A 56,929-nucleotide genomic window follows, 5' to 3' on the forward strand; every position below is an offset into this window, starting at 1 on the left:
CCGACAACCGCATGGTCGAACTCCGCAACTACCTCACCCGCCGAAACACCCACGGCGACACCGAATGGATCCCACCCAAACACCTCGACCACCGACGCCCCCGCATCAACTGCATGCACCACCCCGAGAAACCGCTCAAACCCCAAAAAGACGAGCCGGTTTGACGACCGGGAAGCTAGCCGGATAGTTCCCGGCGCACCACCTTACCCGCCGGATTGCGCGGGATGCTGGAGACGATGTTGATGTCTCGCGGCTGCTCGAAGCGAGAAACCTTGCCTCTCAGGTACTCCCGCAGCGAAGGCGCGTCGGCGTCACTGTCCGGACGGAGCACGATGAAGGCCGCGAGCCGGCGGCCGAACTGCTCGTCGGGAACCCCGACGACGGCGTTCTCGGCAACGTCCGGGTGGCCGGCCAGGGCGTTCTCCAGCGCCCGCGGATAGACGTTCTCGCCGCCGGAGACGATCATGTCGTCTTCGCGGCCAACGATGTACAACCGGCCCGCTTCGTCGAGGTAGCCCATGTCCCCGGTGCTGGTCATGCCGTCGATCACGGTCTTGCCGCCACCGCCGGTGTAACCCTCGGAAGACAACCCGCCGCCGACGAAGACGCGGCCGGTGACCCGGGGGCCGACGGGCTTGCCGCTGCGGTTGTAGATGCGCACCGGACACCCGGCGACGGGCCTGCCCACGGTTTCGGGGAACCGCCGGAGTTCATCCGGTGTCGCCAGCGATCCGATACCCACCTCGGTGGAGCCGTACAGGTTGTACAGGACGTCCCCGTAGGCATCCATGAACCGCCGGGCCAGGGCGGGGTCCAGTCGGTCGCCGCTGGAGATCACGACTTTCAGCGAGGACAACGGGTTTCGCGCTCGCACCCGCTGCGGCAGGTCCAGCATGCGGGCCAGCATGATCGGCACCGCGCTCATCGCCTCGGCGCGGTGCAGTGAGGCCTGTGCCAGCACGGCCTCGGCGTCGAAGCGGCGACGGGTCAGCACCGTACCGCCGAGTGCGATCGACAGCATCAGGATGCCGAACCCCAAACCATGAAACATCGGCGCCGCCAACGCGATCCGCGAGCCGACGCGCAGGCCGGTGCGGGCCAGCAGCGTCATGCTGACCCCGATGCCCGAACTGATCCGCGGTGTCCGCGGCACCCCTTTGGGGATGCCCGTGGTTCCTGACGTCAACAGCACCATCCGCCCGGACGGGGCCACCCGTGGACGTGACCGATTCTGCTGCGGGGCAACGGTTTGCGGATCGATGAGCTGCATCGGTTCGTCCGTCTGATGAATCTGGCCGGCGAATTCGTCGTCGCAGAACATCGTCCGGATCTGGTGTGCCCCCAGCGCTCCGGTCAACGCGTCCGTGCGGAACTCGGTGTTGACCAGAACTACGTCGGCACCCACCAGGGCCGTGGCGAACACCGCGGCCACGAAGTTGCGGCCGTTGCGGCACATGACACCAACCGGCTGCCCAGGCCGGACACCGGCGTCCAGCAGCTCGCCGGCGAGCGCCTCGGTCAGCGCCTGCAGTTCGCGGTAGCGCAGCGCGCCGTCGTCATCGACGATCGCGGTCCGGTCCGGCCACCGCGCCACCGAAACCGCAAGCACGGTATACAGATTCGTGCCTCCCCGGCAGATTTCGCGGGCCAGGCGCACCGCCGCCGCCGGGCTGGGCGGCCCGAGCAGACCCGAGGACAGCACCGCGCTGGCCGTCGTACCCACAACGCTTTCGGTCACGATGGCCCGCCGCCGGACTCGGCGAACAACCGGCTGTGCCAAATTCGGGCGGCGCGCTCGGCCGGTCCGGCGAGCAGCACCGAAGCCAGCTCCGCGGGCCCCAACCAGGGCGGTTCGTTGGTCCGAGGCCGGTCGATGATCGCCTTGGCGATCGAATCGGCGGCTTCGTCCGGCGTCAGACCGGGAAGCCTGCCCAACAACGGAGTGGGCTCGATCATCCGGGTTCGCACCAGCGCGAAGTACACCGTCGAGACGTCGATGCCGTCGCCGTGCAACTCCGGCGCCACGCTGCGCAGCCACCGATCGAAGGCACCCTTGGAGGCTTGGTAAGCACCCCACTGCGGGCCGGGCGCCACGCGTACGCCCACGCTCGAGACGTTCACCAGATGGCCCCGGCCGGTTTCGCGCATCGCCGGAAGCAACCCGAGCAGCAGCCAGACCGGGCCCAAGTAATTGATATCGATGGTGCGCTGAAAATCGTGCGGGCGGTCGTACTGGTCGTGCAACGACCGGCGCAGCGACTTCCCGGCGTTGCTCACGACGATGTCCACGGCCCCGTGATTCTCGGTGATCTGTTTGGTCAGCACACTGACGGCGGCCTCGTCGCTCAGGTCGGTGGGGTAGACAACCGCCGCTCCCCCGCCGGTGTTGATCGCGGCAGCGACGTCGTCGAGGCGCTCGGCCGAGCGTGCCACCAGCAACACGTTCGCTCCCGCGGCGGCCAGCTTGCGGGCGGTCGCCTCACCGATCCCGTACGACGCTCCGGTCACCAGAACCGTCCTGCCGGAGACGGCGTCCCGCAGCTTGTCGGGGTCGGATTCCCGCGCCGGGTTCGCAAATCTGCTGGCAGCGGCATCAATCGCCTGCAAGACCAGATTCATCGACGCGTCCTCGGTTGGGTGTCGGGACTACCTGACCCCTATCTTGTACCCACATGACCCATGGTCACAACGGTGGGCGAGGGCGCGTCTTAGGACTGCGAAAATTATGGACGGCTACCGCGGTGGCCGTACCTGCGGCGGAATCTTTCGACCCGGCCGGCGCTGTCGAGGGTTCGCTGGGTACCGGTCCAGAAGGGGTGTGAGTCCGCCGACACCTCCACGATCACCAACGGATAGGTACGCACGCCCGCTGGGGTGTCCCACTCGATGGTGCGGTTGCTGGTCAGCGTCGATCGGGTCAGGAAGGTCGCGCCGGTGTTGGCGTCCTGGAACACCACCGGGTGATAGTCGGGGTGGATGCCGGCCTTCATCCCTGCTGCCCGTCGGCGCGGTGGGCGGTGAACTCGCCGCCGGCGTCCGGCGTCTCGTGGCAGGGGTCCTGGTGCCAGTCGCCGAACGGATCGTGGTACTCGCCCCAGCGGTGCGGATCGGCCATCTCTGCGTCAGTGAGCAGGGCGTCGTGCAACGCCGTCCGCACGTCGATGGGGTCGGCACCGCAGACCAGTACGGTCATCGCGGTGTGGCGGTCGCCATGGCGGTATTCCCATATCAGTTCGGCGAACAGTCGCCGCTCGGGATCGGCCGATGCGACCTCCGCGGCGGTCATGGCCGCCAACCACTTCCCCGCCGAGGCGACCCGCAGGCCACCGCCGGCCGACTCGAGCCACATCACCTGGTCGAGCCGGTTGGCGAGCCAGAGCCGTCCCCGGGTGCGGATCACCCCGTCCAGCAGGACGTCGACCGCGGCATGCAAACGCTCCGGATGAAACGGTCGGCGCGCGTTGAACTCGACGATCTGCACGTTTCGATCGCGGGCGAGCGGGGGCAGTCCGGCCAGCAGCGGGGCGTGCGGGTGATCGCTGCGGCCGCGCCGGGAGTACTCGTCCAGATTGGCCAGCGCCAGCTCCACGCGGTCCACGCCGACGGTGATTCGCGCCCGGGGAGCCAGTCGGCGTAGCACCGCCAGCGTTACCGGCTCCGGATGCGTGAGTACCAGCACGTCGGCGAACTCGGCCTGGCTGACGGCCGCTTGGGCTACCGTGCGGCCGTCCGGCAGGACGCCGTCCCCAAGGGCATCGGTCAGCCATTTGACCGAATCGACGCACGTCACCACTCCGGCAATGGCCACGTCCAGGGCCGCCGGACCGTCCAGGAAGCCGGGGCCGATCCGGACGTGGACATGGTTGATGGCCCAGCAGACCGGTTCCGGTTCCAGCCACGCCGCCAAGTGCACGACGATGCGCTGCACGTTGGAGCGCCGATGCAATTTGCGCAGCAGCACCAGCAAGTCGTTGCGGACGGTGCAGGACAGGCAGCCGCGGGCCAGTTCCAGAACGTCCTCGGTGCTGTTGAGCTCGCCGTCCTCCAGGCTGATCACGGCGCGGCGTACCACGTGTCCGTCGAAGCGGTGCTCGACGATCACCGTCCCCGGCTGACCCAACAGGAGTCCGGTTACGTCATCGGTTGGGCCCTGGCCGGCGACAAGCAGGACGGGAGTCCGCATCTTCACCCCTTATTGAAAATGATTGTCATTAAGCTCCGATCAGGCTACAGTCCGGGGCACGGCTTGTCGAAAGCGAACCAACCAGCCAGGGAGTCACACCATGTCCGCAAGGTGCCAAGTCACCGGCCGCACAGTGGGTTTCGGCAACGCGGTGTCACATTCGCACCGCCGCACCCGACGGCGGTGGTCGCCGAATCTGCAGCACAAGACCTACTACCTGCCATCCGAAGACCGCCGCATCCGGTTGCGGGTCAGCGCGAAGGGCATCAAGGTCATCGATCGCGACGGGATCGAAGCCGTGGTCACACGGCTGCGCAGGTCGGGTGAGAAAATCTGATGGCGCGCAACGAGATTCGACTGACCGTCAAGCTGCGTTCCACCGCCGGCACCGGCTATACGTACGTCACCCGCAAGAACCGCCGCAATGATCCCGACCGGCTCATCCTCACCAAGTACGATCCGGTGGTGCGCCGCCACGTCGAATTCCGCGAGGAGCGCTGAGCCCTTTCGTTACCGCGGTCGGTTGTGCAGCCGGCGCGGATCGACACCGACCCGGGCCCAGGCGTCGGCCGCCCAGCTGGCGTAAATCATCCGCACCGGCAGCCGGTTGATCAGCGGGTTGAGCGCCCGCATGAAGGCAGCGAATCGCTGAAAACGCCTCTCCTTCTTGTCATTCCACTCCAGATCGCACACCTCGCGCATCTGCGGCGGGCATGTTCCGACGATGACCAGGCGGGCGTAGGCGTTCACCGGCGCGGTCAGCAGCCGCCAGAGCGGCTTGGGAACTTTGCGGGGACCGGGAATGCCCTTGCGGATGTAGCCGGTGCCGTAGCGGACGGTCTTGTGCGGGATGAACCGGTCGAGCATCCCGTCCCAGTAAGCAACGAACTCGTCGTAGGTCTGCGGTTGACCGCGGTCACTCACGCCGTAAAGGCTGTACCAAACCTTGCTCTCGACGAAGATCTGTTCCTTCTCGGCATGCGAAAGTCGCCGGATGAACATGTCGGCGTTGTAGATGACCTGATCGACGAACGTGGCGTGCGCCCAATAGAACAGCTCCGGGTTCAGGGCGTGGTACCTTGAGCCGTCGCTGATGGTGCCCTTGATCGGTTTGTGGAAGTCGCGCACGGTGCGGCCCCATTTGTGCGGGTCCTCGGAGTACACCGTCTTCATGAGCGGCGGCGCGGTCCGTTTGGCCCGGCCCAGGGTGTCGCTGAAGATCACCGAATGATCGAGCACACCTTGGGCGAGTTGCTCGATGCAATTCTCCGTCCCGGCAACGCGCTGGAACCCGAAGATTTGGGTGCGGACGTCGCCATAGAACTTCCAGATCAGTGAATCGGGCCCGAGCACAGGTGACTGATCGGGGACCTCGTCCACCACCACGGGGGCGGCTTCCCGCACCCCGGTGTCGAAATCCAGTTCAGCCGTCATGGCAAATCCCCTCACCAGCACTCCCCCGCGCCCGTTTGTGAGTCAGAGAAACAAAATCGTATCTTTGTTTCAGAGCTTAGCATGATCAGTGTGCGCCCCGAGTGCGCCGTGTGGGGGTCGTGGGTCCGTGAAAATTCGTGAGAGCAACCTCGTTGCCGATCTCGACAACACCATCCTGGACACCGCGCGGGCCGTCTTCGAGACGTACGGCGTGCGGCGCGCGAACATCGGCGACGTCGCCGCCCGCGCCGGTGTCAGCCGCAGCACGATCTACCGGCGCTTCCCCACCAAGGACGAACTCTTCGAAGCCGTTGTGCGCCGCGAAGCCGAACTGTTCTTCACCACGCTGGACCAGGCCACTACCGGCCGGAACCCCGCGGAAGCGGTCGTCGAGGCGTTCGCACTTGGCGTGCGACTGATCGAGGATTCGCCGCTGTACTCCCGCATCGCCGACAGCGAACCGGAGCTGTTCGGCATGTTCTCCCGCTCGCACGTCTTCCCGATCGGCCAGTTCGCCGACGGCATCGCGCACACCCTGCGCCGCTGTGGCGCCGACATAGACGACGCCGACCTGGCCAACATCGCCGACATCCTGCTGCGGGTCGCCGTCGGCATCATCTTCTTCCCAACCGACCGCCTCGATACGTCGGACCAGCAGGCCGTGCGGGACTACGCCGCGCGCTACCTGATCCCGATCATCAGCCGCCCCGGTGACATCCGGTAAGCGCCGCGGCGTGAATGGGTATGCCCACACCGACGCCGGTGTGGATCGAAGGTGCTTATGAACGACAAACCGTCCGCCGCCGAACGGCTCTCACCCCACGTGTTGCGCGAATACGCGGTGCTTGCCGACGGGGAGCGAGGAATCGTAGTGGGGCCACGCGGAGACTATTCGTGGCTGTGTCTGCCCCGGTGGGATAGTCCCGCCGTGTTCAGCTCACTGCTGGGCGGTCCGGGCGGTTACACCGTCTGTCCCGCTGAGCCACGATTTGTTTGGGGTGGCCACTACGAGGAGCGATCACTGATCTGGCGGTCGCGCTGGGTAACAACTGACGGAATCGTTGAGTGCCGGGAAGCGCTGGCGTTCCCGGGAGATCAGCACACGGCGGTGTTGTTGCGTCGCATTATCGCGGTCGATCGACCGGCACGCGTGTTTGTCGCACTTGACTTGCGTGCCAACTTCGGCGCCGAGCGCATCCGCGACCTTCGTCTCGACAGCGGGGTCTTCACGGGCCGCTCGGGACCGCACCGGTTCCGCTGGACCGGCGCCCCCAGCGCACGGGTGTGTTCAGACGGTTCGCTGGCGGCAACGATCGACGTCTCCCCAGGAAAGGACCACGATCTGGTCCTGGAAGTTTCCGATCAGGAGCTGACGTGGAAGCCGGCCCGTCCGCAGGACGCCTGGCGACAGACCGAAAACGCTTGGCGCGAAGCGGTTCCGACCGTCACGGGGACGCTGGCTGACGTCGATGCGCAGCTCGCCTACGCGGTGCTCCGCGGACTGACGAGCAGCAGCGGCGGAATGGTCGCGGCGGCCACCATGTCGCTACCCGAGCGAGCCCAACAGGGCCGCAACTACGACTACCGCTATTGCTGGATACGCGACCAGTGCTACGCAGGGCAGGCGGTGGCCGTGGCCGGCGCCTCCCCGCTGCTCGACAATGCGGTTCGCTTCGTCAGCGAGCGTGTCCTGACCGACGGCCCGGATCTCAAGCCGGCCTACTCGGTTGTCGGCGGCACGGTACCGCACGAACAGACGCTCGACCTACCGGGATATCCCGGCGCTACGGTCAAGAGCGGGAACTGGGTAACCGAGCAGTTCCAGCTCGATGCGTGTGGTGAAGCGCTGCTGCTGTTGGCGTCGGCGGCGTGTCTCGATCGCGTCGATACCGGTCACTGGCAAGCAGTTCAGACCCTGGCGAGCACAATCAAGGGGCGATGGTCGGAGCCCGACGCTGGAATCTGGGAACTGGACAACCAACGTTGGGCGCATTCGCGATTGACATGCGCCGCCGGATTGCGTCGCATCAGCGAGGTGGCACCGCGCCGAGAAGGTGACGAATGGCGCCAATTGGCGGATGCGTTGGTCGCCGATACCGCCTCGGACTGCCTGCATATCGACCGCAGATGGCAACGAGCACCAAAGGATTCGCGGGTAGACGCATCGTTGCTCATCCCGTCGATCAGGGGTGCAGTGCCCGCCGATGATCCGCGGACGGTCGCCACACTGGAAGCGGTGCGCGCCGATTTGGGCCGGCATGGCTTTGTCTATCGCTTCCAGCCCGACGAACGCCCGTTAGGCGAGGCAGAAGGGGCGTTTCTGCTGTGCGGTTTTCTGATGGCCCTGGCGGACTACCAGCAGGGCAACCTGATCCAGGCGGTGCGGTGGTTCGATCGAAACCGCACCGCCTGTGGGTCACCAGGTTTGTTCGCCGAAGAATTCGACGTCGTCCAGCGCCAGTTGCGCGGTAACCTGCCGCAGGCGTTCGTCCACGCGCTGCTGTTCGAGTCGGCACATCGCCTCGCCCGTGCCGACTCGACGACGGTGGGAGCGGGCACCGGAACGCCGTCAAAATAGCGCGTTTGTCGCAGCTTTCGCCGGGTACCTCACCCGGGTGGTCGGTTTCGTCGGACGACTATGGCTCAAGACCCGGCTTGGCGTTCTGTCGTCCAGATTTCTCACCCTGGACGGTTGGGTAGCCTTCAATCTGCCGCGCACCGTGACCGCGGTCGGGCAAGGACTCCTGGCCGGACTGGCGGGGGTTCACGTCTATCTGCTCAGCACCGAACCCGGATTGCCATGGTATTTCGTCGGCTACGCCGTTGCACTGGTCGCCGGCTGCCTGATCGCGGCGGTTGCCATGGTTGCGAACATGAATCCCTCGGTACCGCAGCGTGGTTGGTATGTAGGCAGCTTGATTTGCTGCGCTTTTCTCGGACTCTATGTGCTGAGCCGGCTGATCAGCCTGTCTGGCCTCGAGGCACTCACCGGACGCTGGGACGTCGCGCCTGTGACGCTGGCGATGGCCTTGGCCGTGGCCTTCCTAGCCGTGCACACCACCGTTCTGTCGGGGATCAACGCGGCGTACCCCCACCGGCAGAACTGGCAAGACTGAACGGAACAGCATGACAAGCTTGGACTACCCGGCATGGCTGCGAATCGAGCACTGGGTCAACGTGCTGTTCGTGACGTTGATCATTCGCAGCGGCATTGAAATCCTTGCCACCCACCCCAAACTGTATTGGCATGACGACAGCAAACCCGGCAGCGAGTGGGCGAGATTCACCCGCAAGGTGATGCCGCGGGACCGGTTGTACGACACCCTCGATGAGGAAGAGGACTATCACCCGGTCATCGCGCTTCCTGGTCGCGCACAGTTGGGCATGGGCCGCCATTGGCATTTCTTCTCGGTGATCGGCTGGATTCTGCTGGGGCTGTCCTACTACGTCCTGTTGTTCGTAACCGGCCAATGGCACCGCTACTGGCCCGCCTCGTGGTCGATCCTCCCCGAAGCATGGGACGACATCGTGACTTACCTGAGTTTCAACCTACCGCCGCTGCTGCCGGGAGAACCATTCGACGCGATCCAGAAGCTGACCTATGCGGCGGTGATCTTTTTGCTCGCCCCGTTCCAGATACTCACCGGCGCAGCGCAATCGCCGGCGATCGCGGCTCGGTTCCCTTGGTATATCCAACTTTGGGGCGGCCGCCAGTGGGCGCGCAGCCTGCATTTTCTTGGCCTGGTGGCCTTCCTCGTGTTCATTGCGATTCACCTGTCGATGGTTTTTTTCTGGGGATGGGGCCCCCTCACCGCCGCAATGATTTTCGGTTCGGTGCGCAACACCACGTTGGCCACCCTGCTGTCGCTGGCGATCATCGCGTTGATCATCGCCATTCACGCGGCGGCGACAATCTGGAGCCTTCGTAGGCCTCGGTCGGTACAGCGCGTACTCGGCTCGGTGGTCAACGCGGCCCGGCGCATTCTTCTTCGGCCGCTGGACTCTCGACAGAGCTATCCGCCATCGAAGATTTCCCCATCCCACCGCGTCAATGGAAAACCGCCTGCCAGCATCGAATACAAGGTGATGGCCGTGCACAATTTCATCGATTGGCGGTTGCGCGTTGGCGGTCTGGTGGAGAATCCGGTGACCTTGGATCTGGCCGCGCTGCGTGCGCTGAACGGACGGCAGACCCAGCGGGTGTTGCATCACTGTGTGCAAGGTTGGACGAGCATCGGCGAATGGAGCGGTGTTCCACTGGCACGGCTGGCGGAGCTGGTGCGACCACTCCCCCAAGCTCGATACGTCTGCTTTCTGACGATGCAGGACAACGATCGAGACGAGCCCGCCTCCCACGGCGGCGGACAGTTCTACGAAGTGATGGATCTCGAATTGGTCTACAAACCGCAGACTTTGCTGGCCTACGAAATGAACGGCCGGGCATTACCGATCCAGCACGGCGCACCGTTGCGATTGAGGGTCGAGACGCAAGTCGGTTTCAAGATGGCCAAATGGATCGATCAGATCGAATTCATCAACGATTACGCCGGCATCGGAAAGGGTGCCGGGGGCTGGCGCGAGGACAACGTCTTTTACGACAAGAATGTGGAGATCTGACATGGCCGACGACGCCCCGGTCTCACCCGAACTGATCGACCTGACTGACGCTTGCCGACAACGGGTTTCCGACCAGATCAACGCCAAAGGTGGCTACTGCGAAAGCTGCGCCGGTACCGAGTTCACTATCGGTCGTGCCCTTCCGCTGGGATTTCTTTTCCTCAACGAGGACCATGACGCCTACCTGGTGGCCCTGAGCTGCCGAACCCCAGGCTGTCCGAAGCCACGCACCGCGATCGCACTCCACCACGACGAGATCTTCACCCTCGCCGGACAAGGCGCCGCAGACTCGTAACCCAGCCCCGGTGGCCGGCGATTCGCGGTGCTGGCGAATCGAATTCGGGTTGCGTCAGTCCGAATCGTGCGATCAGTGCGGACAGCCCGCGAAGCTCAGCGCACAGCGATTCGAATCGACGCTGATCGTCCTCTGCGAGTAAGTTGAGCGAACTGTAGTGCACCAGCCGCGGAAGGCGCCCAGCCAGAGCGGTACCCCACCGGATGCTGAAGTCGTAGATCTCGCCGGCGCCCACCGATTCTCGTTGGCCCAGCCGCTCGAGCACGTTGATCTGTTCGCGGAGGAACTCGACGTCGCCGTCGATGTTCACCGGCATTCGACCCTCCTGCGCTCAAAGCCGCGGTTTGGCAACACTGACCACATAGGGTGTGCCCCGCAACGTGAGGTACACGCGATGCGGACCGACGGCCAGCCCCGACAACGGCGCGGACCGTGACGAACCGGGAAGACCAGCGCGATAATCCACGACACGGATTATCGGGATTTTCTTGCCCGGGTAACCGGTGAAGCTTGCCGTCTCAAGCACCACCAGTTGGCGATTGGTCGCGGCGTAGATACGGGTGTCGTCGGTACCGATCTCCCGCAGCGCCGCCGGCAACTCCGCGGTGCCCAACACTTCCAAACCCTTTCCCCCGCGGCGGGAATCGACGGCATACAACGTGTTGTCATCGCGGCCGGCGACATAGCTGCGCGCCACCTGTGTTCCGTCCCCCGCCGATACCGTGACATCCATGCCGATCACGCCGCGTAGTTCGGGCGGTGACGAGGAACCCTTGTAGTGACGAATTCCTGATGGACTATAGGCCTGGTATTCGATCGACCGGCCACGGTTGGTCCCGTCGATCGAGTGTGCCGGGGCACCGGCGATTGTGGCCGCAGGCAGTTTCCGGTACCCGTACTCCTCAACCGGCGTTACCGTCGTCCCGTCCGCGGAAAGCGCCAGCAGGATCCGCATGCCCGCGTCCTCGGCGAGGTAGGCGGGCGCGGGACCGGCATCGACGGAGCCGACCGGACGCAGGCTGGTCAGGTCCACTACCGCAACCACACCGGACTTTGGCTGCGGGACGTAAAGCTGGTTGTCATCTTTTCGACTGATTTGAATGTTGCGGCCGGCGGCCATCGGCGGCGAGAGCCGCATGCGGACATTGCCCGAGTTGGCGGGGTCGGCCAGTACGGCAACCCGCTGATCATCGGTCAGCGCAACCAGCGCGTGCTCACGGTATGACCAGACCGGGGCGTGCAGCGCCGACTCGACCCTCGTCACCATGACCTCTGGTTCGGTTTCCAGTGACTGCCCCGCCGAGGCACAAGCCCCGACAAGCAGGGTGCCCGCGGCGATCGCGCCCAGCCGACGCACCCTCCGGCGCGGTGTCTGCTGGCGGGCCGCCGCGGTTGCGGTCACGGCCCCAGTGCAACCATTCTCTGGCGAGCCGCGGTGAACGCACGGGCGCCATGAAGTAGCGCGGCGCGGTCGTCGTCGTCCATTTGTCCGACAACCGATTTCAGCGCATCTCTGCGGAGAGTGAGCAATTCCGCGAGGATGGCGCGGCCGCTTGCGGTCAGTTCGAGCAACGTGGCGCGGCGGTTCGCCGGCGCCACCCGACGGGTGATCCAGCCTGCCTCGGCGAGCCGGTCGCTGAGCCTGCTCGCGGTCGACGGCAGCAGATTCAGGTCCTCACCCAGCTCAGTAACCAGACTCGGGCCCAGTCGCTCGAGCGACTGAAGCGCATGCAACGCACTAAGACTGATCTTCTTCTCCATTTGCTCCAACACCCCGACGTTGATTTCAAGGAATCCTCGGGTCGCCGATTCCAGCTCCGTGGCGAGGTCATCGAGACCATCCGTTGCGGCGTCGGGGCGGCTCCTGTTCCGCGTTGAGGCCATGCCGCTCCCTTCTGACAGCACAATACATCCTGTGCTCAAAACTTGCGACAAGAAAATCCCGTCAAATGCAAATTGTGCGTTATGCACGAAGTCGGCGTATGGTCGTTCGAGAGAGGCGAATTCGGCCGGAAGGGGGCGTATGACTTCGTCACGCACTGTCGTTATCACCGGAGCAAGTGCCGGGATCGGCCGGGCCACCGCTCGGCTGTTCGGGGCTCGAGGCGATAAAGTCGGCCTGCTCGCTCGTGGGTCTGCCGGCCTGGATGGTGCCGCCAAGGATGTCCAGAATGCCGGCGGGCAGGCACTGGCCATTCCGACCGACGTCGCTGACTACGACGCGGTCGAGGCTGCCGCCGGCGAGATCGAGCGCGCATTCGGTCCCATCGAGGTCTGGGTCAATGTCGCGTTCGCCTCGGTATTCGCCCCGTTCCACGAGATCACCGCTGCGGAGTACCGCCGCGTCACCGAGGTCAGTTACCTCGGATTCGTCCACGGAACCATGGTCGCCATGGCGCGCATGCGGGAGCGTGACGTCGGCACGATCGTCCAGGTTGGCTCGGCCCTCGGGGCTCGGGCGATCCCGCTGCAATCCGCCTACTGCGGGGCCAAACACGCGATAAACGGGTTCACCGAGTCGGTACGCACCGAATTGTTGCACGAGCACAGCAACATTCGGATCACTGTGGTGCAGATGCCTGCCGTCAACACCCCGCAGTTCTCGTGGGTGCTGTCCCGGTTACCGCGCCACCCGCAACCGGTCCCGCCGATCTATCAACCCGAGATCGCGGCGCGCGCGGTGGTCTTCGCCGCAGATCATCCCCGGCGTAAACATTATTGGGTCGGAGCGAGCACCGTCGCCACCATCCTCGGACAGCGGGTGGCACCGGCGTTACTGGACCGGTATCTGGCGAAAACCGGCTACTCCTCCCAACAGACCGGGCAGTCTGTCAGCCCCGAGCGCCCCCACAACCTGTGGGAACCTCGCGACGGCGATGCCGGCCAGGACCATGGCGCCCATGGCGCGTTCGACGATCGAGCGCACCACCGTGCCCCGCAGGTTTGGATTGCCCAGCACGCGCGCACGCTGACCGGCGTAGGCGCGGCGACCGCTGCCGCGACCGCGGCCCTGGCCGTCCGACACCGCCGATGAGCATGTCGGACTCGCCGTCCAGATTCATCGAGATATTTCGGATGATCTGGGGCGCAATGCTGTTGACCGCCCCGAGAGTTGTGTTGAGGTCGATTCACCGGGTCGAGGTCGACCAAAAGGCGGTGGTAATAGCCAGGATCCTGGGTGCGCGACACCTGGCGCAGGCAAGCCTTTCGGGAATCCGCCCCAGCCCTGAAATCATCGCCGCCGGAATATGGGTCGACAGCGTCCATGCGCTAACTGCACTGGGTCTGGCTGCCCTGGACCGGCGCCGGGCCCGAGGCGCACTCACCGATGCGTTCGTCGCCGCGCTGTGGGCGTTGTCGGGTGCGCACGACCTGGCTTCCGGCGGGACGCCACCACCGCACCGGCAGCGACTTCGCGATCGCTTAGCCCAATTGATCCTCCCGCGGTTGCCCGGTGGCCGACCACTACTGGATCGCGCCCAGCGTGCCAACGGGCAATCGCGGGACATAGCCAGAGTTGTTGCCTAGCAACAACAAACAAAGACTACGAGGAGAGTGATCATGTCTGACACCGTTGGTGATGTGCTGTTGTCCCGGCTCCGGGACTGGGACGTCAAACAGGTCTTCGGTTTTCCCGGAGACGGGATCAACGGTCTACTCGCCGCCTGGCAGCGAGCCGGTGACAAGCCTCAGTTCGTGCAGGCCCGGCACGAGGAAATGGCCGCCTTCGAAGCCGTCGGTTTCGCGAAGTTCTCGGGCGGCTTCGGGGTCTGCGTGGCTACCAGCGGTCCCGGCGCGGTCCATCTGCTGAACGGGCTGTACGACGCCAAGCTCGACCACGTGCCCGTGGTGGCCATTGTCGGGCAGACCGAGCGGTCCGCGATGGGTGGCTCCTACCAGCAAGAGATCGATCTGATCAGCCTGTTCAAAGACGTCTGTAGTGAATACGTCCAGATGTGCACCGTGCCAAAGCAATTGCCGAATTTGATCGATCGGGCTATCCGGATTGCCCTGAGCGAGGGTTGTCCGACCTGCATCATCGTCCCCTCCGACGTATTCGAGTTGAAATATGAACCACCCGAGCACGCTTTCAAGCAGGTCCCGTCCAGCCTCGGCCTCAGCCCTGCGCATGTGGTAGCCGACGACACCGCCGTCCGCGCGGCCGCCGACCTGCTCAACGCCGGCGAGAAGGTCGCGCTACTGGTCGGCCAAGGGGCCCGGGGTTGCGTCGACGAATTGACGCAGGTCGCCGACCTGTTGGGCGCCGGCGCCGCCAAGGCTTTACTGGGCAAGGACGTACTTCCCGACGACCTGCCGTGGGTGACGGGTTCGATCGGGTTGCTGGGTACCACCGCCAGCTGGCACCTCATGATGGAGTGCGACACGCTGCTGACCGTTGGGTCCAACTTCCCCTACACCCAGTTCTTGCCGAAACTCGACCAGGCTCGCGCGGTACAGATCGACCGTTCGGGTAAGTGGATCGGCATGCGCTACCCCTACGAGATCAATCTGGTCGGTGACGCGAAAAGAACTCTGCAGGCCCTGATTCCGCTGCTGGAACGGAAACCGGACCGCAGTTGGCGCGAGAAAATCGAGAAACACGTGGCCAAGTGGTGGAACACCGCTCAACGGCGAGCGATGACCGACGCCGACCCGATCAATCCCATGCGAATCTTCTACGAGCTGTCGATGCGGATGCCGTCCAACGCCATCGTCGCTGCCGATTCCGGGTCAGCGGCGAACTGGTATGCGCGGCATCTGAAGTTCACCGGCGGAGTCAGGGGATCGTTGTCCGGGACGTTGGCCACCATGGGTCCCGGGGTGCCGTACGTGATCGGTGCCAAGTGGGCGCACCCAGACCGTCCGGGTATTGCGTTGGTGGGCGACGGAGCCATGCAGATGAACGGTATGGCCGAGCTCATCACGATCGCCAGGTATTGGCGGCAGTGGGCTGACCCCCGATTGATCATCGCGGTATTGCACAACAACGACCTCAACCAGGTCACTTGGGAGATGCGCGCGATGGAGGATTCACCGAAATTCGAGGCTTCGCAGACGCTTCCGGACGTCGACTACGCCGCGTTTGCCCGCACGCTGGGCCTGCAGGCCGAAAACATCTGTGACGCCGACGCATTGGGTGGTGCATGGGAGCGCGCCCTGTCGGCGGACCGTCCGACCGTGCTGGACGTGCGGTGTGATCCCGACGTTCCCCCGATCCCGCCGCACGCCACCTTCGAGCAGGCCAAGTCCCTGGCCAAATCGGTACTCGGCGGCGACGAGGATGCGGCGGGTTTCATCAAGCAGGGAGTCAAGCAGAAGGTGCAGCAATATCTGCCCGGCGAGAAGAAGGGCTGACCATGAAGGTGATTGATGCTGCGTTGCAGGACATCCGGACGGGACGTTTCGAGCGGACACTCTCGGCGCTGACCGCGGCGGGTGCGGCGATAACCGCGGGCGAAATCTATCTCTCGCACGACGGAGCCAGTTTCGGCAACAAGATGATGTGGTGGCCGGTCGTCGTCCTGCCCACCGCGGTACCGGCCGGTGTGGCCGCCTTCTTCTCCCGTCGAGCGGCGAGAACCGTTCTACCTGCCGCCAGTGTGGCGATCGTCGTCAACGGCGTGCAGGGCACCTACTTGCACTGGCGGGGAATCGTCCAACGTCCCGGGGGCCTGACGAAATACAACATGGAGTCTGGCCCACCGGCATTCGCTCCGCTGCTGGCCTCACTGGTGGGGGCCATGGGCCTGCTAGCCGCGTTGCTGCGGCGGGAGGACCTCCCATTGCCCGGTGAAGGCAGCCGCTGATGCCCTTTCGCCCCCCGAATCAACACGCGATCACCCCCCAGGGTAGAGGTCGGTTTCCCGGCTTCGACGTGCTCGACCAGGCACACAAGTGGGACGACGTAACGGCGGGTGTGGTGTTGGCGCGTCTGGCGTTGCCGAACATGTTGTCGTTTTTCACCACGCACGAAGTCGGCATCGCCGCACCAATGCTTGACCTGCTGCTCGCCCAGGACGACGATCCAAGGGTGCCCGTCCTCGGGCTCATCGACACCCGCCTTGCGACGGCGGAGACCGACGGCTGGCACTACGACGACATGCCCGAAGACGGGCAGGCCTGGCGGGAGACACTGGCGGGGCTCGACGAGGACGCGCGCCGTAGGCACGGGAAGGGATATGCCGAGCTCGCCAGCAAGGACCAGGCCCGGCTCTTACAAGACGTGCAGGACCTGGCTGATGCGGGTGAATCTTGGCACGGCTGGACGGCGAATCACGTATGGAGCCTATGGACCCGGTATGCCACCACCGCGTTCTATTCGCATCCCTGGGCATGGAACGAGATCGGATTCAGCGGGCCGGCCTACCCGCGTGGTTATCTCAACCCCGGCATCAACACCCGTGAGAAGTGGGAGGTCGCCGATCACGACGATGTAGACCCGGTGCCGTTCGCCCGGCGGGTGGAGCGGGCCAGAAAGTGTGACGACGATCTGTCGGGCGGGAATAGCGGTGAGTGACTACCGCGCAATCCGCGCCCGCAACGAATCCGCCTGGCTCATTCCCAATGACGGATCGCGCACGAATCATCGCCTGCGCGCCGATATGCGGCGCTACTCCGAAGAGGACGAAGTGGACGTCGTGATCGTCGGAGCCGGCGCCGGCGGCGGCACTTTGGCGCAACGCCTGGCCCGAGCGGGATGGCGCACCGTGATGCTGGACGCCGGACCGTTCTGGGATCCCGACACCGACTGGGTCAGCGACGAACGTGCGTCGCACGTGCTGTACTGGTCCGAACCGCGACAGATCGGCGGATCCGACCCGGTTCCGTTGGGCTCGAACAACTCTGGTCGCGGGGTCGGCGGCTCGATGGTGCACTTTGCCGGTTACGTCCCGCGGTTTCACCCGTCGGATTTTCATACGTACAGCGCCGACGGGGTGGGTGCCGACTGGCCGATCGGATACACCACGCTGCGCCCCTACTACGAGCAGATCGAAGCCGAACTTCCTGTTGCCGGGGAGGATTGGCCCTGGGGTGACCCGCACACCTATCCCCACCGGCCGCACCCGGTCGGTGGGAACGGACAGATCTTCCTGCGCGGCGCGGCCGCTCTGGGGATTCCAACGCGGGTGGGTCCGGTCGCTATTCCCAACGGCCGATTCGGTAACCGGCCGCACTGCATCTACCGCGGATTCTGCATACAGGGCTGCAAGGTCAACGCCAAGGCCAGCCCCCTGATCACGCACATCCCCGATGCGCTGGCTCACGGCGCCGAGATCCGGCCCGACTGCCACGTGTCCCGGGTCCTCGTCGACGACCGCAGCGGTCGCGCCACTGGCGTCGAATACTTCCACGCCGGGGTCGTCCACCGGCAACGCGCCGCCGCGGTGGTGGTCGCCGGTTATTCGATCGAAACCCCCCGGCTGCTATTGCTTTCGGCCACCAACCGCTACCCGCACGGGCTGGGCAACGACCATGATCAACTCGGCCGCTACCTGATGGTGCAGGGTGCGCCCCAAGTCGCCGGACGGTTCGACGACGAGATTCGGATGTACAAAGCTCCGCCGCCGGAGGTCAGCACCGAAGCGTTCTACGAGACCGATCCGACCAAGCCCTATAAGCGTGGCTGGTCCGTCCAAAACATCAGCCCGCTGCCCATCACATGGGCTGAACACGTAGCCGCACAGGGTCATTGGGGCACAACGCTACGCGAATACATGCGGGACTACGTGCACTGGGCAACCCTGGGCGCATTGTGCGAGCTACTCCCCCTAGCCCACAACCGGGTCACGCTGGCCGATGAAACCGACCGCCACGGACTCAAAGTGGCTCACTTCTCCTACTCCCAGTGCGACAACGACCGACAACTCATCGGCGCCGCCACCGACATCATGGAGGACATCCTGCGTGCGGCCGGTGCGCAAGAGGTGATCTCGATCGAGCGCTACGCCCACCTCGTCGGCGGAGCCAGGATGGCCGCCCGTCCACAAGACGGCGTGGTCGATGCGCAGCACCGAGTATTCGGTGTCGAGCGCCTCTACGTCGTCGACGGGAGCACGTTGCCCACCCAGGGCTCCGCCAACCCCGCGCTGACCATCATGGCGTTGGCCGCACGCGCCGCCGAACTCATGCAGGATCACGCGCGGACGCGAGCGGGGGTGCGTGAGGAGTCCCTCGCATGAGCCGTCCGGTGGACACCGTCGACACGGTCGACGTCGAGGTCTACACCGTCCCAACCCCCCGGCCCGAAGCCGATGGCACATTCCAGTGGGACGCCACCACGGCCGTCGTCGTGCAGGCGTGCGCCGGCGACACCACGGGGCTGGGTTGGACATACAGTTCCCCGGCGGCGGCCGCCGTTGTCGCCGAGGAGCTTTCGGAAGTAGTGATCGGACGGGACCCCGATGACGTCGCCGGCGCCTGGGACGCGATGCGTCGCAGCTGCCGCAACTTCGGTACCCGCGGCCTGGTCATGCAGGCCCTCAGCGCGGTCGATGTAGCTCTTTGGGACCTCAAGGCACGACTGCGCGACGAACCGCTGTCCACGCTGTTGGGTCAGAGCCGCGCGACGGTGCCGATCTACGGTTCCGGTGGTTTCACCACGCTGAACGAAGCGGAGCTTGGTGAGCAGGTGGCCGCCTGGCTTGCCGCGGGATGCACCGCGATGAAAATCAAGATCGGACAGGACTGGGGTGCCAACGGCCGGCGGGATCTCGAGCGGGTTCGCCAATTACGGGACCTCGCGGGTGACGGCGTGGCCTTGATGGTCGACGCCAACGGCGGCTACTCGGTGGGGCAGGCCCGCCGTATCGGTGCCGCGCTCGACGAACTCGGCGTCGTCTGGTTCGAAGAACCGGTCAGCAGCGACGACCTGGACGGGCTCAGTGTCCTGCGGCGCACCCTGAATTGCGACATCGCCGCCGGCGAGTACGTGTCCGATCTATACGAAGCCCGCCTGCTTACGCCGTCGGTGGATTGTTTGCAGTTGGACGCCACGCGATGCGGGGGATTCACCGGTTGGCTGGCCGCGGCAGCTATAGCCGCGTCGCGCAATCTGCAAGTGTCCGCCCACTGCGCTCCAGCACTGCACGCCTCGGTCGCAGCGGCCATCCCCAATCTTCGCCACGTCGAGTATTTCGTCGACCATGTCCGGCTGGAACCGCTCTTGTTCGACGGGGTGCCTGAGGCGGTGTCCGGGACCCTCATCCCGAACACCACCCGGCCCGGACACGGCCTGACGGTTGCGGCGCATGCCGACCGCTATCGCAGGTGATGGCTGACTAGCATGTAACCGTGGCCCAGGTGCCCTGGAACATCCGGACTCGCTACGCCACCTGCGGCGAGGTCGATATCGCCTATCAGGTGTTCGGCGAGGGTCCAATCGATTTGCTGGTGCTGCCCGGCCCGTCCATCCCGATCGACACCGTCGACTCCGAACCGTCGATGTACCGCTTCCACCGGCGCCTGGCGTCGTTTGCCCGGGTGATCCGCTACGACCAGCGCGGGATCGGCCTGTCCTCGCGGGTCTCCACCGACATGATCGGTCCCCGTTACTGGGCCAAAGACGCGATCGCCGTGATGAACGCCGTCGGGTGTGAGCGCGCGACCATCCTCGCCCCGGGCTTCACCACGATGACCGCGCTGGTGGTGGCTGCCGACTTCCCGGAGCGGGTGGCCAGCCTGGTGATCGTCAACGGCGCGGCCCGCACGCTGCGCGCGCCCGACTACCCGATCGGACACGAAATCGGCGAAGCGGACCCCTACACGACTATCGCGATCGAGCCGGACGCGGTCGAGCGGGGCTTCGACATCCTCAGCATCATCGCTCCCAGCGTCGCGGACGATAACGCCTTCCGCACCTGGTGGGACATGGCCGGCAATCGGGCGGCCTCGCCGAGCATGGCCCGCGCGATCATCACCGCCGTGCGCCAGGCCGACGTGCGCGACACCCTGGCCCGCGTGAGCGCGCCGACCCTGATCCTTTACCGCGACAACCGCAAGTTCAGCCCGATCGAGCATGGCCAGTACCTCGAAGAGCACATCGCCGGATCGCGGCTGGTCGAGCTGCCCGGCGAGGACACGTTGTACTGGGTCGGCGACACCGGTCCGATGCTCGACGAGATCGAGGAGTTCGTCACCGGCGTCCGCGGCGGCGGTGACGCCGAGCGGGTGCTCACCACCATCGTTTTCACCGACATCGTCGGCTCGACCGAACGGGCGGCCCAGCTGGGCGACAACCGGTGGCGCGACCTGCTGGACAACCACGACAGCATCGTCCGCCACGAGATCCAGCGCTTTGGCGGGCGGGAAGTGAACACCGCCGGGGACGGATTCGTGGCGACGTTCTCGAGCCCGAGCGCCTCGCTGGCCTGCTGCGACGCGCTGGTCGACGCCGTTCGGGTGCTGGGCATCGAGATCCGGGTCGGCATCCACGCCGGCGAGGTCGAGGTGCGCGGCGCTGACGTGGCCGGCATGGCGGTGCACATCGCAGCGCGCGTCGCGGCACTCGCCGGTCCCAGCGAGGTGCTGGTGTCCTCGACGGTGCGCGACATCGTCACCGGCTCCCGGCACCGGTTCTCCAACCGCGGCGAACGCGAACTCAAGGGCGTGCCCGGCCAGTGGCGGCTGTGCGCCCTGGTGCGGGAACACGCGGCCGTCCGGACCTGACACCACTTGTACGCTGGCAGTATCCAACTGCCGACCGGAGGAGTGCCGTGGCGACCCCGCTTGTGCAGGACTCCGGCCTCGGCGAGGCGCGGCGGGTCCGGCTCGACGTTTCCGGTATGTCGTGCGCGGCGTGCGCCAGCCGGGTCGAAACGAAACTCAACAAGGTGCCCGGGGTACGGGCGTCGGTGAACTTCGCCACCCGCGTCGCGACCATCGATGCCGTCGACGTCGCCGACGAGGACCTGTGCGACGCGGTGGCAAAGGCCGGCTACCAGGCGACCCTGCACACCGAATCGACGCCCGGGGCGACGCCGGCCCGCGACCCTGATGCGCAGCACGCCCGCAGCCTGCTGCGTCGGCTGCTGGTCGCCGCGGTGCTGTTCGTGCCGCTGGCGGACCTGTCCAGCATGTTGGCGATCGTGCCGGATGCCAGGTTCCCCGGCTGGGGCTACGTGCTGGCCGCGCTGGCGGCGCCGATCGTGACGTGGGCCGCCTGGCCCTTCCACTCGGTCGCGCTGCGCAATGTCCGCCACCGCACGGCCTCGATGGAGACCCTGATCTCGGTCGGCATCACCGCGGCCACCGGGTGGTCGCTGGCGACGGTGTTCTTTCCGAAGCAACCGCGCCAGACCGCGGGTGTCTGGCAGGCGATTCTGCACAGCGACGCGATCTACCTCGAGGTGGCCGCGGGTGTCACCGTGTTCGTGCTGGCCGGCCGCTATTTCGAGGCCCGGGCCAAGTCCAAGGCCGGCGGGGCACTGCGCGCCCTGGCGGCGCTCGGCGCCAAGAGCGTCGCCGTGCTGCTGCCCGACGGCGCGGAGCTGGTGATACCGGCCGATGAGCTCAAGAAGCGCCAGCGCTTCGTCACCCGGCCCGGTGAGACCATCGCGGCCGACGGCGTCGTTGTCGAGGGAACGGCAGCGATCGACACCAGCACCATGACCGGTGAGGTTAAACCGGTGCGGGCGCAGCCGGACGCCGCCGTGGTGGGCGGCACCGTCGTGCTCGACGGCCGACTGGTGATCGAGGCCACCGCGGTCGGTGCCGACACTCAGTTCGCGGCGATGGTGCGGTTGGTCGAGGAGGCTCAGGCGCAGAAGGCGCGGGCCCAGCGCCTCGCCGACCGCATTTCGGCGGTGTTCGTGCCGACCGTGTTCGCCATCGCGCTACTTGCCGGGGCGGCCTGGCTGCTCGCCGGCGCCGGCGCCGAACGCGCCTTCTCGGTGACCCTCGGGGTGTTGGTGATCGCGTGCCCGTGCGCGCTGGGCCTGGCCACCCCGACCGCGATGATGGTCGCGTCCGGACGCGGGGCGCAGCTCGGCATCTTCATCAAGGGTTACCGCGCCCTGGAAACCGTGCACGGCATCGACACCGTGGTTTTCGACAAGACCGGGACGCTGACCGTCGGGCAACTGACGGTCAGCACCGCGACGACGGCCGGCGGGCGCTCCGCCGACGACATCCTGGCCTGGGCCGCCGCCGTGGAGGCCGCGTCCGAACATGCCGTCGCCACCGCGATCGTGGCAGCCTCGCCGGACCCGGCCCCGGTCGACGACTTCTCCGCGGTCGCGGGCTGCGGCGTCTCGGGGCTGGTCGACGGACGCCGCGTCGAAGTGGGCAAGCCGTCCTGGATCACCCGGACCGCACCGGCCGATGCGGCGCTCGACGCCGCGCGCCTCGACGGCGAGAGCCGCGGAGAGACAGTGGTGTTCGTGGCTGTCGATGGCACGCCCTGTGCGGCGGTTGCGATCGCCGACACGGTCAAGGACTCCGCCGCCGATGCGGTCGCCGCGCTGCATCAGCGCGGGCTGCACACGGTCCTGCTGACCGGCGACAATCGAGCGGCGGCGGACACCGTCGCGGCGCGGGTGGGCATCGAGACGGTCGTCGCCGATGTCCTGCCCGAGGGCAAAGTCCAGGTGATCCAACGGCTGCGCGAGGAAGGCAAGACGGTCGCGATGGTGGGCGACGGCATCAACGACGGCCCCGCATTGGCCTGCGCCGATTTGGGATTGGCCATCGGCCGGGGAACCGACGTCGCGATCGGTGCCGCCGACATCATCCTGGTGCGCGACGATCTCGCCATCGTGCCGCTGTCGCTGGACCTGGCGCGCGCGACGATGCGCACCATCCGGATGAACATGATCTGGGCGTTCGGCTACAACGTGGCCGCCATACCGGTAGCGGCCGCGGGTCTGCTGAACCCGTTGATCGCCGGCGCAGCGATGGCGTTCTCGTCGTTCTTCGTCGTCTCAAACAGCCTGCGGCTGCGCAACTTTGGACCCCAGTAGGATAGTTTGCATGGCTGAACAGACATTCTCCGTCGACGGACTGCACTGTCAGGGGTGTGTGGACACCATCACCACCGCGTTGACGGCACTGCGGCCGGTGAGCGCGGTGCGCATCGAGCTGAACACCGAAGGCGCTTCCGCGGTGCACGTTTCGTCGAGCTCCGAGCTCAGCCCGGAGCAGGTGCAGGCCGCCCTGAAGGGCGAGGGCAACTTCACCGTGCGGGCTTGATGCCGCCCTACCGCCGCATCTTTGAGAGCTCCCGCAGCATCGCGTTGTAGGCCTCGAGTTCGTCGTCGGCGTAGTCGCTGTCGGCGTGCCGATCACTGCGCGATGCCACCTTGCGGTCTTGACGTGCCCACTGCGACACCAGCGCCACGATGACGATGATGATCGGCACTTCGGTGAGGCTCCAAGCGATTCCGCCGCCGAGGTGCTGGTCGTCGATGATGCTGGGCAGCCACGGCAGATCGAGCGAGCGGTAGAACGTGGCGCCCACCGGCGATGCCATCGTCATCAATGCGATGCCGAAGAAGGCGTGAAAAGGCATGACCGCGAACAACAATCCGATTCGCCCCGGGTAGGGAAGGCGACGCGGACCCGGGTCGATCCCGATGATCGCCCAGTAGAACAGATATCCGACGAGCAGGAAGTGCACCGCCATGAATTCATGGCCCCAGTGGTAGCGGACCAACGTGTCGAACAGCGGCGTGAAATAGACGATGTAGGGCGACCCGACGAACAGCACGAAGGCGGTGATCGGGTTCGACAGGAAGGTGGTGACCCGCGAGTGCAGCAGCCAGGTCAGCCATTCCCGCGGGCCCGGCGGGTGCCCTTCACCGGCGGCCGGTAGCACCCGCAGCGCCAGCGTGACCGGGCCGCCCAGCACCAGCAGCACCGGGATGAACATGTTCAACGTCATGTGCTCGGCCATGTGGACGCTGAACATGGCCGATCCGTAGGCACGGACGCCGGAGCTGCTGGTGAATACCAGTGTGGCGCAACCGATCAGCCAGGCCACCAGCCTGCCGACCGGCCAGGGGTTGCCGTTGCGCCGCAACCTCACATAACCCGCCGTGTACAGGACCGCCATAGCCAGACCGGCGGTGCCGAGAAAGCTGTCGAACCGCCACAACGTCAGCACGGTCCCGACGGTCGGCGGATCCGGGAGCTGGTAGCCGAGGAACACGTCCCAGCCGGTGTACCGGTGCGTGAGGAACCGCGGGGCGGCTTGCACGGTCGTCGCGGCAGCAGCGGCAGTGGCCGCGACGGTCGCCAGCGCGGCAAGCGTGCCGACGGCGCCGGAGCGCAACGGCCTGACGAACAGCCCCCAGCAGTCAATCAGCCACACCACCAAAAGCAGCGTGCCCGCGGCCAAACCCAGGCGCGCGAAATCCGAGCCGAAGGCCGATCCGAATCCCTGGGTCGGCGTCAGCAGGTACAACAGGATCGCGCCGTAGCAGACCGCCAGGGCGCCGCAGATCACCTGCAGCACCTGCACCGCACGGGTCGGTGTCGTCGCGGTCACCGCGGCGACGGTCTTGAGCCCGGTCAGGGCGGCCACCGCAACCGCGAACACGATCGCCGCGCTGGTCGAGTAGTCATGGTCGGGCCCCTGACCGGGATTGCCCGTCACCGCGGGCGCGACGACGGCGAGCACGGTGGGAATGAGCAGGACGGCGTGCCCGAGCCAGCGGGTGCTGAAGCGCAGCGTCACCGCAACCGGCACCGCCAGGACCGTCACCGCGATCCATGCGCGGGCCGTCTCGGAAACGGAGAGGGCGTCGAACAACGCCCCGCTGCTCAACAACGCACCGGCACCCACGCCGACGTCGTGGGCGGCCTGGATCACCACCATCACAACGGCAACCACCGTCCACAGCAGCGACACGCGCTCGGCCACCAGATGGATCCGGAACCCGTCCGCATCGAGCAGTCCGTCGGGTTCCGGGCGCGATGTCATCACGACCAGCAGCAGGGCGCCCAGGCACATCGCACCCAGCAGCGACGCGACGAAGTACCCCACCGGCGCGGCGGCGCTGATGAAGGCACCGGGATAAGGGTTGCCGGACTCGGCGTCGCGACGGGTTCCGGACAACAACCCATATGCGGCGACCGCGACGAAGAGCACGACGAACCCGGCCGCCAGCGCCGCGGACCGCACCGAACGCGACCGGTCCACCCGGGCGGCCGGCGTCACCTCAGCGCTCGGCCCTTCTGTCCCCACCCCTGCAGCTTACGACCGTGCGTCGTAGCCGCCTGTCGTCTGGAGCGCCTAGTGTTCGGTGACTGTGATTGATGATCTGCCGCTGCGGTGGGCAGTCACCGGCCTGTTCCTGTTGAGCGCCGTCGGCTTCGTGCTGGTCGTCGACCGCCGGTCCTGGACCTCGGTGGTCAGCTACGGCCTGCACCTCACCATGGCGATCGCGATGGCGGTGATGGCCTGGCCGCAGGGACTGGGGCTGCCGCCGACGCCCGCCGAGGCCTTCTTCCTGGCGGCGGCGCTGTGGTTCGTGATCATGGCCGTCCTCGCCACCCGGATGGGCGGCATGCGGCTGCTGCGCGGGTATCACGCGCTGAAGATGCTGGCGATGGCGTGGATGTACGCCGTTGTTCATCATCAGCCGCTGCCCTCGGGACTCGGTGCCGGGCACCAGCACCACCACCACCACGAGATGCCGGCGGACCAACCGATGCCCGATATGGACATGACCCCCGCCATGACGCCCGACGCCACGCCGCCCGACGATTGGCCGGGCTGGGTCGATGTCGGCAATTGGGGGTGGGCGCTCCTGTTCGTCGCCGCCGCCGTGGTGTTGGGGTACCGGTATGCCGCGCAACGGCGCGTCGCCCGGCGGCGGCGGTCGCGGCGATGGCGCACCACGCTCGGCACCGCGCTGCAGGCCATGATGGCCGTGGGGATGGCGATCATGTTCGGCGCGCTGCTGGTGCAGAGCTGAGGGTGTAACGTTTCCGCCCTTCCATCGACTAACTGCGCAGGCGCTCAGTAGATTGGGCCGCGGTGGCAGGCCGCGAAGGAGACGTCAGTGCAGACCCAGCAACCCGTCGACGGGGCGGCGACGGGTTCAGCGCATCCCGGCCACGCCGAGCGGCCGTTCATCGCCAGGACCATCCACGCCCTCGCGGTGCCGATCATCCTGTTCTGGATTGCCGTGGTCGTCCTGCTCAGCGTGTTCGTCCCCTCGCTGGAGATAGTCGGGCAGGAGCGATCGGTGTCGCTGAGCCCGAAGGATGCTCCGTCGCTGATAGCCCTGAACCGCATCGGCCACGTCTTCAAGGAAGGCGAGACCGACAGTGTGGCAATGGTCGTCCTGGAGGGCGACAAGCCGCTGGGCGATGACGCGCACCGGTACTACGACCTACTGATCCGCAAGCTGCGCGCCGACAAGACGCATGTGCTGAGCATCCAGGATTTCTGGGGCGACCCACTCACCGCGGCGGGCGCCCAGAGCAGCGACGGCAAGGCGGTGACCGTTCAGGTCAACCTGGCCGGCAATCAAGGCGAGCTGCTGGCCAACGATTCCGTCGACGCCGTCCGCAAGATTGTCGACGGCACTCCTCCGCCACCTGGCGTCAAGGCCTACGTCACCGGCGGCGCCGCCCTGGCCGCGGACCTGCACTCCAGCGGCGACAAATCCATGGCGAAAGTCACCCTGACCACGGTCGCGGTGATCCTGGTGATGCTGCTGTTCGTCTACCGGTCGCCGATCACCGTGTTCCTGCTGCTGGTCACCGTCGGTGTGCAGCTCTCCGCGGCGCGCGGTTTAGTCGCACTGCTGGGTCACAACGAACTGATCGGGCTGTCCACCTTTGCCGTCAGCCTGCTCACCTCGCTGGCCATCGCCGCCGGGACCGACTACGGGATCTTCATCATCGGTCGCTATCAAGAGGCCCGGCAGGCCGGTGAGGACCGGGAGTCGGCCTTCTACACCATGTACCGGGGGACCGCGCACGTCATCCTGGGCTCCGGGCTGACCATCGCCGGGGCGACGTTCTGCCTGAGCTTCACCCGGATGCCCTACTTCCAGACCCTTGGTGTGCCGTGCGCGGTGGGAATGCTGACCGCGGTCATCGTGGCGCTGACCCTGGGTCCCGCGGTGCTGATCGTCGGGGGCCGGTTCGGGTTCTTCGATCCCAAGCGCTTCCTGGCGGTGCGCGGCTGGCGCCGCGTCGGCACCGTGGTGGTCCGCTGGCCGTTGCCGGTCCTGGCCGCCACATTCGCCGTCGCCATGGTCGGGTTGCTGACGCTGCCCGGATACAAACCCAGCTACGACGACCAGGCGTACCTGCCCAGCTTCATCCCCGCCAACGAAGGGTTCGCGGCGGCGAACCGGCATTTCTCCCAGGCCCGCATGAAGCCCGAGATCGTGATGATCGAGTCGGATCACGACATGCGCAACCCGGCGGACTTTTTGGTGCTGGACAGGCTGGCCAAGGGCCTCTTCCGGGTGCCGGGGATCTCGCGGGTCCAGGCCATCACCCGCCCCGACGGATTGGCCATGGAGCACACCACGATTCCGTTCCAGGTCAGCATGTCCAACGCCGGGCAGGTGCAGACGATGAAGTACCAGCGGGACCGGATGGACGACATGCGCAAGCAGGCCGACGAGATGGCCAAGACAATTTCGCTCATGCAGCGGATGTACGGCCTGATGACCCAACTGGCCGAACAGACCCACCGCATGGTCAACGACACCGTCGAGATGCAGGAGATCACCAACGAGTTGCGCGATCACATCGCGGACTTCGAAGACTTCTGGCGCCCCGTACGCAGTTACTTCTATTGGGAGAAACACTGTTACGACATACCGGCCTGCTGGTCGCTGCGGTCGATCTTCGACGGCCTGGACGGGTTGGACGCGATCGACGAGCGCCTTGACGTGTTGGTCAGCGACATCAAGAACCTGGACCGATTGATGCCGCAGATGCTGACCACCTTCCCCCCGATGATCGAGACGATGGAGAGCATGCGGGTCTCGATGCTGACCATGCACAGCACCATGTCGGGCATCTTCGACCAGATGGCCGAGATGAGCGAGAACGCCAACGCCATGGGCAAGGCGTTCGACGCCGCCAAGAACGACGACTCGTTCTACCTGCCGCCGGAAGTGTTCAAGAACAAGGACTTTCAGCGCGCCATGAATTCGTTCCTGTCCTCGGACGGGCACGCGGCGCGATTTATCGTGCTGCATCGCAGCGACCCGGCCTCCGAGGACGGCATCGCCAGTATCGACCAGTTGCACACCGCGGCCGAGGAGTCGCTCAAGGGCACACCGTTGGAGGACGCCAAGATCTACGTCGCGGGCATGGGCGCCGTCTTCAAAGACATCTCCGAGGGCGCCAAGTGGGATCTGGTGATCGCCGGGATCTCCTCGCTGTGCCTGATTTTCATCATCATGCTGGTCCTCACCCGCGCGTTCATCGCCGCCGCGGTGATCGTCGGGACGGTCGCGATCTCGCTGGGTGCTTCATTCGGGCTGTCCGTGCTGATGTGGCAGCACATTCTCGGTATCCCATTGCACTGGTTGGTGATCGCCATGTCGGTGATCGTGCTGCTGGCGGTGGGGTCGGACTACAACCTGTTGTTGGTGTCGCGGTTCAAACAGGAGATTTACGCCGGACTCAACACCGGGATCATCCGGTCCATGGGCGGCACCGGGAAGGTGGTCACCAACGCCGGACTGGTGTTCGCCTTCACGATGGGCGCCATGATCGTGGGTGACGCGCGGATGATCGGACAGGTGGGCACCACCATAGGACTGGGGCTGCTGTTCGACACATTGATCGTGCGCGCGCTGATGACGCCTTCGATCGCCGCGCTGCTGGGCCGCTGGTTCTGGTGGCCGATCAACGTCCGGTCACGGCCCGCCCGGCCGCGGGTGCCGGTGCCACCGCCGGACCGTTCACTGGTCTCCAGCGATCAGCGGTAGGCCGGCTGTGTCGAACATGTCGAAGCTGGAGGCCATCGTCGCCCGCCTCCCGGAGGCCGTCCGGGTCGACATCGAGGCGTGGGGCGGCGGATCCTGACGTCCTACGCCCTGGTCGCGCCGAAGAAGCTGGTCAAGCAATTGGGGCTGTGACGGCGTCCTGAAGCAGCGAGAGCAACGACACTGTTGCCGTGGCGACTTCGGCGACCCGCTCGGCGTTCAGCGTGACGGTCGGGAAATCGGCCAGGTATTCCCGGTAGGAGCGGCCCCCGAGTCGCATGCCCAAACTCACCCAGGCGTCCAGCACCGACCATCGCCGCGGATTTTCGATGGCCCAGTCACTTTCGTCTAGCTGGCTCTTCCATTGTGCGACCTCGGTTTCCATGCAACCGAATTCGGCGAGCAGGGCGGCGTATGACACCCGCTCCCCGGTAACCACGGTGATTCCGCGACCCAGCACGGCCGGCCCACCCAGCTCCGGAACCAGACTCAGGATCGCTTGGGCGGCGGCATGTCCGGTGGTGACCTCTTCAGTCAGGCTCACCGCCGGATAGGCGCCCATCGTCACACAGGCGTCGACCAGGGAGACCAAAATGTCTGCGCTCGTACCCAGTTGCCGGTCCATCCCCAGCACTCTCGGCAGTCGCACGATGGTGTAATCGAGTGCGCCCGGTGCGGCCGACACCACCAGTTCCGCCAGCGACTTGGACGCCGCGTACGGGTAGGGCGCCGTACCTGGGTCGGTGACCGCTGCCGCGTCGGCCTGCGCATTGACGACGTAGGTGGACAGATGCACCAGTCTCGCACCGTGCTGGACGCACGAATCTACCAGCGCGCGAACAAGGTTGACGTTCGCCGGCCGCAGATCGCGGTAGGGCACCACCACGTTGGTGTTCCCGACGCAGTTCACGACGGTTCGAGCGCCGGTGTCGCGGATTAGCGCATCGAGTTCCTCGCGGCCGGGCTCGGCCGTGAACCGCCAGGTGCGCACGCCGCCGATGCGTTGCAGATCAGTCCACGGCTCGTGCTCGGGCAGCTCCGACCTGGTAGCGAAGACCATCTCGGGACACGGCGTTCCGGACCGCTTCAGGTCGAGAACCGCTTGGGCGAAGCCGGTGCCGAGAATCCCGGACGCCCCGAGCACCAGGATGGTGTCTCGTTTGGCATTGTCGCTCAACGCCTTCTGGTGTGTCGGCGCGTATGCCGCTGCGAGGTCACCCGCTATCTCGGCCGCGGTCGTAACGTCCATCCACCCGCCAGCAGGCATCATCCGTGCCAGGGTGGCGGCCGTGTCGGCGCTGATCAGATCCAGGAGGGTGAGGTGCCGATTCAGGTATCTGCGCGTGTCGGGCAGGATCCGGATCAAGTCGAGCGAGCCGATGCCGGCGTCGAGCAGTGACGAGTCCGCCGTCAGCTCAATGCCCAAGTGACGGCTCCAGATTCGAGCGAGTCCGGCCGCATCGGAATCGGCATCGGCTTCGTCCGACAAAGCATCCGCCGAGCTCGACAGCATCCGCAGCTTCGCGCCGTCCACCTTGCCGCTGGGCTTGCGGGGAATGTTCGGCACGGCGACGACGAAGAACGACGGCACCCCCAGGCTCGTCAGAACACAACGGATACGTGCGACCGTGGCGGTGTCCGCACCGTCCGTGCGGGTCAGCTCCGTCTGGAACCACATTCCGAGCCTTCCGCCCTGCAACTCGACGGCGACATCGGACACCGCTGGGTCCTCGGTGATGCGCCGGCTCACCTCCGCGATATCGACCCGCTTACCGGATATCTTGACCAGCGCGTCTTTTCGTCCGGCGAAGACCGGATGCCCCTCGTCGTCCCCGATCACCCGGTCAGCGGTGGCAAACGCCCGATACCGCGAACCGTCCGCGGCGGTCACGGTGCCGAAGCCGCCGCCGTCGATACCGAGATAACCGTTCGCGACCAAGTCACCGACGATGACGATCTCGCCGAACGCGACGAACATCGAGTCGGCCACCAGCGGCCGGCCCACCCGGCGCGCGGCGTCACCGGTAGCAGCGGTGATGGGTAGATAGCTGGATACCACGGTGGTTTCCGTCGGGCCATAGGTGGACACCAGCGAGATCTCTCGCTCACCCGGTGCGGCGACCCACTTGTCGGCCGTGCGCGGGTGGACGGCCTCCCCGCCGATCACGATCTGCCGGACGTTCGAGCGGCGGATCGTCTCAACCACCTCGCGGTCCTCGGACAGCAACTGCCAAACGGCAGTCGGCAGGTCGACGACGGTCACGTGCTCGGCGGCGATATCGGCTGCCAGAGCGGTGAAGTCGCCGGACTTCATGGCTGCGGTCCGCGACGACTGCGCTCCGCAGGCCGCCGCGCCGAAGATCTCTTCGACGCTGATGTCCGATGTCAATGGGGCGCATTGCAGGATGCGGTCGGCTGCGCCCCATCCGTAAGCCCGCCCGAGTGCGGCGCAGAACAGCGCCAGCGATCCGTGGGTGACGTGGACGAGCTTGGGTGTTCCGGTGGTCCCCGAGGTCGGCATGACGTAGGCGGTCCTGGTCGACAGCCGGGCATCCCGTGTCACCAACTCGACACGTCCGTCGATGAGTTCGCGTTCATTCTCGTCGGCGGTTGCGGTCAATTCCATCGCGGTGACATCGACCACGTGTACCGAGATGTCGTCGATGTGCTCAGCAATCGCGCTGGCCCGCAACGGCATCTCGTCGCCGGTGGTGCAGACGCTGTAACCGCAACCGGCGACATGGCACGCGATCAACAGGTCGGTGGTCCGGTCCGTGTCGTCGTCGCAGCAGACCACGATGTCGCCGGGCACCACACCGTTGCGGACCAGCCAAGCAAGCCAGGCCCGTGCGTTGGGGCGGTTGATCAGTATCCCGCGGGCACCTCCTGGCGAGTTCAGAAACCAGGCGGGTGCGGTCGGCGGCTCGGGTTGGAACGCGGTTTCGCTGCGGCGGTGGGCCCCGTCCGGGTCGATGCCCAACCACTCGTCGACCACCGTGGCGATCGGTTGTTCCCACGACGCCGCCATCGACTCCAGCGCGGCTCCGATCCGGGCGGCGACGCCACGATATGCCTTGTCCGCGCACCGATCCGCCCTGTCCCAGATGGTCAGCCGCAGCGTGCCTTCGTTCTCGTCCAGCACGCTGGCTACGGTCATACCCTCGACCGGACCGATGTCGGTGGCGATCGGCGTTTCGGACAGAAACCGGCGCAGCGTGGGCGCACATGCCTCCCGGATGAAGTTGAGGGTCATCGCCTCTACCTGTGTGGTCCGGTTGATCGCGAAATACATTCGGCGGAAATGCTCTTCACGAAGCCATCGCCGCCGGACGGTCCTGACATAGTCTCTGTCGAGCGCGCTGACGACGTCGGCCACCGAGGCGAACGGCGAGAATCGGACGGGGTGCGCGACGGAGTTGACCAGACAGGTCGCAACGTCCAGTTCCGGATCACCGAACCGGTTGTCCACCGCGTGCACCAGCAGGTTGTCGGTGCTCTGCCGGAGACTGGAAAACACCCCGACGGCGGCCGCGGCCACCAGCACATTGAGCGGGACCTGCTTGTCCTCCGAGAGAGCCAGGATGGCGGCAAAGGCGCTGCCGGACAGGGTCACCGACTCCTGCAGGACGCCCTTGGCGGCCGCGCCGTGCGGTTCATCGGAGCCGGGGTTGTGCCCACCGCGGCGCGCATCGTCGGTGAGCTCGCGCCGCACCACAGGCGCGACGCGTTGTAGCGCCTCATCGACCTTGACTGCCTCACGTCGGTGCGCCGCCGCCAATTTCGCCAAACCCTGGGTGACGCTCGTGGTTTCAGCACCGGCGTGCGCCAGATGCCGTGCCAGGTCAGCTTCGACGATCCCGGTGGCGCCACCATCAAGCAGGATGTGATGGGTGTGTACGTCAAGGCCGGAGACCAACCCATCGTTATTGGTCCAGACGGTGTAGCGGACCAACGGCTTGTCCAGAATGCCCGAAGACCACGAGCGGGCAACGTCATCGGCGCCGCTGTTCGCGTCGTCGACCGACCGCACCCGGACGATGTCACCGGTGTGCAGGCGCGGTGCCAGTTCGGGATAACCGGCGCCGAGCGGTTCGAGAACACAGAGCTGCACCGGATTTTCGGTGATCGTCGCGTGCAGGGCGGCCAGGAACCCGGGCAGCGGCAGTGGGTGGAACCGGTAGGTCTTGCCGATCAGATACAACGCGGGATCGCTGTCCTGCAGCACCCCGTTGTAGAGGTTGCGCTGTGATCTGCTCAATGGGATTCGCGCGATCATCCGGGGGCTCCGGCAAGTTCCCGAACCCAGCCCGCAATCGACAGGTCTTCGGCCAGTCGCGCCGGCACCTCGGATTCCCGGTTCACCCCAAGCTGTTTCATCAGCAGGACGAACCGGACCGAGTCCAGCCCGAGGTCTCGCAGATCCGTGGCATCCCCGTCGATCAGGTCGGTCTCGTCGATGTACAAGACCTCGCAGATCGCGGTGACGACCCTTTCCCGCAGTACCTCAGCCACGAGCGCCCACTCCCACCTTGTCCGTGCCGACCTTCGCGGCCAGCGAAGCCCGCATCACCTTGCCGGACTGGGTACGCGGAATATCGGTGACGACGGCTATCGTCGAAGGTCGCGCCGCCGACTCCGACTCCTGCCGGAAGTGAGCAGCGATGGCCTGCTTGAGCTTTCGCGCCTGCGTCTCGTCCAGGTCCGTCGACGGGACGACGGCCAAACCCACCAGCGCCCCGAATTCCCGATCGGCGATTTCATAGCACGCCGCCTCACGCACCCCGGGCACGGCTTCGGCGATGCGGTCGACCTCGTCGGGCGCCACGTTCACACCGCCGGAGATGATCATCTCCGACGACCGGCCCTTGATGTAAAAGAAGCCGTCCTCGCGTTGTTCAAGCAGATCTCCGGTGTTCACCCAGCCATCCACCAACACCTCGCCGGTGCGTAGCGGATTGTTCCAGTACCCCAGCATGTTCGCCGGTGATTTGATCCACAGGGTGCCGGAAGAGGAGGGACGGCCGTCGGACCCGACGAGACGAACATCCACGCCGGGGTACGGCCGTCCCACCGCCCCCTCCTCGATCTTGCCGATCGATCCCTCGTCAGTCGGCAAACACAATGCGGTGCAGCCGGTTTCGCTGAGCCCATAAACCTGCGCGGTGCGAATCCCCATGGCTTCGATGGCCCGTACGTCGGTCGCGATCGCCCGTGAACCGCCGTATCCGACCAGGCGCAACGACGGCACCTCGGCATCGTCGGCCTTCAGCTCGGCGATCAGCTTGGCCAGCAGCGTGGGGACCAGGCATGTGGTGGCCACCTCGTGCGCGTTGAGAATCTCGAGGAGGGAAGTTGTGTTCTCACCGCCGGTGACACACAGACCGCCGCGCATCAGGCAGGTGAAGATCCACCACAGTCCCCCGATATGGGTGGCCGGCAGCGGCGAGTAGGTCGTTTCGCCGTCGACCCAGGTCACCCAGTTCAACCCCGCTTCCCGCAGGATGTCCGGGATCGCGAAGAAGGTGCGGTTGGCCAGCAGCACGGCCTTGGGTTCGCCGGTCGTGCCGCTGGTGAAAATCATCGCCAGTGGATCGTCGGCACCTCGCTCCGGGAAAGGCACCTCGGCGCCCGGCATCGGGCCTGTGCTTTGCACGCCGTCGGTCACGTCAACCGGTATCGCCGGTATCGACCGCAGTATGTCCGGCAGGTCGGCGGCGGCGGTTCTGCTCCCGGGCGCGACGAGAATCGCGCTCGGGGCAGTGATTTGACCGAACCGCCCGATGGTCGCCGGCGGCAGATTGCCGTCAGCCATCACGGCGATCGCACCGACCCTGGCGCACGCCAGGACCGACAGGTAGGTCTCGGGACCGTTGTCTGAGACCACGAGTACCCGGGCGCCCGGCGTAACCGACGCCGCGCGCAGGGTTGCGGCAAGCCGGATCACCTCGGCTACCAGCTCGCCGTACCGGAGCGTGCTGCGACCGTTGCACCGGCGCAGCGCGACGGCCTCGGGCCGCTGCCGCGCCTGTGCGACGACACGCTCCAGCACGGTGGGCGGTAATTGCGTCATGACTTCCAAACTTCTTTCTTCTCAGCCGGTTACGGAATGTTGAGCGCTGCCAGTTCGACCTCAGCGGTCGCCGCCCCGCCGAACTCGTCCCAGAATTCGATCGCACAGGGAACCGAGAGGTAGCGCAGCGACCGCTCCATGACCTTGAAGTTCTGGCACAACAGGCGGGCGGAGAACTTCTGGGCGTGGATCGGCCTTCTGAAGCGCGACGAGGTGTTCTTGATCAGCATGCTCGGCAGCTGCAGGTCGAAATAGTCCGAAATCGACCAGCCGCGCAGCACCGGTATCTCCTCGTTGAGCACCGCCGGCGCAAAGGCGCAGTAGGCAAGTTGGTTGAAACACATCACCAACTCCACCGCGTTGAAATGCCCCGTGCTCCGGATGTAGGCCGGCTCACTGATGCTGAAGTTCCCGTATGCCAGTACCGAATCGGCGGTCGCCTTGTACGACGCGTCGATCAAATAGCGGCACCCTTTGTACGCGTACGGCTCGAGCACTCTGGCGAGCAGATGCTCCTCGATGGGGCCCGTGTCGGTGATATCCGCGAACTCCGTGCGGGTTTGGGCAGAAGGGGACAAAATGATGGTACTCATACTGGATATCCTGGTGTTTCGAGTCCGTCCATCATGGTCAGACGGTGAGTGGTCAAGTGGCCGTTGGCGGTACCGTGCTTGGCACGGTGCATCAGGACGCGGTTGTCCCACAGAATGATGTCGCCGACTTCGTAGTGCTGAGTGTGAATGAATGGTGACTTGTATTCGGTGTCAAGCTGACCCGTGGCTTCCAGCAGTTCTTGCAGGATCGCCGGGTCGAGCACATTGCCGTCTTTGTCCCTGATCTTGGTGGTGCCGGTGGCGCAGATGTAGAGGATCTCTTCACCCGTGTGCGGGTGTCTGATCACCGTCGGCCACTGGATGGGCGGCGTGGTCCGGTTGATCTCATCCCACACTTCACCGATGGGCTTGTAGACGTCCCGCGGCCGAATCTTGATGTGCCGCCGCGGATCATGGGTGCTGAATGTCCCGCGGACCGGACGCTGCTGGGCGGCCGGGAGGGACTTCCATACCTTCGCGAGATCGATGAAGTAGGTTCCACGGTCGTGTCCTGGCACTGTCAGGGGCAGCACCATGGAGAACGCGAACGGTTCCGGCATGAACATGTAGTCGATATGCCAGAAGGCACCCGTCTTGGGGACACCCTGCCCCTCCTCCGTGGAGGAGACGAAGATCTCGGGGTGGTCCTTGTGGTGGTACAGCGGCTCGTAATACGGAATGATTTCACCGACGAGTCGGCCGAGTTGGATGAATTCCTCGGGCGAGGGATGGACATCTTTGAGCACCACCAGCTTGTGGGTATAGACGATGTCCCGGATTTCCTCGGTGGATATGTGCTCGAGGTTCTGCGGATCCAGGCCGGTGACCTGGGCCCCGAGTCCCTCGCCTTTGACGTTGAGAGTCATGGGATTGTTCTTTCAGTCGTTGAATGGTCGCACGCCAGAGCGGCGCGAAATGTTCTGGAAATCAATAGCTGTCGTGATGCAAACCCCCTTGGTGAGCCGCCTGCCGGATCGGCGGCGACTCAGCGATCGTGATGGGAGGAATCTGCCACCGGTTGCTTGGTGGATCCTTGGTGCATTCTTGAGGGATCCTTGACGTCACCGGTGTCATCGGCGCCCCGCCTGTTCGCCCGAGGTGTTCCAGCCGGCCGGCAGCAACGGGACGGTCACGCCGGTGTACCGGGTCCCGGGTTGCACTAATCCTGCTGGCGCACTTCGCCTTTCAGGAATAGTGCCGGCGAAACCGAGTGCACCGGCGCCTTGGTCGCTCGCTGCAGTCTCCCACTCGCCATCGATGGGGCCGTCCATCGACGCGTCGAGGAACTCGTCCCGATACCCGCGTAGCACGGCGCCACCCTTGCCGCGGTTACGACGACCAGTGTGTGTTTCGCGGTTCAATCGCGTTGCGGCACAGGCCCACACGGGGTTGCCGACGGTCTCCGTGGCAGCCGCCGCGGCCTTGGGCCCGAACCCGACGCTGGGTGGTGACATGGCGGGCACGGCGTAGCTGAAAGCGGGCGCCGGTGAGCCGGCGGCGGGCGAGATCGGGGCGGTAGCGCCGGGGGTCTGCGTGCCGCCGTGCTGGATCGCACCCGCCCCGCTCGCGGCCACGGGCGCTGCCCACGCACCGGTGTTCTCGTTGATCCGTTGTGCGGGCGCGGCGGTGACCGCCATGGCAGGCGCATCCGGTAGCGCCTCGGGCAGCCACCCGCCGTCGAGCGCACCCAGAGCGCTCAGGGCACTGAGCGCGGGGGTGAAAAACGGCAGCAGCAGCAGGGAATACGAGGCGTAGTACGGATACCAGAGGACGTCGTAGATGAGCAACGCAATCACGGCCAGCGCAACGGTGCCGGCCGGGCTGAGTCCGAATTGCTGAAAGAACTCCAGGAAATACTTGTAGGGATCGGCCAGGAAATCGGTCAGGTGATCGACCAGTGGCGCGATCGAGTCGAGCGCGAGGATGGGTGGGGCGGGCCGGGCTCCCGGCACTGCCGCGTTCGCCGCTGTCGCGGTGGCTTGGTAGCCGGCCATGGTGTCGGCGGCCTGCACCCACATCCGGGCGTAATCGCTTTCGTTGAGGGCGATCGCAATGGTGTTGAGACCGAAGAAATTCGTTGCGACCAGGGCACCGTGGAGCGCGTGGTTTGCGGCCAGCTCCATCAGAGTCGGCATGGCGGCCAGTGCGCTGTCGTAGGCGGCCGCCGCCGCCTCATGCTGAGTCGCGGTGGCGGCACTGTCCAGCGTGGCTTGCTCCAGCCAGGCCAGGTACGGGCCGTGTGCCGCAACATATTCCGCGGCACTGGCGCCCTGCCACGCGCTGGTTTCCACCTCGGCCAGCACCCTGCGCAACTCGGCGGCCGCCTGTCGGTAGTGCTCGCTGAGTTCATGCCACCGCGCGCCGGCGGCAAGCAGTGATCCCGGCCCGGGCCCGGTGCTCAACAGTGACGAATGCACCTCAGGGGGCATTGCCATCCATATCGGGCCGGTCAGGCTGCCACCTCCGGGGAATAGGTTTGCTCGGTCGTCTGAGGTAGTCGTCCGGGGCTGGCCGAAAGTTCCCTGATCAGTACAGTCGGATCCATGCCGACCGTCGACGGCCGTCACCTGCACGGCGTTTCCGAAACCGCGCTGCTCACGCTGCATCAGCGGGCAACCGAGGCCGCTCGGCCGGACGGCATCATCGACGACCCGATGGCCATCAGACTTCGCGACAGCATCGACTACGACTACGACCACTTCGGCCGCACCCATCAGGCAGCGGCGTTGCGCGCCTTGGCTTTCGACAACGCCACCCGGGAGTTCCTGCGCGCGTGTCCACGCGCCACGGTGGTAGCCCTGGCCGAAGGCCTGCAAACCAGCTTCTGGCGCGTGGACAACGGACAGCTGACCTGGTTGTCGGTGGACCTGGAGCCGATCGTGCAACTGCGCCGGCAGTTGCTTCCGGCAACCGACCGGCTGCGGTACCGCGCGCAGTCCGCGCTCGACTACTCCTGGATGGATGACGTAGACGTCACCAGCGGTGTGCTGATCACCGCCGAAGGCCTGTTGCAGTATCTGCAGCGCCCTGCGGTGTTCGGCCTGATCGAGCAGTGCGCCAGCAGATTTCCAGGCGGGCGGCTCATCTTCGACAGCGTTCCGTGGTTACTGAGCGTGTATTCGCGGCGACGTGGCTTCCGGCTCAGCGAGCATTACACCGCGCCGCCGATGCCGTTCTGGTTCACCGCCGAGGACTATCCGGACCTGCGTGCCATCCCCGGTGTCCGGGCGGTGCGCGAACTGCCCGCTCCGCCGGGCCGTGGCTTGCTGCTGCGCAGCGTCATGCCTTTGGCTTACCGGCTCGCAGTGCTCAAGAGGTTCCGCGCGCCCACCACCGAGGTGGATTTCCACTGAGCAGCTGTGCGGCTGAGCGGGCTGCCGGGTTGCCGGGTTGCCGGGTTGCCGGGTTGCCGGGAACATCGGGCCCCTTTTGCGCGACTATAGAGATATGGATTGTGAGGTGGCGCGCGAAGCGCTGTCGGCCCGGATCGACGGCGAGCGCGAGCCCGTGCCGTCGGCGCGGGTGGACGAACACCTCGCCGAATGCGCGGCGTGCCGAGCCTGGTTCGACCAGGTGAGCGACCAAGCTGACCTGCTGCGCCGACTGGTGCGGTCCCGGCCGGTGATCACGCCGGTGGGCCCGTTCGGACCCGAGGCGCCGGCGCCGCAGCGAGCACGGGCGAGTTGGCAACGCTGGGCGTTGCTGGGGGTGGGGCTGGCCCAGTCGGCGCTGGCCGGCGCACAGGGGCTCGGTGTGAGCGTCGGACTCTCCGACCACCACGGCGTAGCGCCCGGCGGCCACCTGCTCAACGAGTCGACCTCGTGGTCGATAGCGCTGGCGGTGGTGATGATCGTTGCGGCCGTGTGGCCGCGGGCCGCGGCCGGTCTGGCCGCGGTGTCGGCGGCCTACGTCGGCGTGCTGACGGCGTATGTGGTGCTCGATTCACTGTCCGGCGCCGTCACGGCCGCCCGGGTGCTGTCCCACGTGCCGGTCGTGATCGGCGCGATCCTGGCAACCATGGTGTGGCGAAGCGGCGACTCGCGCGGACCGACACCGTCCAGCGCCGCCTCGGATCCCGATATCGTGTTACCGGAGAACGCATCTCGCGGGCGGCGGCGCGGTCACCTGTGGCCGACGGACGGTTCGGCCGCGTAGCCGGGCGTTACCGTATCGCTCCGGTCGGCACCGAAGTTGCGCAGACGCAGGCTGTTCGACACGACGAAAAACGACGAGAACGCCATCGCCGCGCCGGCGATCAGCGGGTTGAGCAGTCCCGCAGCGGCGATCGGGATCGCGGCGATGTTGTAGCCGAACGCCCAGGCCATGTTGACCCGGATCGTGCGCATCGTCGCGGCGGCCAGGTCCAATGCCAGCGGCACCACCTCGAGGTCGTCGCGGACCAGGATGACGTCGGCAGCACCGATCGCCACGTCGGTGCCGCGCCCGATGGCCATGCCGAGGTCGGCACAAGCCAGTGCCGGGCCGTCGTTGATGCCGTCGCCGACCATGGCGACCACCCGACCGCGTTCCCGCAATTGCTCGATGACATCGACCTTGCCCTCGGGCAGGATGTCGGCGATCACCTCGTCGATCCCGACGCCCGCGGCCACTGCCGCGGCCGAGGCCGGGTTGTCACCGGTCAACAGCACCGTCCGGAATCCCCGCTCGTGCAGCGCCGCAACCGCGCCCGCCGCCGACTCCTTCACCGCGTCACCGACCGCGATGACGCCACCCGTTTTCCCATCGATCTCAACAAAAACCGCGGTGTCACCGCGGTATTCGGCGTCGTGCCGGGCGGCCGCCAGCGCCGCATCCCGCGGGGCGATCCAGGACGGCTTGCCGACCCGAACGGGTCGGCCGGCCACGGTGCCGGCGACGCCCCGACCCGGGACGGCACGGAAGTCGGTGAGTGATCGTCGGGACGCGGTGGCCGCCGCGATCGCCAGTCCGACGGCGTGCTCGGACGCGGCTTCCACCGTCGCGGCCAGCTCCAGAACTTCGTCGGCGTCCCAGCCGGGCGCGGCGGTGACGGCGCTGATGGTGAGTTGCCCCGTCGTCAGGGTCCCGGTCTTGTCGAACACGACGGTGTCTACCGCGCGAGTGGCTTCCAGCGACTGATGGCCCTTGAGGAAGATGCCGAGCTGCGCGCCGCGGCCAGACGCCACCATCATCGCCGTAGGGGTCGCCAGACCCAGCGCACAGGGGCACGCGATGACCAGAACGGCCAGGGCGGCCGAGAAGGCCCGGTCGGGCCCACCGCCGGCGGCCAGCCAGCCCAGGGCGGTCAGCCCCGCGATGGCGAAGACACACGGGACGAACACCGCAGCAATGCGATCCGCCAGGCGCTGGGCCTCGGCGCGTTGCGCCTGCGCCTGTTCCACCAGCCGGACCATCCCCGCGAACTGGGTGTCGGCCCCCACCGCCGCCGCCTCCACGATCAGCCTGCCGTCGAGAACGGCGGTACCGCCGATCACGCTCGACCCGGGGTCCACCCGGACCGGCTTGGCCTCGCCGGTCATCGCGCTCATGTCGACCGCGGCCGACCCCTCCACGACCAAGCCGTCCGCGGCAATCGTCTGGCCCGGGCGCACCACGAAACGCTGCTGCTCCCTGAGTTCGTCGGCCGGGATCACCGTCTCGGAACCGTCCGGCTCCAGGATGGCGACGCTCTTCGCGCTCAACGCAGCCAGGGCGCGCAGCGCGCTACCCGCCTTGGACTTCGCGCGGGCCTCGAAATACCGCCCCACCAAGACGAAGACCGTGACGCCTGCCGCGACCTCGAAGTAGATTGCGTCGCTGCCCAGCAGCGCCTGCCAAACGCCCCGGCGCTCGGCGGACGGGGGCGAGCCGAAGGCGGTGCGCAGCGACCAGATGGTCGCGGCGGTGATCCCGACCGAGATCAACGTCTCCATCGATGCGACACCGTGCATGGCGTTGCGCAGCGCAACTCGGTGGAACGGCCATGCCGCCCAACCCACCACCGGCAGGGCGAGCAAGGTCAGCAACCACGCCCAGCCGGTGAAACGCCACTCGGGTATCACCGCGAACAGCACCGAGAAATGGGCGAGCGGCACGAAGAACACGGCGGCAACGGCCAACCGGGTAAACAGGTACCGGGCGTGCTCGGCGTCGGGATCGCCGTCGTATGCGAGACCGGCCCGGCGCGGTTCGGCCTGGTAACCGGCCCGCCGGACCGCTTCACACAGTTCGTCGGCGGAAATTCCTTCGCCGGCCTCGATGGTCGCCGTCCGAGTGGCGAAATTGACCGAGGCGCGAACCCCCGGCAGCTTGTTGAGTGTGGATTTCACCTTCTGCGCACAGGCCGCGCAGGACATGCCGCTGATTTCGAGCTGAACGAGCTGGGGACGCTGCGCGTCGGTTACCGCGGTCAACATCCTGGCTCCTCACCTCCTGACCATGTTTGGAGAACAGTCGTCAGAGCGCGCTCGTTAGTTCCGGCCGTACATGTTCTAGTCTCTAAAACCGTGGGTGACGACGAGGATCAAATTACCCACCTCGCCAAATGCGCCGGACGAGGTGACCGGGCCGCCCTCACCCAATTCATCCAGGCCACCCAACGCGATGTTTGGCGGATGGTTGCCTATCTGGCCGACCCGGCCAGCGCGGACGACCTGACCCAGGAGACATTCCTCCGGGCTATTGGCGCACTGCCCCGCTTCGCCGGACGCTCCAGCGCGCGCACCTGGCTGCTGTCCATAGCCCGTCGAGTGGTCGTCGACCAGATCCGGCACAACTCCAGCCGGCCCCGAACCACCCATGTGACAGATTTCGACGCCGTAGCAGGGGCCGCCCGTCGTGGCAGCCGGATCGAAAACATGGTGGAGGTCCGCCTGCTGATCGACGGACTGGACGCGCAGCGCCGCGAGGCGCTGGTCTTGACCCAGATCCTCGGCCTGTCCTACGCGGAGGCGGCCGAGATCAGCGGTTGCCCCATCGGCACGGTGCGGTCCCGGGTGGCGCGGGCCCGCGACGACCTGCTGCGGGCAGCCAATGAAGGCAACCAGACAGGCTAGAAAACGGGTTACGCGAGTGCGCGTTTGACGCCGGGGTGATTGCGCGCCAGGAATGGCAGCATCAGTTCCGGCGGCGCCACCCGGAACAGGCCCGCCGAGATCCGGTTGGCCAGTCCCGGGACGACGACGGCCTTGCCGGCCGCGAGTCCGTCGATCCCGGCCTGCGCCACCCGATCGACCGGAATCCACATCACCTTGGGCAACGCGGATTCGGCTTCCTCCTTGGTGAAACCGGCCGCCTCGCCGAACCCGGTGTCCACGGGCCCCGGGCACAACGCCGTCACGGACACGCCGGTGCCGCGCAGCTCCCCGCGCAGGCTGTGCGAGTACGACAACACGAACGCCTTGGCCGCACCGTAGGCCGCCTGCCCGGGCAGCGGGCCGAATGCCGCCACGGACGCCACGTTGAGGATGGCGCCCCGGCGTCGGTCGACCATGCCTGGGAGGAGTCTGCTGCACAGATCGACCACGGCGGCCACATCGACCTCGACGAGGTTGAGTTCGTCCTCTGGAACGGATTTGGCGACGACGCCGAGGGTGGACAGGCCCGCGTTGTTGATCAGGATGTCGGGCGTCAGGCCGAGATCACCGATCCGGCCCAGCAGGCCGGCCCGGACCGCCCGGTCCGAGAGGTCCGCCGGCAGCGGCCGGGCTTGGGGACCCAACCGTTCGGCGATCTCGGCCAGCCGGCTGGCGCTGCGCGCCACCAGCACCACCTGATGGCCAAGCTCGGTCAGGATCCGGGCGAATTGTTCGCCGATGCCCGACGAGGCACCGGTGACGACGGCTGCGCGATCATTTCCTGCTGGTGGGAGAGCCATGGCAGTGAAAGTACTCGCACCTAGCCCGCCTCCGCGATGGTTGCGAGGTTGTCGTTGCCGTCCCAACTCGGCTGACGGGCGGGATCGGCGATCAGCTCGAAGATCCGGTCCGCGCCGGCGGCGATCTGACGGGTAACGGTCACGATCCGCTCGGCGCGTTCCGGCATGCGGCGAATGCTAGCGGGCTTGCAATGCCTCGACCGGTCCGGAGAGGGCCGCTTTGACCCGGCGGGTGAGCTCGTCGGCCAGCACCTCGGCGTCGCCGCGTTCCACCGCATCGAGGATGTCGCGGGCGACCTGACGCGGGTCGTTCTTGGGCGCACGGACGTCGGCGATCATGTCTGTGTCGGTGAAGCCGAGGTGCACGCCGGTGACCAACGTCCCCTGCTTCTCCAATTCCACGCGCAACGAATTGGTGACCGACCAGAAGGCGGCTTTGGAGGCGCCATAGGCGCCGTAGCCGCCCAACCAGGACAGCACCGAATGAATGTCCACCAGTGCGCCGCCGCCGTTCTGGGCCAGGATCGGCGCGAACGCCCGGGCAACCCGAAGCGCACCGAACAGGTTGGTTTCGAAGATCGCGCGGATCTCGTCGAAATCGTCGTCAAGCAGGCTGTGTCCGCCGGCGATGCCGGCATTGTTTATCACGATCTGTGCGTCCGGCGCCGCTTTCGCCAGTGCCGCAACGGAATCCGCATCGGTGACGTCGAGGGGCACGCTTACGACCCGAGGATCGGTGTTGTCCTGCGGCACCCGGGCGGTCGCGTACACCTTCGCAGCACCCCGCTCCACGAGTTCGTTCACGATCGCCTTGCCGAGTCCGCGCTGTCCGCCGGTGACCACTGCCGTCGAACCCTTGATGCTGATCATGACCACTTCTCCCTGACGTAGGTATTAAGCTTTTACCTCTGTCAGGTTAATTGACCGATGTGACATAGACAAGTAGGCTTAGCTTATGTCTCGGTGGTATGCGTCACAGCGCTATGGGCTTGAGCCGGCCCCCGGCGGGCTGGGATTGGTGCAGGACTTCCTCAATACCGTGGGCATCGGTGACTACGGCGAGGACCTGCTGGCCGATCCCGCCCCGGCCAATCGTTGGACCACAGAGGCCATGAAGACCTGGTCGGGCCTGAGCGGCGTGGACGCCGCACCGCCCGAGTTGGGCGAAGCCGACCTGGACAGGCTCAGGGCCTTGCGCACCACGATCGCCGGAATGGTCGCAGGTGAGCCGGTGGCCCCGGGCGGCCCGCCGGCCTCGGCCTCGTTCGCTGTGTCCGAGGACGGTGAGGTACGGCTGGAACCGGTCGGCAACGGCTGGCGCTGGCTTGCCTCCGTGCTGTGGTCAGAGGTGCTACGCGGCCAACTCCTCGGCGAGTGGCGCCGCGTCAAGCGCTGCCGCAATCCCCACTGCCCGTCAACTTTCTACGACCGGTCGAAGAACAATAGCGGCGTGTGGCATGACGTGAAGACATGCGGAAACGCCGCAAACCTGCGGGCGTCCCGCGCGCGGCGTCGCGCAGCGGCAACTACTTCTTCGTCTTAGGTCGGCAGCTTCGTCTGAGTCAGCAGCGCTTGGTCAGCAGCGCTCGAGCCCGCGCTGCATCAGGCGCGGGGCGCCGGCCGGCCGGGCGGATCCGGATCCACAGGTGCTGCGGTGGTGCACGTGCAGCACGTGGCAGGTTCGCGGTCTGATGATGGGCACGGTGACTTCAGCGCCACCGTCTATCGAATCGGGTAAAACTGTCACGTCGTCCGGTCCTTTGTCTATGCGACTCTCGGCCACTGTTGAGTGCACAGTCCGGTCGCTCGGCTCATATCTACCCAAGCCGTGTACGAGCCAACCGCACGCACGGTCAACAACAGGGAAACGCCGTTGTGTATTCCGACACATCGCCGCAACGCGAGTCGGGCAGGTCACAGCTGGGCGCGTCAGCGCTTCGCGATCCGTATGGCGGTGTCCGCGAGCGGAACCTCATGGCCGGCGGCACACCGGATTTCCGCGACGACGGGTGCGCCGCAGCCGTCGTGAACCAGCTCGCTCGCGGTGGACTCGCCCTGCAGCAGCCTACCGAATTCGATCAGGCTGATCAGGACGGGAAACAGGCTGCGACCGCGCTCGGTGAGCACGTACTCGTACCGGGTGCGCTGGCCAGCCTGTCGGTACGGCTGTTTTTCCAGCAAACCGGCATCCACGAGTTGCCGCAAGCGCTTGGCCGCGATCTGTTCAGTCACCCCAGCGCGGCGGGCCAGGTCGTCGAAACGACGTCCACCGAAGAAGGCTTCGCGTAGCAGCACCATCGCCGAATGCGTGCCGATCAGCCGCAGCGCCCGTTCCATCGGGCACCAGTCGGCCGCCGTCCAGCGGTCTCGGTCGGCGAGGCCGCCCGCCAGTTTCATCGCGTCCACCGAACCCACCTCCCGCAGCGGATCAGGTATTGAAGATCAGACAGTTGCTGGTCGCCGACGCCAATAGCTTGCCGGTGCTGCTGGTCAATACCGCTTCGGCGAGCGCGGTCCGCCGACCCAGATGGGTGACGGTGCCGGTGCACCGGACCGGGCCGGTCTCGACACTGATTGCGCCGATGAACCGCACCGCCAGGTCGAGGCTGGTGTATCCAACCCCCGCCGGCAGCTTGCTGTGGACCGCGCAGGCCGCGGCCGAATCCAGCAGCGTGCAGTACATGCCACCGTGTACGGAGCCGATCGGGTTGTAGTGGAACTCGGCCGGCGTCATGGTGAACACCGCGGTTCCTGGCGAGACGGATTCGAGGCGGGCGCCGATGGTGTTCATGACGGGTGGCGGGGGTATCTCGCCGTCGACCATGGCCTGCAGGAACTCCAGACCGCTTCGACCGCGGGCCGCCTCGGCTGCGCTCAGCGGGTCTGCCCACTCGATGGTTCGGGTACGCGTGGCTTGCCTTGTGTCGCAGATCGTTTCACTCATGAGCAGATGCCTTTCGCGGGACGCAGGTACCCCAATATTCGTTGCTGGCTAAACTTTAGTCAAGCCAGCTGTGGCATCGCCTGCGTCACATGGCGCGGTCAGGCGGGCGTCATGGCGGCGCGTTCGAGGTCGAGCAACTGCTCACCGTGCAGTTCCTCGTCGTAGGCTTTGCGGCCGCCGCGCGCTCCGAAAAGGCGCTTGGAGATCACCAGGTACAGCACCGCGGCGATGTTGATGGTCAGGGTGACGACCCGGGTCGTGGTGACGCCCTTGAGCAGGTCGTGGATCTCCAGCGGCAGGAACACCGAGGTAGCCACCACCGCGAAGTACTCACCCCACCGCTTCAACAGCCACAGGCCGACGCCCTCGACCACCTGCAGCACCGCGTAGGCGGCCAGCAGGCAGGTGATCAACGCCAAGGTGGACGGCTTTGCGGCCAACGCCTTTTCCAGCTCGTGTATCGCCGACATCTGGTCGACCTTGAATCCGGCGGCGCGGAATATCGGCAGGTCGCGGTCCAGCGTGGCCTGGATGGCGCCACGGGAACCACGGAACGTCCAGACAGCCCAGGCGGCGAGCCCGAGTATCACGGCTCGCCCAAGTCGTTCGACCGCCAGCACCCGGATGATGATGGCCTGCCGTAACGCCTTGCCGCGCATGATCAGCGGCGCGTCTTCCGGACGCCCGCGGCCATGCGGTTCCCCCAGGGCAAAGTCGCCGCACCGCAGGCAGCGCCATACCTCTCCGAGCTTCGTGTCCGCCCTGAGCCGGTCAGCCAGCGCCTCGTCGTCGGGTGCGTAGGTGGCGTGGCCGGCGACGGCGCAGGTGACCAATTCCCACCGGTTGACGGCGCGGTTCTTCTTCTTGGCCACGTGCGCTCCTTCGGGCGGATTTGACGCCGATCATCAACGCCAGCAGCAAACTACGCAAGGGGACGCGCACAGGCATCAGAATCTGACTGCGCTACGCGGCCCTACGGCCACCGGGCTGACCCTGCCCAGCAATCCGGTCAGATCGGTGACGGGGATTTCGTCCAGGCTCTTGACGGCCTCGATGATTTCACCGCGCAACCCGCGGTCGCTGCACGGTTCGGCGAGCCAGTGAAACTTCTCCACGACCCGGTCCCACGACAGGGGTTGAGTCGGTGATCCCTCGTAGTCGGCCTGGCGATGATGGAGTTCTCGCCCGTCGTGCGTCCTCACCGACACACGGACACCGGTGCGCCCCGGATAGTCGGCCGTCAGGTCGGCAGCCGGTACGACGGCGATCCGGGTCAGCAGGGCCTGGACGTCGTCGCGCCGGACTCGTTCGGTCTCAAGCTGTTCGGGTCCCACGCCACCGTCGAGCAAGGCGACCGCGCTGAGGTACTTCAGGTTGTAGTCGGCCTGTTCCTTGGTCCACGGACGATTCTTGTCGCCAAATGCGCCGCCCCCAGCGATGTCGTAGGCGCTCTGGATCACTTCCAGCGTCACCGCCGCGACGTCATCACCGCGTAGCTGGTGGGCGGTGCGGATTGACAGCAGCGCGTCGATGATCACCTGGCCATGGATCAGGGCGCAGTACTGCTTCAGGTAGGTCTGCTCGGCGACGGTGAGTCGTCGGTTGTCGGGATCGAATTCGATTGTCTGACCGAAGAGTTGAGCCAATCCGTGGGGTCCGTCGATCAGGGTGCGCGGGCCGGTGACGCCCCGGCCGGCCAGCATGGTCGCGTAGACGGCACGCATGCCGGTCATCGCCGGGGAGATGCCCTTCCAGTGGGATACCGGTTCGGCGTGCACCGCCGCCAGCGAGACATTGTCGGCCGCTGAGGCGGCGATCGCGTCGGCCGTCTGGCTCGCATCGAGTCCGAGCAACTTGGCCGATCCCGCCGCCACCGACATCGCTAGTTGCAGTGCATGATTCAGGCCGCGCGCCATGACCGGAACCTGAGTACTGAAGCGGCACTGAACCTCATAGGCCACCGCCAGAGCCAGCAGAAAATCGTTTCCAGTGGCCTGAACATGTTCGGCCACAGCAAGAATCGCGCCGAAATTGTCCGCGGGGTGGCATAGCCCGCCCACAGTGAGGTAGGTATCCAGCAGGTCGGGGTAGCGCACCAGCACCGCATTGAAGAATGCGGCTTGGTCAACCGAAGCGCGACCGCCGCCGACCAAGGTGGCAGTGGGCCGACCGCTGAATTCCTCCGCCTGGGCGCGAATCGCTGGGATGAGTTCGCCGTCCAGCGCGCCGACCGCACAGGCGATGCTGTCGAGCACATTGCGCTTGAGCGCGGCTCTCGCTTGACCCGCCAAGTCCCGATGGTCGGCGCCGGTCACAAAGGCGGCAAGGTCCTCGACGCCATACGTTCGCGCCATAATTTCTCGCCCCTTCGATCGTTGATACCAAAGCGGCAACGATGCGGGGTGCCGAACTATTTCTCTCGTTTCTCTCGTTCGATGGATCCGGGTGCGGGGCGGCCATCGGCCACCTAGGCGTAAACTCGGCATCAGAACATGGGCGCGGTGCTGCTGGCGCCCGAAGGGATTGGTAGACAATGACTTTGCAAACTGAAGGTCTCGCCGCCACACTGCACGCCGCGTTCGACGATGCGGTCGACCAGACCACCGCGGCGCTTGCCGAGCAAGGCTTCGGGGTGCTCACCCGCATCGATGTGAAGGCGACGCTGAAGCAGAAGATCGGCGAAGACATGGAGGACTATCTGATCCTGGGCGCTTGCAACCCGTCGCTCGCGCACCGCGCGCTCGGTGTGGACCGCCAGATCGGGCAGTTGCTGCCCTGCAATGTGGTCGTGCGTTCGGACCCGTCGGCCGGGGACGGTGCGGTAATCGTGGAGGCGATGGATCCACAACTCATGGTCAGGGTCATGGACGAACCGGGCTTGCAGGACGTCGCCGACGAAGCGGGTGCGAAATTGCGTGCCGCCATCGCCGAACTGAGCCGGGCAGCGGGCTAGCCACTCGACACGAGCTTCGCCTCCTTGACCAGACGCTGACCGATCGACCGGATCTGACGAGTGGTGAGAGCGCAAAGCGGGTGTACCCCAAGGATCAGCGCGACTTCGCCCCGGTGATTGAACACGGGAGCGGAGATGGTGACCACGGGTCGCTTGGCGCGACCGGCGTCGTCATCGAAAAGGGCACCACTGGAGATGAATTCGACCATCAGCTGATCCAGGATCTGCCGGACCGTGGCCGGGATTTCGTCACTTTCCAGGGCGCCCATCACCGCCTGCGCCAGCGCCGGCGTGGTGCAGTCGACATCGAAACCCCGCTCCCGGGTTCTGGCCAACACACCTTCCAACCGACGGGAGCGGTCCGCGTCGGTACCTGCGCCACGCCGAATCCATTCGCGTTGCCCGTCGGCCGTATCCCAGGCGGCGTAGGCGACACCGAACGGTGGCGCATACGGGATGCGGTCCCCGGGCAGCCCGGACGGCTCGGTGGCGCCCTTTCCCTCGAATGCGGTGATGATCAAGGAGTCCTCGAACCGCTCGACCACGGAACCGGGGTGGCCGACCGCTTCGGATATCCGAAGCGCCGCGGCACGGGCGGCATGGGCGAGCGGCCGCGCGGCGTCGGTCCGCGCCGCCACCAGGGCGAGCGCCGGGCCGAGGGCGAAGGTCTTTGCAACGGGATCTCGACTGGCCCAGCCGCGGTCACACAGCGTCTTGAGGATCGCGTGCGCGGTCGCCTGGGTCAGTCCCAGTTCACGCACGACGTCCGAGAAGCGCAGCTGGCTACCGCCGCAGCGGGCAAGCAGCTCGATGACGTCGAGTACCCGGGCGGTGGGTGCCGATGTCGCTCCGCGAATGGGTTGACTCCTTTGTGCCGACATTCCTACAGTGATTCCGAGGATTAGAGATCCTATCTCAATTATTCGAGAAATTGGGGCCAGGGTGCGCGCGGTCATATTGCGGGACGACAAGCTGCAAGTCGGGGAGACACCGGATCCCGAACCCGGGCCGGGCGAACTGTTGCTGCGAACACTCAGCACCGCGATCTGCGCATCGGACGTGCATTTCATGGATCACCCGGAGCTCGCAGTCGACGATCCGACGGGCCGATCGCTGTACGACCCGAACCGGGACATCGTGCTCGGTCACGAATTCGTCGGCGAGGTCGTGGCTTTCGGACCCGGTTGCTCGGGTCAGTTCAGCGTCGGGTCGCGCGTGACCGCAATGCCGGTGCGTCTGGTGGACGGCGGCGCGGGCGGGATGCGGATCATCGGCCAACACCCCGAGGCGCAGGGCAGCTTCGCCGAGTTGCTGGTGGTTTCCGAAGTCGCCGCCAAAGCTGTCACCGGCGACGTCTCCTCCGATGCAATCTCGCTGACCGACGCATTCGCCGTCGGGGAGTTCTATGTGCGCTCGGCCCGGCTTGCGCCAGGGGAGGTTCCAATCGTCATCGGCGCGGGCGCCATCGGACTGTCCGCGGTCGCCGCCCTTGCCAGCCGGGGCATCGAACCGATCGTCGTCGCGGACTTCAAGACTGAGCGTCGCGCGCTGGCCCGGGACTTCTTCGGTGCACACATCGAAGTGGACCCCGTGGAATCGTCGGCGATCGATGCGTTTCGGCAGGTCCGCGTCCAGCGCGGTTTGCCCGGTCCCGCAGTGGTTTTCGAATGCGTGGGCGCTGCCGGGCTGATCCAGGAGCTCGTCGAATCCGCCGAATTCGGCACCCGTATCTACTGCGCCGGTGGCTGGTACAGCGGTGACACACTCGACATCACGACGGCGACCCGCCAGGGCGTGACCATCCAGTTCGGTGGCGGGCCACACCCACAGGACTGGTACGGCACACTCGAAGCGATCGCCTCGGGACGACTGGACCCATTGCCCAGCGTGGGCAAAACCATCACCCTCGACGAGGTGCCGGACGCGCTCGAACTCGCGCGCCGATCAGACGGTCCCCCGCGAATCATCGTCCACCCCAACGGAGAATCGACATGACCGACCGCGAAGACCGGCAGGACATCTCCGACCTGCTGGTCCGTTATGCCACCGGCATCGACCGGCGTGATTGGCCGTTGTTCCGCACCGTATTCACCGACGACTGCGAACTGGATTACGGCGAGATCGGCGCGTGGCACGGCATCGACGCTGTCACGGAGTTCATGCAGCTGGCTCACGCGATGGCGGGCCACACGCTGCACCGGCTGAGCAATATCGCCATCACCCTCGACGGAGACCGCGCGGCGGCTCGGACCTACATCGACGGACTGATCATGGCCGCCGACAACAGCGGCGGCGTGAATGCCGCCGGGTTCTACGATGACGACATCGTCCGCACCAGCGCAGGATGGCGAATCGCCAGGCGCCGGTTCACCTCGGTGCGCGTCGTCGCCGTCGGGCAGGAGGGTAAGTGACCTTCGCCTCAAAGTACGGGCCCTGGGCGTTGGTTGCCGGCGCCTCCGACGGCGTGGGGGCGGCGTTTGCGCACGGACTCGCCGAGCGCGGCGTCAATGTGGTCCTGATCGCACGCCGGCAGTCCGTGCTCGAGCAGGTTGCCGCCGAGATCAAGACGGCGACCTCGGTCGAAACACTCGCCTTGGCAATAGATCTTGCGCGTCCGGGAGCTGTCGAGAGCATCGCTGCGGCAACAACGGACCTCGAAATCGGCTTCCTTGTCTACTGCGCCGGGGCCGATCCGAATTTCAAGCCGTTCCTGGCCACTCCGGTCGAGGCCGCGGAGGCCATGGTCCAACGCAATTGCGTGGTGCCGATGCAACTGTGTCACCACTATGCGCCCGCAATGGTCGAACGGCGACGGGGCGGCATCGTGATCTTCGGATCGGGCGCCGGGTTCGCCGGCGGCCCAAACATGGTTGCCTACGCCGCCTCGAAAGCATTCGACATGGTGTTCGCCGAGGCACTGTGGGCCGAACTACACGACAGCGGTGTCGACGTCCTCGGCCTCATCCTGGGCAAGACCAACACCCCGGCCTTGCGTGAACTCGAGTACAGCCGCGGACAGATCGCATCGCCCGACGATGTTCCGCCGGGCGCGGTGCCCGTTGATGACGTCATCGACGAAGCGTTCGCGAATCTCACCAACGGGCCGACCTGGATTGTGGGCGAAGACATTTGCGCCGCGATGCAGTTGCTCGGTTCGCTGACCCGCAACCAGGCCGTCGAACTGATCAGCCAGGCCAGCGCCGCGGCCATGGGTTCCGCCGGGTGATCGGCTACGGCGGTCGGCTCTCGTGGCCGGGCCGGCCGACGGTCCGGCGCTCCTCCTTCATCCTGGCTTCGAGCACGTGTCGAGTGCCGCCCTGCAGTTGCTCTCGTACGCTGCGCTCGTGCTCGCGGAGCGGCGTCCAGTAGTTGTCGTCGAACTCCTCGACGACCTGAAATGTCCACCGGCCGTACAGCACGTTGCGCCCGACCATTTCCGTCTGCAGACGATCGGCCACGGTGTCGTGCCCGGCGTCGCGCAGCTTGTCGCACGCCTGGCCAAGCAGCAGGTCGGCGTGGCCCATCAGCTGATGGAACGAGTACAACTCGCCGCGCGCGCGTTCGACATACTCCAACGCCTCGGAGAGCTGCCCGACCGCCTCGACAGTTGCGTCGTCCAGGTCCGGCATCTCCTTTGATTCGGTCATGAGGTCTTTATGCCCCGGTTTCCGGCGCTTCACGCCTCGCTCACGCCGGAGCTTGCCAGGTGATCAGGACTCGGCCGTACAGCAGCCGATGGATACGCGCGTCGGGCAGCACCGCACGCACGTGGCGACGCAGCTGCGAAAACGTATCCGGCGGAGGCCATTTGATCGGCGCGGTGTGCTCCCACTTGCCTTTGACCCGGTTGACGACGACACACGCCATCGCGGTAGCCAGGTGCCACCAGGCCGTCCGCACCGAAAATCTGACGAAGGTCACCACCGTGAGCGTGCCGCCGGGTGTCACCAGGTCGGCGAGCCGCGCCAGCGCTGCCCGCGTGTCGTCGATGTGGTGCAGGGCGGCGTTTGAGACGACGGCGTCAAAGGGGGGCAATTCGGCGGTCATGACGTCGTCGCGTATCCAGCGAATCTTGGCGTCCGGGAAGCGGGTCCGCGCTCGTTGCAGCACCGGCTCATCCACATCCAGGGCGGTGACCTTTGATATCCGGCGCGCGAGTCGGGCCGCAAGGAAGCCGTCCCCGCATCCGACGTCGAGCAAACTTTGCGCATCGGTTGGGACCAGCGAGTCGACTAGGGCGTTGTAGTGAATGTTGATATTCCACGGTTGATCGGCCGGCATTCCACCCAAGGTAGCCCGAAGGTCACCCAGCTTCCGCGCGATGATGGGATGTACCGGTGACGGTTCATCGGGAAGTGCTGACCATCATCGGCGTGGGCGGAATGGGCCAGGCGATCGCACGCCGGGTGGGGTCGTCCAAGACGCTGCTGCTGGCGGACAACAACGACTCGGTACTGGCCTCCGTCGCCCAATCACTCGCTGCCGACGGGCACGACGTCGAAAGTCAACGGGTGGACGTCGCCTCGCCGGATTCGGTGCATGCGCTCGCCGAATTCGCCGCCTCCCTCGGCAACGTAACGCAATTGGCGCACACCGCCGGACTGTCCCCGGCGCAAGCGTCCGCCGAGGCAATCCTGGCGGTCGACCTGCTCGGCGTCGCGCTGGTGCTGCAGGAGTTCGGCGAGATCATCGCACCCGGCGGCGCGGGCGTGGTGATCGCCAGCATGGCCGGCCATCTGGTGCCGCCATTGACCGCCGAGCAGGAGAAGGCTTTGGCCCACGATCCGCCCGAAGCGCTGCTGACATTGGACTTTGTGAGCAAGCTGACCGACCCCCACTTCGCGTATCCAGTCGCCAAGCAGGCCAACCACATTCGGGTACGGGCAGCCAGCGCACACTGGGGCAGGCGGGGCGCCCGAATCAACTCCATCAGCCCCGGCATCATCTCGACGCCGATGGGACAACAGGAACTCGACTCCCCGGTCGGGGACGGGATGCGAGCGATGATTGCGATGTCCGGCACTGGTCGCATCGGCACTCCCGACGACATCGCCGCCGCGACCGCCTTTCTGCTCGGTCCGGACGCAACATTCATCACCGGCACCGACCTGCTGGTCGACGGCGGGGTGACCGCCGCGCTGAAAGCCGGCAACCGGTGAGAAAGACCGGTCGGGCAAGCGCCCGGTTTCGGCCGCGTATTTCGCTGTTACACCTCGCGGACGTTGAACTCGTGCAACGTCTGGCCCGCCCCCTCGCTGAGCGTGACGTAGCCGCGACCATCGGGGTGGAATGCGATCGCCTCCCCCTGGCGTTCGCTGGTCTCCAAGCCTTCGACGGCCTGCTGGGAGAACGGCGACCAGGAGCTGCTTCCCTGGGCCCGGTCCCACAGCAGGACATCGTCGTAGGTGCGCACGGCCAGCTGCGAGCCATCGGCCGAGAAGTCCGCGCTGGTGACCAGTTGCTCACTGGCATCCGACAGATCCAGCGTGGCGACCTGGGTCAGCGCTCGGCTCGAGCTGCTGCTTCCGGCGCTGCTCCAGCCGCTGTCCGGCGTCGAGTACACCCTCGATACGTCGTCACTGGTCTTCTCGATCAGCAGCATGTTGTGGTTCACCGGGTCGACCGCCAGCGCCTCTGAATTGAGTTTCTCCCCATTGGGATACGTGAGCCGGACCTGCTCGACTCCGGTCAATGTCCCATTCGTCGGACTGCTCGCAGTGCCGGTGACGATCGGCTCGGGAACGCGGTAGATGGTGATGTTGCTGCGTGAGTGGCCGTTGTCGCCTATGTCGCCGACATAAATGTAGGACTTGCCGTCGGCGCCCCTGGCGACCTCGATGTCCTCCCAGTCGTTGGCGGTTGCACCGCTGAGTTTGTAGGTGGCCAGCGTCTGGCCGGTCTCCGCGTCGACCGCGAAGATGCGCGCCGAATCGCCCGAATCGTTGTGCACCCAGTACACATTCGGGTTGTTGATGCCGGCGTCGATACCGGAGATCTCGTCAAGATTGCCGTCGGTGACCTTGCCGCCGCTTGATGCGGTCAGGTGGCCGTCACGCGCTGCGTCAACGGCGTTCGGCCCGGCCGGGTCGGTGGGGTCACCTGGGTCGGGGTTTCCTGGGTCGGGGTTTCCTGGTCCAGGGTTGCCTGGGTCGGTCGGGTTACCCGGGTTGCCCGGTTCGCTGAGTTTGGTCCCCGTCGCCCCGGTGGCGCCATCGCTGCCGGCCAACTGGCCGCCCGAGCCACCGGCGCCGCCCTTGCCCGGGTTCACGCCCGAACCGCCGGTACCGCCGTCGCCGCCGTCGCCCACCAGGCCCGCACTGCCCCCCGCGCCGCCGACACCGCCGACACCCACCGGGCCGGCGCTGCCCCCGGCGCCGCCGGCACCGCCGGTGCCATACAGCGCGCCGCCGTTGCCACCCCGCCCGCCAGCCGGTGCGGGCGCTGCGGCATCAGTCGCCGCGCCGCCCTGCCCGCCCGCGCCGCCGTTACCGATCAGGCCGGCGCTGCCGCCGCTGCCGCCGGCCTGGCCCGCCGCCCCGGACCCACCCTTCCCACCGTTGCCGTACAACAAGCCACCGGCCCCGCCGTTCTGCCCGGTACCGGCAGCTCCGTCGGCGCCGTCGCCGATCAGGGGGCGACCCAACAGCGAGCGGGTGGGGGCATTGATCACATCGAGCGCCGCCTGCTGAAGTGGGTTGACATTCGCCGCCTCCGCCTCGGCGTATCGGCCCGCTCCAGCGGCCACCAGCTGCACAAACTGCTGGTGGAACGCCTGCATCCGCCCGCTCAATGCCTGATATTCGCGGGCGTGGCCGGCAAATAGTGCGGCGAGCGCCACCGAAACCTCATCATGCGCGGCGGCCGCGATTGCGGTCGTCGGCGCCGACGCCATGGTCCCGGCCGCCTGTAGCGCGCTACCGATACCTTCCAACTGCGTCGCTGCGGACGACAACAAATCCGGAACGGTCACCAGATACGACACCGAAAGAACCTCCACCATCCATATAATCAATCGATTGATCGTATGCACAGGACAGCGAGGTCCGGGCCGTTTTCACCGCATTAATCAATCGATTGATAGTT

Annotated in this window: 54 protein-coding genes and 2 pseudogenes (1 of these 56 cut by a window edge); 28 read left to right on the forward strand and 28 right to left on the reverse strand. The window is 66.2% G+C overall.

Annotated elements, in window-relative coordinates:
- Positions 1-175: 175 nt before the first annotated feature.
- The 4 genes from A9X01_RS26920 to mrf form a co-directional block, all read right to left on the reverse strand.
- Complete coding sequence (locus A9X01_RS26920; protein ID WP_065123669.1) at positions 176-1,741, reverse strand: AMP-binding protein; 1,566 nt, start codon at positions 1,739-1,741, stop codon at positions 176-178.
- Positions 1,735-2,619 (reverse strand): SDR family NAD(P)-dependent oxidoreductase, encoded by an 885-nt coding sequence (locus A9X01_RS26925; protein ID WP_065123627.1) that lies wholly within the window; start codon positions 2,617-2,619, stop codon positions 1,735-1,737. The genes A9X01_RS26920 and A9X01_RS26925 overlap by 7 nt, the downstream gene beginning before the upstream one ends.
- A 104-nt stretch (positions 2,620-2,723) precedes the next feature.
- On the reverse strand, positions 2,724-2,990 hold the full coding sequence (locus A9X01_RS26930) for a type B 50S ribosomal protein L31 (protein WP_036361643.1): 267 nt from the start codon (positions 2,988-2,990) through the stop codon (positions 2,724-2,726).
- On the reverse strand, positions 2,987-4,183 hold the full coding sequence (mrf, locus tag A9X01_RS26935) for a ribosome hibernation factor-recruiting GTPase MRF (protein WP_036363468.1): 1,197 nt from the start codon (positions 4,181-4,183) through the stop codon (positions 2,987-2,989). Before mrf ends, A9X01_RS26930 begins: the two co-directional genes overlap by 4 nt.
- A gap of 100 nt (positions 4,184-4,283) precedes the next feature.
- Between mrf and rpmB the strand changes: the two genes are divergently transcribed.
- Together rpmB and rpmG are read left to right on the forward strand one after the other, a co-directional pair.
- Positions 4,284-4,520, forward strand: a complete 237-nt coding sequence (gene rpmB, locus A9X01_RS26940; protein ID WP_036361644.1) for a 50S ribosomal protein L28 — start codon at positions 4,284-4,286, stop codon at positions 4,518-4,520.
- The gene (gene rpmG / locus A9X01_RS26945) at positions 4,520-4,684 is read left to right on the forward strand and encodes a 50S ribosomal protein L33 (RefSeq protein ID WP_036361645.1); all 165 of its coding nucleotides are present in this window, start codon (positions 4,520-4,522) and stop codon (positions 4,682-4,684) included. The genes rpmB and rpmG overlap by 1 nt, the downstream gene beginning before the upstream one ends.
- 9 nt (positions 4,685-4,693) lie before the next feature.
- On the opposite strand, the gene A9X01_RS26950 is transcribed toward rpmG, so the two are convergent.
- The gene (locus tag A9X01_RS26950) at positions 4,694-5,617 is read right to left on the reverse strand and encodes an oxygenase MpaB family protein (protein ID WP_065123628.1); all 924 of its coding nucleotides are present in this window, start codon (positions 5,615-5,617) and stop codon (positions 4,694-4,696) included.
- 127 nt (positions 5,618-5,744) lie between these two features.
- Between A9X01_RS26950 and A9X01_RS26955 the strand changes: the two genes are divergently transcribed.
- Genes A9X01_RS26955 through A9X01_RS26975 form a run of 5 tightly spaced genes read left to right on the forward strand, consistent with a single transcriptional unit; the run spans position 5,745 to position 10,529 of the window.
- Entirely contained in the window at positions 5,745-6,341 is a 597-nt protein-coding gene (locus A9X01_RS26955; protein WP_065123629.1) for a TetR/AcrR family transcriptional regulator, read from the forward strand.
- Positions 6,342-6,398: 57 nt separating this feature from the next.
- Positions 6,399-8,195: a glycoside hydrolase family 15 protein gene (locus tag A9X01_RS26960; RefSeq protein WP_065123630.1), complete on the forward strand. Its 1,797-nt coding sequence runs from the start codon at positions 6,399-6,401 to the stop codon at positions 8,193-8,195.
- A gap of 37 nt (positions 8,196-8,232) precedes the next feature.
- Positions 8,233-8,733 (forward strand): oxidoreductase, encoded by a 501-nt coding sequence (locus A9X01_RS26965; protein WP_065123631.1) that lies wholly within the window; start codon positions 8,233-8,235, stop codon positions 8,731-8,733.
- A 10-nt stretch (positions 8,734-8,743) separates the two neighbouring features.
- A complete protein-coding gene (locus A9X01_RS26970) occupies positions 8,744-10,234 on the forward strand; it encodes a molybdopterin-dependent oxidoreductase (protein ID WP_065123632.1) in 1,491 nt (496 codons plus the stop codon).
- A 1-nt stretch (position 10,235) separates the two neighbouring features.
- Positions 10,236-10,529 carry a hypothetical protein gene (locus tag A9X01_RS26975; protein WP_036361664.1) on the forward strand — a complete coding sequence of 98 codons (294 nt, stop codon included), beginning with the start codon at positions 10,236-10,238 and terminating at the stop codon, positions 10,527-10,529.
- On the opposite strand, the gene A9X01_RS26980 is transcribed toward A9X01_RS26975, so the two are convergent.
- From A9X01_RS26980 to A9X01_RS26990, 3 genes are read right to left on the reverse strand one after another with little or no spacing between them, the layout of a single operon-like run.
- On the reverse strand, positions 10,495-10,845 hold the full coding sequence (locus A9X01_RS26980; protein ID WP_051545683.1) for a hypothetical protein: 351 nt from the start codon (positions 10,843-10,845) through the stop codon (positions 10,495-10,497). The two genes, A9X01_RS26975 and A9X01_RS26980, sit on opposite strands and share 35 nt — an antisense overlap.
- A 15-nt stretch (positions 10,846-10,860) precedes the next feature.
- Entirely contained in the window at positions 10,861-11,931 is a 1,071-nt protein-coding gene (locus A9X01_RS26985) for a YncE family protein (RefSeq protein ID WP_051545684.1), read from the reverse strand.
- Entirely contained in the window at positions 11,928-12,413 is a 486-nt protein-coding gene (locus A9X01_RS26990; RefSeq protein ID WP_065123633.1) for a MarR family winged helix-turn-helix transcriptional regulator, read from the reverse strand. Before A9X01_RS26990 ends, A9X01_RS26985 begins: the two co-directional genes overlap by 4 nt.
- Positions 12,414-12,552: 139 nt before the next feature.
- On the opposite strand from A9X01_RS26990, the gene A9X01_RS26995 reads away from it, so the two are divergent.
- The 10 genes from A9X01_RS26995 (at position 12,553) to A9X01_RS27040 (ending at position 23,714) form a co-directional block, all read left to right on the forward strand.
- Complete coding sequence (locus A9X01_RS26995) at positions 12,553-13,563, forward strand: SDR family oxidoreductase (protein WP_065123634.1); 1,011 nt, start codon at positions 12,553-12,555, stop codon at positions 13,561-13,563.
- A complete protein-coding gene (locus A9X01_RS27000) occupies positions 13,560-14,057 on the forward strand; it encodes a hypothetical protein (RefSeq protein ID WP_253849415.1) in 498 nt (165 codons plus the stop codon). The genes A9X01_RS26995 and A9X01_RS27000 overlap by 4 nt, the downstream gene beginning before the upstream one ends.
- A gap of 33 nt (positions 14,058-14,090) precedes the next feature.
- Positions 14,091-15,884 carry a thiamine pyrophosphate-requiring protein gene (locus tag A9X01_RS27005; protein WP_065123670.1) on the forward strand — a complete coding sequence of 598 codons (1,794 nt, stop codon included), beginning with the start codon at positions 14,091-14,093 and terminating at the stop codon, positions 15,882-15,884.
- A 2-nt stretch (positions 15,885-15,886) separates the two neighbouring features.
- Entirely contained in the window at positions 15,887-16,336 is a 450-nt protein-coding gene (locus A9X01_RS27010; RefSeq protein ID WP_065123636.1) for a hypothetical protein, read from the forward strand.
- A complete protein-coding gene (locus tag A9X01_RS27015; RefSeq protein WP_065123637.1) occupies positions 16,336-17,046 on the forward strand; it encodes a gluconate 2-dehydrogenase subunit 3 family protein in 711 nt (236 codons plus the stop codon). The genes A9X01_RS27010 and A9X01_RS27015 overlap by 1 nt, the downstream gene beginning before the upstream one ends.
- Positions 17,047-17,131: 85 nt before the next feature.
- Positions 17,132-18,709, forward strand: coding sequence for a GMC family oxidoreductase (locus tag A9X01_RS27020; RefSeq protein ID WP_081282661.1), 1,578 nt, complete (start codon positions 17,132-17,134; stop codon positions 18,707-18,709).
- Entirely contained in the window at positions 18,706-19,800 is a 1,095-nt protein-coding gene (locus tag A9X01_RS27025; protein WP_065123639.1) for an enolase C-terminal domain-like protein, read from the forward strand. The genes A9X01_RS27020 and A9X01_RS27025 overlap by 4 nt, the downstream gene beginning before the upstream one ends.
- Before the next feature lie 20 nt (positions 19,801-19,820).
- On the forward strand, positions 19,821-21,194 hold the full coding sequence (gene lipJ, locus A9X01_RS27030) for a bifunctional lipase/adenylate cyclase LipJ (RefSeq protein WP_065123640.1): 1,374 nt from the start codon (positions 19,821-19,823) through the stop codon (positions 21,192-21,194).
- A gap of 47 nt (positions 21,195-21,241) precedes the next feature.
- Positions 21,242-23,485 carry a heavy metal translocating P-type ATPase gene (locus A9X01_RS27035; RefSeq protein WP_065123641.1) on the forward strand — a complete coding sequence of 748 codons (2,244 nt, stop codon included), beginning with the start codon at positions 21,242-21,244 and terminating at the stop codon, positions 23,483-23,485.
- 10 nt (positions 23,486-23,495) lie between these two features.
- On the forward strand, positions 23,496-23,714 hold the full coding sequence (locus A9X01_RS27040) for a heavy-metal-associated domain-containing protein (RefSeq protein WP_065123642.1): 219 nt from the start codon (positions 23,496-23,498) through the stop codon (positions 23,712-23,714).
- Positions 23,715-23,721: 7 nt separating this feature from the next.
- Here the strand turns inward: A9X01_RS27040 and A9X01_RS27045 are convergent, their stop codons facing one another.
- A complete protein-coding gene (locus A9X01_RS27045) occupies positions 23,722-25,710 on the reverse strand; it encodes a cytochrome c oxidase assembly protein (protein WP_065123643.1) in 1,989 nt (662 codons plus the stop codon).
- A 58-nt stretch (positions 25,711-25,768) separates the two neighbouring features.
- Here A9X01_RS27045 and A9X01_RS27050 point away from each other — a divergent pair, with 58 nt between their 5' ends.
- Entirely contained in the window at positions 25,769-26,443 is a 675-nt protein-coding gene (locus A9X01_RS27050) for a DUF5134 domain-containing protein (protein ID WP_253849417.1), read from the forward strand.
- Between the two features lie 87 nt (positions 26,444-26,530).
- Positions 26,531-29,434, forward strand: coding sequence for an MMPL/RND family transporter (locus tag A9X01_RS27055; RefSeq protein WP_065123645.1), 2,904 nt, complete (start codon positions 26,531-26,533; stop codon positions 29,432-29,434).
- Between the two features lie 130 nt (positions 29,435-29,564).
- Here A9X01_RS27055 and A9X01_RS27060 read toward each other — a convergent pair whose 3' ends face one another.
- The 6 genes from A9X01_RS27060 to A9X01_RS27085 form a co-directional block, all read right to left on the reverse strand.
- Positions 29,565-33,707, reverse strand: coding sequence for an AMP-binding protein (locus A9X01_RS27060; RefSeq protein WP_065123646.1), 4,143 nt, complete (start codon positions 33,705-33,707; stop codon positions 29,565-29,567).
- Positions 33,704-33,931: an acyl carrier protein gene (locus A9X01_RS27065; protein WP_081282662.1), complete on the reverse strand. Its 228-nt coding sequence runs from the start codon at positions 33,929-33,931 to the stop codon at positions 33,704-33,706. Before A9X01_RS27065 ends, A9X01_RS27060 begins: the two co-directional genes overlap by 4 nt.
- 4 nt (positions 33,932-33,935) lie before the next feature.
- Positions 33,936-35,501 carry a fatty acid--CoA ligase FadD10 gene (fadD10, locus tag A9X01_RS27070; RefSeq protein ID WP_065123648.1) on the reverse strand — a complete coding sequence of 522 codons (1,566 nt, stop codon included), beginning with the start codon at positions 35,499-35,501 and terminating at the stop codon, positions 33,936-33,938.
- Between the two features lie 29 nt (positions 35,502-35,530).
- Entirely contained in the window at positions 35,531-36,094 is a 564-nt protein-coding gene (locus tag A9X01_RS27075) for an FcoT family thioesterase (protein ID WP_065123649.1), read from the reverse strand.
- Positions 36,091-36,960: a (3R)-3-[(carboxymethyl)amino]fatty acid oxygenase/decarboxylase gene (scoE, locus tag A9X01_RS27080; RefSeq protein WP_065123650.1), complete on the reverse strand. Its 870-nt coding sequence runs from the start codon at positions 36,958-36,960 to the stop codon at positions 36,091-36,093. The genes A9X01_RS27075 and scoE overlap by 4 nt, the downstream gene beginning before the upstream one ends.
- A gap of 204 nt (positions 36,961-37,164) precedes the next feature.
- Positions 37,165-38,529, reverse strand: a complete 1,365-nt coding sequence (locus A9X01_RS27085; protein WP_065123651.1) for a PPE family protein — start codon at positions 38,527-38,529, stop codon at positions 37,165-37,167.
- A 108-nt stretch (positions 38,530-38,637) separates the two neighbouring features.
- Between A9X01_RS27085 and A9X01_RS27090 the strand changes: the two genes are divergently transcribed.
- A complete protein-coding gene (locus tag A9X01_RS27090) occupies positions 38,638-39,447 on the forward strand; it encodes a class I SAM-dependent methyltransferase (protein WP_065123652.1) in 810 nt (269 codons plus the stop codon).
- A 94-nt stretch (positions 39,448-39,541) separates the two neighbouring features.
- A complete protein-coding gene (locus A9X01_RS27095; protein ID WP_065123653.1) occupies positions 39,542-40,249 on the forward strand; it encodes a zf-HC2 domain-containing protein in 708 nt (235 codons plus the stop codon).
- Here the strand turns inward: A9X01_RS27095 and A9X01_RS27100 are convergent.
- Positions 40,181-42,489 (reverse strand): annotated as a pseudogene (locus A9X01_RS27100) (heavy metal translocating P-type ATPase). The gene A9X01_RS27095 and the pseudogene A9X01_RS27100 sit on opposite strands and share 69 nt — an antisense overlap.
- 90 nt (positions 42,490-42,579) lie before the next feature.
- Between A9X01_RS27100 and sigC the strand changes: the two are divergent.
- Positions 42,580-43,128: an RNA polymerase sigma factor SigC gene (sigC, locus tag A9X01_RS27105; protein ID WP_065123655.1), complete on the forward strand. Its 549-nt coding sequence runs from the start codon at positions 42,580-42,582 to the stop codon at positions 43,126-43,128.
- Positions 43,129-43,136: 8 nt separating this feature from the next.
- Here sigC and A9X01_RS27110 read toward each other — a convergent pair whose 3' ends face one another.
- The 3 genes and pseudogenes from A9X01_RS27110 to A9X01_RS27115 all read right to left on the reverse strand — a co-directional run bounded on the left by A9X01_RS27110 (position 43,137) and on the right by A9X01_RS27115 (position 44,819).
- On the reverse strand, positions 43,137-43,949 hold the full coding sequence (locus A9X01_RS27110; RefSeq protein WP_065123656.1) for an SDR family NAD(P)-dependent oxidoreductase: 813 nt from the start codon (positions 43,947-43,949) through the stop codon (positions 43,137-43,139).
- 32 nt (positions 43,950-43,981) lie between these two features.
- Positions 43,982-44,116: pseudogene (locus tag A9X01_RS29600) on the reverse strand (polyketide cyclase); the annotation flags it as partial.
- 10 nt (positions 44,117-44,126) lie between these two features.
- Complete coding sequence (locus A9X01_RS27115; protein ID WP_065123657.1) at positions 44,127-44,819, reverse strand: SDR family oxidoreductase; 693 nt, start codon at positions 44,817-44,819, stop codon at positions 44,127-44,129.
- Positions 44,820-44,904: 85 nt separating this feature from the next.
- On the opposite strand from A9X01_RS27115, the gene A9X01_RS27120 reads away from it, so the two are divergent.
- The gene (locus tag A9X01_RS27120; RefSeq protein ID WP_253849420.1) at positions 44,905-45,492 is read left to right on the forward strand and encodes a CGNR zinc finger domain-containing protein; all 588 of its coding nucleotides are present in this window, start codon (positions 44,905-44,907) and stop codon (positions 45,490-45,492) included.
- A gap of 386 nt (positions 45,493-45,878) precedes the next feature.
- On the opposite strand, the gene A9X01_RS27125 is transcribed toward A9X01_RS27120, so the two are convergent.
- The 4 genes from A9X01_RS27125 to A9X01_RS27140 all read right to left on the reverse strand — a co-directional run bounded on the left by A9X01_RS27125 (position 45,879) and on the right by A9X01_RS27140 (position 49,247).
- Positions 45,879-46,346, reverse strand: coding sequence for a winged helix-turn-helix transcriptional regulator (locus tag A9X01_RS27125; protein ID WP_065123672.1), 468 nt, complete (start codon positions 46,344-46,346; stop codon positions 45,879-45,881).
- Between the two features lie 31 nt (positions 46,347-46,377).
- Positions 46,378-46,893 (reverse strand): PaaI family thioesterase, encoded by a 516-nt coding sequence (locus A9X01_RS27130; protein WP_065123658.1) that lies wholly within the window; start codon positions 46,891-46,893, stop codon positions 46,378-46,380.
- Positions 46,894-46,991: 98 nt separating this feature from the next.
- Entirely contained in the window at positions 46,992-47,765 is a 774-nt protein-coding gene (locus A9X01_RS27135; RefSeq protein ID WP_065123659.1) for a DUF2127 domain-containing protein, read from the reverse strand.
- Between the two features lie 75 nt (positions 47,766-47,840).
- Positions 47,841-49,247, reverse strand: a complete 1,407-nt coding sequence (locus A9X01_RS27140) for an MmgE/PrpD family protein (RefSeq protein ID WP_065123660.1) — start codon at positions 49,245-49,247, stop codon at positions 47,841-47,843.
- A gap of 179 nt (positions 49,248-49,426) precedes the next feature.
- Between A9X01_RS27140 and A9X01_RS27145 the strand changes: the two genes are divergently transcribed.
- The gene (locus A9X01_RS27145; protein ID WP_065123661.1) at positions 49,427-49,846 is read left to right on the forward strand and encodes a DUF302 domain-containing protein; all 420 of its coding nucleotides are present in this window, start codon (positions 49,427-49,429) and stop codon (positions 49,844-49,846) included.
- Here the strand turns inward: A9X01_RS27145 and A9X01_RS27150 are convergent.
- A complete protein-coding gene (locus A9X01_RS27150) occupies positions 49,843-50,727 on the reverse strand; it encodes a helix-turn-helix domain-containing protein (protein WP_065123662.1) in 885 nt (294 codons plus the stop codon). The two genes, A9X01_RS27145 and A9X01_RS27150, sit on opposite strands and share 4 nt — an antisense overlap.
- 61 nt (positions 50,728-50,788) lie before the next feature.
- Between A9X01_RS27150 and A9X01_RS27155 the strand changes: the two genes are divergently transcribed.
- Genes A9X01_RS27155 through A9X01_RS27165 form a run of 3 tightly spaced genes read left to right on the forward strand, consistent with a single transcriptional unit; the run spans position 50,789 to position 53,072 of the window.
- Entirely contained in the window at positions 50,789-51,841 is a 1,053-nt protein-coding gene (locus A9X01_RS27155; RefSeq protein WP_065123663.1) for a zinc-binding dehydrogenase, read from the forward strand.
- Positions 51,838-52,257 (forward strand): nuclear transport factor 2 family protein, encoded by a 420-nt coding sequence (locus tag A9X01_RS27160; protein WP_065123664.1) that lies wholly within the window; start codon positions 51,838-51,840, stop codon positions 52,255-52,257. The genes A9X01_RS27155 and A9X01_RS27160 overlap by 4 nt, the downstream gene beginning before the upstream one ends.
- Positions 52,254-53,072, forward strand: coding sequence for an SDR family NAD(P)-dependent oxidoreductase (locus tag A9X01_RS27165; protein ID WP_065123665.1), 819 nt, complete (start codon positions 52,254-52,256; stop codon positions 53,070-53,072). The genes A9X01_RS27160 and A9X01_RS27165 overlap by 4 nt, the downstream gene beginning before the upstream one ends.
- Positions 53,073-53,076: 4 nt before the next feature.
- On the opposite strand, the gene A9X01_RS27170 is transcribed toward A9X01_RS27165, so the two are convergent.
- Together A9X01_RS27170 and A9X01_RS27175 are read right to left on the reverse strand one after the other, a co-directional pair.
- A complete protein-coding gene (locus A9X01_RS27170; RefSeq protein WP_253849422.1) occupies positions 53,077-53,493 on the reverse strand; it encodes a hypothetical protein in 417 nt (138 codons plus the stop codon).
- Positions 53,494-53,533: 40 nt separating this feature from the next.
- Positions 53,534-54,127, reverse strand: coding sequence for a class I SAM-dependent methyltransferase (locus A9X01_RS27175; RefSeq protein ID WP_065123666.1), 594 nt, complete (start codon positions 54,125-54,127; stop codon positions 53,534-53,536).
- Between the two features lie 56 nt (positions 54,128-54,183).
- On the opposite strand from A9X01_RS27175, the gene A9X01_RS27180 reads away from it, so the two are divergent.
- Positions 54,184-55,005 carry an SDR family oxidoreductase gene (locus A9X01_RS27180; protein ID WP_301336971.1) on the forward strand — a complete coding sequence of 274 codons (822 nt, stop codon included), beginning with the start codon at positions 54,184-54,186 and terminating at the stop codon, positions 55,003-55,005.
- Positions 55,006-55,052: 47 nt separating this feature from the next.
- Here the strand turns inward: A9X01_RS27180 and A9X01_RS27185 are convergent, their stop codons facing one another.
- Both A9X01_RS27185 and A9X01_RS27190 read right to left on the reverse strand, forming a co-directional pair.
- Complete coding sequence (locus tag A9X01_RS27185; RefSeq protein WP_065123675.1) at positions 55,053-56,828, reverse strand: PE family protein; 1,776 nt, start codon at positions 56,826-56,828, stop codon at positions 55,053-55,055.
- Between the two features lie 84 nt (positions 56,829-56,912).
- Positions 56,913-56,929, reverse strand: partial view of a flavin-containing monooxygenase gene (locus A9X01_RS27190; RefSeq protein ID WP_065123667.1) — the final stretch only. The gene runs 1,531 nt beyond the window's last position; only the last 17 of its 1,548 coding nucleotides appear in the window; the start codon falls outside the window, past its right edge — the gene reads right to left on this strand; its stop codon occupies positions 56,913-56,915.

This window comes from Mycobacterium asiaticum, from assembly GCF_001668675.1.
In the GTDB taxonomy this organism is placed as follows: Bacteria; Actinomycetota; Actinomycetes; order Mycobacteriales; family Mycobacteriaceae; genus Mycobacterium; species Mycobacterium asiaticum_D.

What these genes read in the sequence shown, in the direction of transcription:
- A9X01_RS26925 (WP_065123627.1), bottom strand. Translation starts at nt 2,619, where the DNA reads ATGAATCTGGTCTTGCAGGCGATTGATGCCGCTGCCAGCAGATTTGCG.
- A9X01_RS26930 (WP_036361643.1), bottom strand. Translation starts at nt 2,990, where the DNA reads ATGAAGGCCGGCATCCACCCCGACTATCACCCGGTGGTGTTCCAGGAC.
- mrf (WP_036363468.1), bottom strand. Translation starts at nt 4,183, where the DNA reads ATGCGGACTCCCGTCCTGCTTGTCGCCGGCCAGGGCCCAACCGATGAC.
- rpmB (WP_036361644.1), top strand. Translation starts at nt 4,284, where the DNA reads ATGTCCGCAAGGTGCCAAGTCACCGGCCGCACAGTGGGTTTCGGCAAC.
- rpmG (WP_036361645.1), top strand. Translation starts at nt 4,520, where the DNA reads ATGGCGCGCAACGAGATTCGACTGACCGTCAAGCTGCGTTCCACCGCC.
- A9X01_RS26950 (WP_065123628.1), bottom strand. Translation starts at nt 5,617, where the DNA reads ATGACGGCTGAACTGGATTTCGACACCGGGGTGCGGGAAGCCGCCCCC.
- A9X01_RS26960 (WP_065123630.1), top strand. Translation starts at nt 6,399, where the DNA reads ATGAACGACAAACCGTCCGCCGCCGAACGGCTCTCACCCCACGTGTTG.
- A9X01_RS26970 (WP_065123632.1), top strand. Translation starts at nt 8,744, where the DNA reads ATGACAAGCTTGGACTACCCGGCATGGCTGCGAATCGAGCACTGGGTC.
- A9X01_RS26975 (WP_036361664.1), top strand. Translation starts at nt 10,236, where the DNA reads ATGGCCGACGACGCCCCGGTCTCACCCGAACTGATCGACCTGACTGAC.
- A9X01_RS26980 (WP_051545683.1), bottom strand. Translation starts at nt 10,845, where the DNA reads ATGCCGGTGAACATCGACGGCGACGTCGAGTTCCTCCGCGAACAGATC.
- A9X01_RS26990 (WP_065123633.1), bottom strand. Translation starts at nt 12,413, where the DNA reads ATGGCCTCAACGCGGAACAGGAGCCGCCCCGACGCCGCAACGGATGGT.
- A9X01_RS26995 (WP_065123634.1), top strand. Translation starts at nt 12,553, where the DNA reads ATGACTTCGTCACGCACTGTCGTTATCACCGGAGCAAGTGCCGGGATC.
- A9X01_RS27000 (WP_253849415.1), top strand. Translation starts at nt 13,560, where the DNA reads ATGAGCATGTCGGACTCGCCGTCCAGATTCATCGAGATATTTCGGATG.
- A9X01_RS27005 (WP_065123670.1), top strand. Translation starts at nt 14,091, where the DNA reads ATGTCTGACACCGTTGGTGATGTGCTGTTGTCCCGGCTCCGGGACTGG.
- A9X01_RS27010 (WP_065123636.1), top strand. Translation starts at nt 15,887, where the DNA reads ATGAAGGTGATTGATGCTGCGTTGCAGGACATCCGGACGGGACGTTTC.
- A9X01_RS27015 (WP_065123637.1), top strand. Translation starts at nt 16,336, where the DNA reads ATGCCCTTTCGCCCCCCGAATCAACACGCGATCACCCCCCAGGGTAGA.
- A9X01_RS27020 (WP_081282661.1), top strand. Translation starts at nt 17,132, where the DNA reads ATGCGGCGCTACTCCGAAGAGGACGAAGTGGACGTCGTGATCGTCGGA.
- A9X01_RS27025 (WP_065123639.1), top strand. Translation starts at nt 18,706, where the DNA reads ATGAGCCGTCCGGTGGACACCGTCGACACGGTCGACGTCGAGGTCTAC.
- A9X01_RS27040 (WP_065123642.1), top strand. Translation starts at nt 23,496, where the DNA reads ATGGCTGAACAGACATTCTCCGTCGACGGACTGCACTGTCAGGGGTGT.
- A9X01_RS27060 (WP_065123646.1), bottom strand. Translation starts at nt 33,707, where the DNA reads ATGATCGCGCGAATCCCATTGAGCAGATCACAGCGCAACCTCTACAAC.
- fadD10 (WP_065123648.1), bottom strand. Translation starts at nt 35,501, where the DNA reads ATGACGCAATTACCGCCCACCGTGCTGGAGCGTGTCGTCGCACAGGCG.
- A9X01_RS27075 (WP_065123649.1), bottom strand. Translation starts at nt 36,094, where the DNA reads ATGAGTACCATCATTTTGTCCCCTTCTGCCCAAACCCGCACGGAGTTC.
- scoE (WP_065123650.1), bottom strand. Translation starts at nt 36,960, where the DNA reads ATGACTCTCAACGTCAAAGGCGAGGGACTCGGGGCCCAGGTCACCGGC.
- A9X01_RS27085 (WP_065123651.1), bottom strand. Translation starts at nt 38,529, where the DNA reads ATGGCAATGCCCCCTGAGGTGCATTCGTCACTGTTGAGCACCGGGCCC.
- A9X01_RS27090 (WP_065123652.1), top strand. Translation starts at nt 38,638, where the DNA reads ATGCCGACCGTCGACGGCCGTCACCTGCACGGCGTTTCCGAAACCGCG.
- A9X01_RS27095 (WP_065123653.1), top strand. Translation starts at nt 39,542, where the DNA reads ATGGATTGTGAGGTGGCGCGCGAAGCGCTGTCGGCCCGGATCGACGGC.
- A9X01_RS27110 (WP_065123656.1), bottom strand. Translation starts at nt 43,949, where the DNA reads ATGGCTCTCCCACCAGCAGGAAATGATCGCGCAGCCGTCGTCACCGGT.
- A9X01_RS27115 (WP_065123657.1), bottom strand. Translation starts at nt 44,819, where the DNA reads ATGATCAGCATCAAGGGTTCGACGGCAGTGGTCACCGGCGGACAGCGC.
- A9X01_RS27120 (WP_253849420.1), top strand. Translation starts at nt 44,905, where the DNA reads ATGTCTCGGTGGTATGCGTCACAGCGCTATGGGCTTGAGCCGGCCCCC.
- A9X01_RS27125 (WP_065123672.1), bottom strand. Translation starts at nt 46,346, where the DNA reads ATGAAACTGGCGGGCGGCCTCGCCGACCGAGACCGCTGGACGGCGGCC.
- A9X01_RS27130 (WP_065123658.1), bottom strand. Translation starts at nt 46,893, where the DNA reads ATGAGTGAAACGATCTGCGACACAAGGCAAGCCACGCGTACCCGAACC.
- A9X01_RS27140 (WP_065123660.1), bottom strand. Translation starts at nt 49,247, where the DNA reads ATGGCGCGAACGTATGGCGTCGAGGACCTTGCCGCCTTTGTGACCGGC.
- A9X01_RS27145 (WP_065123661.1), top strand. Translation starts at nt 49,427, where the DNA reads ATGACTTTGCAAACTGAAGGTCTCGCCGCCACACTGCACGCCGCGTTC.
- A9X01_RS27150 (WP_065123662.1), bottom strand. Translation starts at nt 50,727, where the DNA reads ATGTCGGCACAAAGGAGTCAACCCATTCGCGGAGCGACATCGGCACCC.
- A9X01_RS27160 (WP_065123664.1), top strand. Translation starts at nt 51,838, where the DNA reads ATGACCGACCGCGAAGACCGGCAGGACATCTCCGACCTGCTGGTCCGT.
- A9X01_RS27170 (WP_253849422.1), bottom strand. Translation starts at nt 53,493, where the DNA reads ATGACCGAATCAAAGGAGATGCCGGACCTGGACGACGCAACTGTCGAG.
- A9X01_RS27175 (WP_065123666.1), bottom strand. Translation starts at nt 54,127, where the DNA reads ATGCCGGCCGATCAACCGTGGAATATCAACATTCACTACAACGCCCTA.